60 protein-coding genes and 1 tRNA gene (2 of these 61 only partly in view) are annotated in these 57,671 nt (G+C 32.5%); 37 read left to right on the top strand and 24 right to left on the bottom strand.

Going from position 1 to position 57,671, the window contains the following annotated elements; translation table 11 throughout:
- The 14 genes from modA to Z054_RS0110430 all read right to left on the bottom strand — a co-directional run.
- Positions 1 to 490, bottom strand: partial view of a molybdate ABC transporter substrate-binding protein gene (modA, locus tag Z054_RS0110495; RefSeq protein WP_024770020.1) — the 5' portion only. It extends 260 nt beyond the left edge of the window; the window shows 490 of its 750 coding nt (coding positions 1–490); its start codon is at positions 488 to 490; its stop codon lies off the left edge, out of view.
- A 178-nt stretch (positions 491 to 668) separates the two neighbouring features.
- Entirely contained in the window at positions 669 to 1,106 is a 438-nt protein-coding gene (locus tag Z054_RS0110490) for a GNAT family N-acetyltransferase (protein ID WP_035091417.1), read from the bottom strand.
- A 130-nt stretch (positions 1,107 to 1,236) separates the two neighbouring features.
- On the bottom strand, positions 1,237 to 2,100 hold the full coding sequence (locus Z054_RS0110485) for an MBL fold metallo-hydrolase (protein ID WP_024770018.1): 864 nt from the start codon (positions 2,098 to 2,100) through the stop codon (positions 1,237 to 1,239).
- Between the two features lie 87 nt (positions 2,101 to 2,187).
- Positions 2,188 to 2,772, bottom strand: a complete 585-nt coding sequence (locus Z054_RS0110480) for a Crp/Fnr family transcriptional regulator (RefSeq protein ID WP_024770017.1) — start codon at positions 2,770 to 2,772, stop codon at positions 2,188 to 2,190.
- 37 nt (positions 2,773 to 2,809) lie between these two features.
- Complete coding sequence (locus tag Z054_RS0110475) at positions 2,810 to 3,580, bottom strand: hypothetical protein (RefSeq protein WP_024770016.1); 771 nt, start codon at positions 3,578 to 3,580, stop codon at positions 2,810 to 2,812.
- A gap of 20 nt (positions 3,581 to 3,600) precedes the next feature.
- The gene (locus Z054_RS0110470; RefSeq protein ID WP_024770015.1) at positions 3,601 to 4,047 is read right to left on the bottom strand and encodes a GNAT family N-acetyltransferase; all 447 of its coding nucleotides are present in this window, start codon (positions 4,045 to 4,047) and stop codon (positions 3,601 to 3,603) included.
- A 41-nt stretch (positions 4,048 to 4,088) separates the two neighbouring features.
- Complete coding sequence (locus tag Z054_RS0110465; RefSeq protein ID WP_024770014.1) at positions 4,089 to 4,646, bottom strand: TetR/AcrR family transcriptional regulator; 558 nt, start codon at positions 4,644 to 4,646, stop codon at positions 4,089 to 4,091.
- A gap of 304 nt (positions 4,647 to 4,950) precedes the next feature.
- Positions 4,951 to 5,391 carry a GNAT family N-acetyltransferase gene (locus Z054_RS0110460; RefSeq protein WP_024770013.1) on the bottom strand — a complete coding sequence of 147 codons (441 nt, stop codon included), beginning with the start codon at positions 5,389 to 5,391 and terminating at the stop codon, positions 4,951 to 4,953.
- A gap of 5 nt (positions 5,392 to 5,396) precedes the next feature.
- Complete coding sequence (locus Z054_RS0110455; RefSeq protein ID WP_024770012.1) at positions 5,397 to 5,636, bottom strand: hypothetical protein; 240 nt, start codon at positions 5,634 to 5,636, stop codon at positions 5,397 to 5,399.
- A gap of 89 nt (positions 5,637 to 5,725) precedes the next feature.
- Positions 5,726 to 6,184, bottom strand: a complete 459-nt coding sequence (locus Z054_RS0110450) for an SRPBCC domain-containing protein (RefSeq protein WP_024770011.1) — start codon at positions 6,182 to 6,184, stop codon at positions 5,726 to 5,728.
- Complete coding sequence (locus tag Z054_RS0110445) at positions 6,177 to 6,506, bottom strand: ArsR/SmtB family transcription factor (RefSeq protein ID WP_024770010.1); 330 nt, start codon at positions 6,504 to 6,506, stop codon at positions 6,177 to 6,179. Before Z054_RS0110445 ends, Z054_RS0110450 begins: the two co-directional genes overlap by 8 nt.
- Positions 6,507 to 6,636: 130 nt before the next feature.
- On the bottom strand, positions 6,637 to 7,206 hold the full coding sequence (locus Z054_RS0110440) for a class I SAM-dependent methyltransferase (RefSeq protein ID WP_024770009.1): 570 nt from the start codon (positions 7,204 to 7,206) through the stop codon (positions 6,637 to 6,639).
- 48 nt (positions 7,207 to 7,254) lie between these two features.
- Positions 7,255 to 8,079 (bottom strand): class I SAM-dependent methyltransferase, encoded by an 825-nt coding sequence (locus Z054_RS0110435; RefSeq protein ID WP_024770008.1) that lies wholly within the window; start codon positions 8,077 to 8,079, stop codon positions 7,255 to 7,257.
- A gap of 134 nt (positions 8,080 to 8,213) precedes the next feature.
- On the bottom strand, positions 8,214 to 9,605 hold the full coding sequence (locus Z054_RS0110430; RefSeq protein ID WP_024770007.1) for a hypothetical protein: 1,392 nt from the start codon (positions 9,603 to 9,605) through the stop codon (positions 8,214 to 8,216).
- 92 nt (positions 9,606 to 9,697) lie between these two features.
- On the opposite strand from Z054_RS0110430, the gene Z054_RS0110425 reads away from it, so the two are divergent.
- The 7 genes from Z054_RS0110425 to Z054_RS0110395 all read left to right on the top strand — a co-directional run bounded on the left by Z054_RS0110425 (position 9,698) and on the right by Z054_RS0110395 (position 14,565).
- Positions 9,698 to 10,060 carry a VOC family protein gene (locus Z054_RS0110425; protein ID WP_024770006.1) on the top strand — a complete coding sequence of 121 codons (363 nt, stop codon included), beginning with the start codon at positions 9,698 to 9,700 and terminating at the stop codon, positions 10,058 to 10,060.
- Positions 10,061 to 10,105: 45 nt separating this feature from the next.
- The gene (locus Z054_RS0110420) at positions 10,106 to 10,822 is read left to right on the top strand and encodes a DUF2461 domain-containing protein (RefSeq protein ID WP_152538522.1); all 717 of its coding nucleotides are present in this window, start codon (positions 10,106 to 10,108) and stop codon (positions 10,820 to 10,822) included.
- Positions 10,823 to 10,824: 2 nt separating this feature from the next.
- Positions 10,825 to 11,184, top strand: coding sequence for a TfoX/Sxy family protein (locus Z054_RS0110415; RefSeq protein ID WP_024770004.1), 360 nt, complete (start codon positions 10,825 to 10,827; stop codon positions 11,182 to 11,184).
- A 119-nt stretch (positions 11,185 to 11,303) separates the two neighbouring features.
- Complete coding sequence (locus tag Z054_RS0110410; protein ID WP_024770003.1) at positions 11,304 to 13,028, top strand: helix-turn-helix domain-containing protein; 1,725 nt, start codon at positions 11,304 to 11,306, stop codon at positions 13,026 to 13,028.
- Between the two features lie 120 nt (positions 13,029 to 13,148).
- Positions 13,149 to 13,322: a class I lanthipeptide gene (locus tag Z054_RS31690; protein ID WP_161635277.1), complete on the top strand. Its 174-nt coding sequence runs from the start codon at positions 13,149 to 13,151 to the stop codon at positions 13,320 to 13,322.
- 225 nt (positions 13,323 to 13,547) lie between these two features.
- On the top strand, positions 13,548 to 13,736 hold the full coding sequence (locus Z054_RS0110400; RefSeq protein ID WP_024770002.1) for a hypothetical protein: 189 nt from the start codon (positions 13,548 to 13,550) through the stop codon (positions 13,734 to 13,736).
- 256 nt (positions 13,737 to 13,992) lie between these two features.
- The gene (locus Z054_RS0110395; RefSeq protein ID WP_024770001.1) at positions 13,993 to 14,565 is read left to right on the top strand and encodes a Crp/Fnr family transcriptional regulator; all 573 of its coding nucleotides are present in this window, start codon (positions 13,993 to 13,995) and stop codon (positions 14,563 to 14,565) included.
- A gap of 47 nt (positions 14,566 to 14,612) precedes the next feature.
- Here the strand turns inward: Z054_RS0110395 and Z054_RS0110390 are convergent, their stop codons facing one another.
- Both Z054_RS0110390 and Z054_RS0110385 read right to left on the bottom strand, forming a co-directional pair.
- Complete coding sequence (locus tag Z054_RS0110390) at positions 14,613 to 15,275, bottom strand: hypothetical protein (RefSeq protein ID WP_024770000.1); 663 nt, start codon at positions 15,273 to 15,275, stop codon at positions 14,613 to 14,615.
- Between the two features lie 22 nt (positions 15,276 to 15,297).
- Positions 15,298 to 16,200, bottom strand: coding sequence for a tetratricopeptide repeat protein (locus tag Z054_RS0110385; RefSeq protein ID WP_024769999.1), 903 nt, complete (start codon positions 16,198 to 16,200; stop codon positions 15,298 to 15,300).
- A gap of 528 nt (positions 16,201 to 16,728) precedes the next feature.
- On the opposite strand from Z054_RS0110385, the gene Z054_RS31685 reads away from it, so the two are divergent.
- The 5 genes from Z054_RS31685 (at position 16,729) to Z054_RS0110360 (ending at position 20,505) form a co-directional block, all read left to right on the top strand.
- Positions 16,729 to 16,866 carry a hypothetical protein gene (locus Z054_RS31685; protein ID WP_161635276.1) on the top strand — a complete coding sequence of 46 codons (138 nt, stop codon included), beginning with the start codon at positions 16,729 to 16,731 and terminating at the stop codon, positions 16,864 to 16,866.
- Positions 16,867 to 16,938: 72 nt separating this feature from the next.
- The gene (locus Z054_RS0110375) at positions 16,939 to 18,873 is read left to right on the top strand and encodes an ATP-binding protein (RefSeq protein ID WP_024769998.1); all 1,935 of its coding nucleotides are present in this window, start codon (positions 16,939 to 16,941) and stop codon (positions 18,871 to 18,873) included.
- A 10-nt stretch (positions 18,874 to 18,883) separates the two neighbouring features.
- Positions 18,884 to 19,552 (top strand): DNA-binding response regulator, encoded by a 669-nt coding sequence (locus Z054_RS0110370; RefSeq protein ID WP_024769997.1) that lies wholly within the window; start codon positions 18,884 to 18,886, stop codon positions 19,550 to 19,552.
- A 141-nt stretch (positions 19,553 to 19,693) separates the two neighbouring features.
- Positions 19,694 to 20,125: a hypothetical protein gene (locus tag Z054_RS0110365; RefSeq protein ID WP_024769996.1), complete on the top strand. Its 432-nt coding sequence runs from the start codon at positions 19,694 to 19,696 to the stop codon at positions 20,123 to 20,125.
- 122 nt (positions 20,126 to 20,247) lie between these two features.
- Positions 20,248 to 20,505, top strand: a complete 258-nt coding sequence (locus Z054_RS0110360; RefSeq protein WP_024769995.1) for a hypothetical protein — start codon at positions 20,248 to 20,250, stop codon at positions 20,503 to 20,505.
- A gap of 277 nt (positions 20,506 to 20,782) precedes the next feature.
- Here Z054_RS0110360 and Z054_RS0110355 read toward each other — a convergent pair whose 3' ends face one another.
- From Z054_RS0110355 to rseP, 4 genes are all read right to left on the bottom strand, one after another.
- Positions 20,783 to 23,266, bottom strand: a complete 2,484-nt coding sequence (locus Z054_RS0110355) for a T9SS type A sorting domain-containing protein (RefSeq protein ID WP_024769994.1) — start codon at positions 23,264 to 23,266, stop codon at positions 20,783 to 20,785.
- Positions 23,267 to 23,872: 606 nt separating this feature from the next.
- Positions 23,873 to 23,946, bottom strand: a tRNA-Asn gene (locus Z054_RS0110350).
- Positions 23,947 to 24,192: 246 nt separating this feature from the next.
- Positions 24,193 to 24,360: a hypothetical protein gene (locus tag Z054_RS31680; protein WP_161635275.1), complete on the bottom strand. Its 168-nt coding sequence runs from the start codon at positions 24,358 to 24,360 to the stop codon at positions 24,193 to 24,195.
- Between the two features lie 220 nt (positions 24,361 to 24,580).
- Entirely contained in the window at positions 24,581 to 25,897 is a 1,317-nt protein-coding gene (gene rseP / locus Z054_RS0110340) for an RIP metalloprotease RseP (protein ID WP_024769993.1), read from the bottom strand.
- A gap of 157 nt (positions 25,898 to 26,054) precedes the next feature.
- On the opposite strand from rseP, the gene Z054_RS0110335 reads away from it, so the two are divergent.
- The 4 genes from Z054_RS0110335 (at position 26,055) to Z054_RS32135 (ending at position 29,371) form a co-directional block, all read left to right on the top strand.
- Positions 26,055 to 26,726, top strand: a complete 672-nt coding sequence (locus Z054_RS0110335) for an SCO family protein (RefSeq protein WP_024769992.1) — start codon at positions 26,055 to 26,057, stop codon at positions 26,724 to 26,726.
- Positions 26,727 to 26,838: 112 nt separating this feature from the next.
- Complete coding sequence (locus Z054_RS0110330) at positions 26,839 to 27,066, top strand: FeoA family protein (protein ID WP_024769991.1); 228 nt, start codon at positions 26,839 to 26,841, stop codon at positions 27,064 to 27,066.
- A 15-nt stretch (positions 27,067 to 27,081) separates the two neighbouring features.
- Positions 27,082 to 29,178 carry a ferrous iron transport protein B gene (gene feoB / locus Z054_RS0110325; RefSeq protein WP_024769990.1) on the top strand — a complete coding sequence of 699 codons (2,097 nt, stop codon included), beginning with the start codon at positions 27,082 to 27,084 and terminating at the stop codon, positions 29,176 to 29,178.
- Positions 29,179 to 29,218: 40 nt separating this feature from the next.
- On the top strand, positions 29,219 to 29,371 hold the full coding sequence (locus Z054_RS32135) for a hypothetical protein (RefSeq protein WP_167549787.1): 153 nt from the start codon (positions 29,219 to 29,221) through the stop codon (positions 29,369 to 29,371).
- On the opposite strand, the gene Z054_RS0110315 is transcribed toward Z054_RS32135, so the two are convergent.
- Positions 29,368 to 30,294 carry a DMT family transporter gene (locus tag Z054_RS0110315; RefSeq protein WP_035091352.1) on the bottom strand — a complete coding sequence of 309 codons (927 nt, stop codon included), beginning with the start codon at positions 30,292 to 30,294 and terminating at the stop codon, positions 29,368 to 29,370. The two genes, Z054_RS32135 and Z054_RS0110315, sit on opposite strands and share 4 nt — an antisense overlap.
- Before the next feature lie 50 nt (positions 30,295 to 30,344).
- The gene (locus Z054_RS0110310; RefSeq protein ID WP_024769988.1) at positions 30,345 to 30,761 is read right to left on the bottom strand and encodes a hypothetical protein; all 417 of its coding nucleotides are present in this window, start codon (positions 30,759 to 30,761) and stop codon (positions 30,345 to 30,347) included.
- A gap of 103 nt (positions 30,762 to 30,864) precedes the next feature.
- On the opposite strand from Z054_RS0110310, the gene Z054_RS0110305 reads away from it, so the two are divergent.
- Positions 30,865 to 32,013 carry a lycopene cyclase family protein gene (locus Z054_RS0110305; RefSeq protein WP_024769987.1) on the top strand — a complete coding sequence of 383 codons (1,149 nt, stop codon included), beginning with the start codon at positions 30,865 to 30,867 and terminating at the stop codon, positions 32,011 to 32,013.
- Between the two features lie 27 nt (positions 32,014 to 32,040).
- Here Z054_RS0110305 and Z054_RS0110300 read toward each other — a convergent pair whose 3' ends face one another.
- Positions 32,041 to 32,775: a TerB family tellurite resistance protein gene (locus tag Z054_RS0110300; protein ID WP_024769986.1), complete on the bottom strand. Its 735-nt coding sequence runs from the start codon at positions 32,773 to 32,775 to the stop codon at positions 32,041 to 32,043.
- Positions 32,776 to 33,084: 309 nt separating this feature from the next.
- On the opposite strand from Z054_RS0110300, the gene Z054_RS0110295 reads away from it, so the two are divergent.
- The 4 genes from Z054_RS0110295 to Z054_RS0110280 all read left to right on the top strand — a co-directional run bounded on the left by Z054_RS0110295 (position 33,085) and on the right by Z054_RS0110280 (position 36,063).
- Complete coding sequence (locus Z054_RS0110295; protein ID WP_024769985.1) at positions 33,085 to 33,495, top strand: BrxA/BrxB family bacilliredoxin; 411 nt, start codon at positions 33,085 to 33,087, stop codon at positions 33,493 to 33,495.
- 148 nt (positions 33,496 to 33,643) lie between these two features.
- Positions 33,644 to 34,384, top strand: coding sequence for a lysophospholipid acyltransferase family protein (locus Z054_RS0110290; RefSeq protein WP_316929924.1), 741 nt, complete (start codon positions 33,644 to 33,646; stop codon positions 34,382 to 34,384).
- Between the two features lie 11 nt (positions 34,385 to 34,395).
- Entirely contained in the window at positions 34,396 to 35,397 is a 1,002-nt protein-coding gene (locus Z054_RS0110285; RefSeq protein WP_024769983.1) for an acyl-ACP desaturase, read from the top strand.
- A 12-nt stretch (positions 35,398 to 35,409) separates the two neighbouring features.
- Positions 35,410 to 36,063: an HD domain-containing protein gene (locus tag Z054_RS0110280; RefSeq protein ID WP_024769982.1), complete on the top strand. Its 654-nt coding sequence runs from the start codon at positions 35,410 to 35,412 to the stop codon at positions 36,061 to 36,063.
- Here Z054_RS0110280 and Z054_RS0110275 read toward each other — a convergent pair whose 3' ends face one another.
- Entirely contained in the window at positions 36,064 to 37,137 is a 1,074-nt protein-coding gene (locus Z054_RS0110275; protein ID WP_024769981.1) for a PA0069 family radical SAM protein, read from the bottom strand.
- 436 nt (positions 37,138 to 37,573) lie between these two features.
- Between Z054_RS0110275 and Z054_RS0110270 the strand changes: the two genes are divergently transcribed.
- The 16 genes in view from Z054_RS0110270 to Z054_RS0110195 are tightly spaced (at most 43 nt apart) and all read left to right on the top strand, a layout consistent with a single transcriptional unit that may run on beyond the window.
- Positions 37,574 to 38,161, top strand: coding sequence for a DUF4255 domain-containing protein (locus tag Z054_RS0110270; protein ID WP_024769980.1), 588 nt, complete (start codon positions 37,574 to 37,576; stop codon positions 38,159 to 38,161).
- Positions 38,162 to 39,172, top strand: a complete 1,011-nt coding sequence (locus tag Z054_RS0110265; protein ID WP_152538521.1) for a hypothetical protein — start codon at positions 38,162 to 38,164, stop codon at positions 39,170 to 39,172.
- 14 nt (positions 39,173 to 39,186) lie between these two features.
- Positions 39,187 to 41,127: a phage tail sheath C-terminal domain-containing protein gene (locus Z054_RS0110260; protein ID WP_035091347.1), complete on the top strand. Its 1,941-nt coding sequence runs from the start codon at positions 39,187 to 39,189 to the stop codon at positions 41,125 to 41,127.
- Positions 41,128 to 41,170: 43 nt separating this feature from the next.
- On the top strand, positions 41,171 to 41,617 hold the full coding sequence (locus Z054_RS0110255; RefSeq protein ID WP_024769977.1) for a phage tail protein: 447 nt from the start codon (positions 41,171 to 41,173) through the stop codon (positions 41,615 to 41,617).
- Positions 41,617 to 42,057 (top strand): phage tail protein, encoded by a 441-nt coding sequence (locus Z054_RS0110250; protein ID WP_024769976.1) that lies wholly within the window; start codon positions 41,617 to 41,619, stop codon positions 42,055 to 42,057. The genes Z054_RS0110255 and Z054_RS0110250 overlap by 1 nt, the downstream gene beginning before the upstream one ends.
- Before the next feature lie 5 nt (positions 42,058 to 42,062).
- The gene (locus Z054_RS32130; RefSeq protein WP_167549786.1) at positions 42,063 to 42,230 is read left to right on the top strand and encodes a DUF5908 family protein; all 168 of its coding nucleotides are present in this window, start codon (positions 42,063 to 42,065) and stop codon (positions 42,228 to 42,230) included.
- 3 nt (positions 42,231 to 42,233) lie between these two features.
- Positions 42,234 to 42,959, top strand: coding sequence for a CIS tube protein (locus Z054_RS0110240; RefSeq protein WP_024769975.1), 726 nt, complete (start codon positions 42,234 to 42,236; stop codon positions 42,957 to 42,959).
- A 2-nt stretch (positions 42,960 to 42,961) separates the two neighbouring features.
- Positions 42,962 to 44,707, top strand: coding sequence for a type VI secretion system tip protein VgrG (vgrG, locus tag Z054_RS0110235; protein ID WP_024769974.1), 1,746 nt, complete (start codon positions 42,962 to 42,964; stop codon positions 44,705 to 44,707).
- Between the two features lie 40 nt (positions 44,708 to 44,747).
- Positions 44,748 to 45,038, top strand: a complete 291-nt coding sequence (locus Z054_RS0110230; protein WP_024769973.1) for a PAAR domain-containing protein — start codon at positions 44,748 to 44,750, stop codon at positions 45,036 to 45,038.
- Positions 45,039 to 45,040: 2 nt separating this feature from the next.
- Positions 45,041 to 45,451 (top strand): GPW/gp25 family protein, encoded by a 411-nt coding sequence (locus Z054_RS0110225; RefSeq protein ID WP_024769972.1) that lies wholly within the window; start codon positions 45,041 to 45,043, stop codon positions 45,449 to 45,451.
- Positions 45,452 to 45,466: 15 nt separating this feature from the next.
- A complete protein-coding gene (locus Z054_RS0110220) occupies positions 45,467 to 48,814 on the top strand; it encodes a baseplate J/gp47 family protein (protein WP_024769971.1) in 3,348 nt (1,115 codons plus the stop codon).
- A complete protein-coding gene (locus Z054_RS0110215) occupies positions 48,802 to 51,504 on the top strand; it encodes a hypothetical protein (RefSeq protein ID WP_024769970.1) in 2,703 nt (900 codons plus the stop codon). The genes Z054_RS0110220 and Z054_RS0110215 overlap by 13 nt, the downstream gene beginning before the upstream one ends.
- Positions 51,505 to 51,515: 11 nt before the next feature.
- Complete coding sequence (locus Z054_RS0110210) at positions 51,516 to 54,974, top strand: PKD domain-containing protein (RefSeq protein ID WP_024769969.1); 3,459 nt, start codon at positions 51,516 to 51,518, stop codon at positions 54,972 to 54,974.
- Positions 54,967 to 56,535, top strand: coding sequence for a contractile injection system tape measure protein (locus tag Z054_RS30100; protein WP_024769968.1), 1,569 nt, complete (start codon positions 54,967 to 54,969; stop codon positions 56,533 to 56,535). The genes Z054_RS0110210 and Z054_RS30100 overlap by 8 nt, the downstream gene beginning before the upstream one ends.
- Before the next feature lie 11 nt (positions 56,536 to 56,546).
- Positions 56,547 to 57,122 carry a hypothetical protein gene (locus Z054_RS28230; RefSeq protein WP_035091343.1) on the top strand — a complete coding sequence of 192 codons (576 nt, stop codon included), beginning with the start codon at positions 56,547 to 56,549 and terminating at the stop codon, positions 57,120 to 57,122.
- Between the two features lie 3 nt (positions 57,123 to 57,125).
- A protein-coding gene (locus Z054_RS0110195) for a DUF6734 family protein (protein ID WP_024769967.1) crosses the window boundary here: on the top strand, positions 57,126 to 57,671 show its 5' portion. The gene runs 324 nt beyond the window's last position; 546 of the gene's 870 nt are visible here — the first part of the coding sequence; it begins with the start codon at positions 57,126 to 57,128; its stop codon lies beyond the right edge, outside the window.

Below are 57,671 nucleotides of genomic sequence, written 5' to 3'. Positions count from 1 at the left end.
CACTTTCTCCGTATACCAATTTATCTTTTACGTTTTCATAAAGGTTATGTCGTTTTAAAATTTCTATTGTTGCTAGGCCATAGGGAGCCATTTTAGGATTTGCAATTGCAATATGATGTATCTTCGAACTTTTAAGAGTTTCTAGAGATGGATCAATAGTATCAATCATTGACCACATAACTAATTTTCCGTAGCCATATATTTTAGGTGCTTTGATCGCAAAACCCGTATCAAATAATTCTTTTGGATATTTTATATCGGCAGAAACAAATACATCAAAAGGAGCGCCTTCTTTAATTTGCGCGGTTAATTTTCCCGATGAGCTTATAATAAGGTCACAAGCAATACCCGTTTGGTCTGTAAAAGTTTTGGATAACTCTTTCATTGCAAATTGCATATTTGCAGCTACAGCAATAGTTAATTTTCTCTCTGGTTTTTGCTGGCATGCTGTTATCAAATATATGAGAAGTATGAATATTGCTTTTTTCATTTTTTGTAACTGTTCTCCTGTATTACTTTTTTTGTAAAGATAACAACTCAAAAAGCAACCACGTGTAGAGATTGAGTACTATCTAAGTAACTTTTTTATCTAAAGCAATTTTTGATGACACGAACTATGATGTGAAGGTGTTTTATCATATAACTTTTATAGTATTGACCGTTGCTGTTTATTTTGCATACACATTAGGATCAAATTTCTCCATATAAATTTCTGGTTTTGGAAGCTTTGTAAATCCGTATTTTTCATATAGCCATTCGGCAGTACTTGTTAACAAAATCCAACGTCTTAAATTTTGTAAATTAGGATGCCCCATAATGGTTTCCATTAGCCATTTACTTAATCCTAATTTTCTGTAATCTTTGAGGATAAAAATATCTCCTAAATAAGCAATTGTTGAATAATCCGAAATCACTCTTGCATACCCAATCTGTTTCTCCTCAGAATAAAGCCCAAAATTAAGAGAATTCTCTATTGATACTTTTACTGTATCATATGAAATACCATCACTCCATCCTGATTCATTTGTTAGAAAATTATATATTAATAAAACATCCAACTTGTTCTTATCTGTTGAGATGCTATAGTTTTCCTTAGATACTTCCATGTTTTTAGTTTTGACCTGCAATATGATCGAATCCATTACTTTTGAGGATACAAAGTACCGAAATTAAACAGAAATAGCAGTTTAAGGATTATTAAACTGCTATTGTTTGTGTATTATTATCAAAAGGAATTTACCATTTCATTTCACCTTTTACCACTTTAGCACCCAATTGAAGTGCTATACCCAAACCTGCGTTTGGATACAATTTTTGCATGGCAGCGATAAGTTCTTCAGAATTTTTTGATTTTGCTTCTTCCTTCCGATAAGCAATCAAATAGTTTTTAGAATAGGTAATCGCATTACGATTTAAGTTACTGTTATCTAAGGCATGTGCAGAGACAACAACTTCTGGATTAAGGCGTTCCATTTTTTCTAAAACAGATAACCAGGCAACACGTTTTTCTGTCGTGCTCGCATCTGCTATCCATAGATGTAGATTGTCATATACATTTACACCTCCTACAATTGCTTTTAGAGATGGTATCCAGACAAATGTTCTTTCTGGAGTAGAGCCCTCAAGACCTTTTATTTCTATAGATTGGCCTTCGAGATCTATCGTATTTCCTTTTAATACTTGTGGGAAAACAACTTTTTTTGTTCCATTGCTTCCTAGTTTTGGCCCCCAAACCTGTAACTTTTTCTCATATGTTTTTTTGATGTGAGATAGAGTGTGTTGGGTGGCATAAATGGCTACATCTGGGAAAGTGTTTTTAAATACTTCTAGCCCAAAATAATAATCAGGATCTCCGTGACTTATATAAATGGTTGTGAGGTTTTTACCACTTTTTAGGATTTCTGCAACTACGTTATGTGCATCAGAAAGTGTGAATTGCGCATCAATAAGAACTGCGTCTTTTTCTCCATAAATTAAAACAGAAGCGATGTGAAAACTGTTTTCGTCTGCCCGATACACTTTGTATTCTAGGTTTTGTGCTGTACTACTCATTGTTATTGAAATTAATAGTATTGTTATTAAAAAATTGATTTTGTTCATTTTAATGTTCTTTTAAATGATGGTACAAAGTTGCATACATCAATTTTCAAAAACATTGAACTAGTTCAATAACTGTGAGTATCTTGATTATTTTTTTGAAGCGATCTTTTTTCGAATTTTACTTACAAATTCATGTGAGATTCCTAAGTAAGCTGCAATCTGTAAATTGGTAAGTTTTTGTGCTATTTTTGGATAGGTAGTGATAAAGTGCAGATAACGCTCATCTGCTGTATAACTATGATTTCGTATTAGTCTTCTTTGTAAAGAAACCAGAGTTTTTTGTGTCATTATACGAAATAGCTTTTCTACTTTAGGCATTTGCTGATACAGTCGTTCTTTATCTTCTTTATTGATCAATAAAACTTCACTGTCTTCAAGGGCTTGAATTGATAATAGGGCAGGAGCTTGATTTGTAAAACTGTCTATGTCGGTGACCCACCAATCTTCGACAGCAAAATATAAAACATTTTCATTTCCATCATTATCTATTGTAAAAAGACGAAAACAACCTTTAGTTACAAAGCCTTCAAATCGACATACATCACCCTGTCTAAGTAAAAAATCTTTTTTAGAAATAGTCTTTGGGTAAAAGAAATGACTATAGGTCTCAAATTCTGAATCAGAAAATTGAATGTGTTTATCTATATTTTCCTTAAGAAGAGTATATGGCATTTTCTATTTCTGGTTTACAGGTAATATCTTAAACAAATTATTTTTTAAACCCTGTGGTAAACAGATTTCTGGCTCCTTTTATACCACATTTTTGATACGCATGATACGTTTGAGCCGCTCTTTCTTCAATTTGTTTTCCTGTTTCATTTTTAATCCAACCATCGATCGCTGATTTCAATGTATATGCCTCGGGTGCCATTAAATGTGTAGTCCATAAAATGGGGTTTGCTTTTGCGTGTTCTATTTCTTTTGAAAAATACTTCTGACTATAACATGCTAAAACTATAACCTCTCTTTTTTTAATAATCTCTTTCTTGTATGTAATATCTACGTTAAATTCCATTAAACCATCGTGACCGATATATGAAAGTAAATCAGCATCTCCACCAAATTTTAATGTTTCTGAGTTTACTTCAATCGAAATAGGGTTTTGAGAATTAGAGGCCAGTAGAAAATCTTCAATGCAAGTTTGGATTTTTGCACCATCATAGGCATCAGCTAATAAATAGATCTTTTTGGTACTATGTTTAAATAAAACTCTATCTAGTAATACCGGATCATCTATTTCAAAATCTTTTACCAACTTCCAGTCTTTCGCTTTAAACTTAAAGAAAGATTTTACCCCATAACCAGCACCCCAATATAAATTATGTTTTGGATCTTTTCCGTTCCCTAATTTTGCGGGAACAGGAACAATTCCTTGATTTTCATTATCACATAAAGCTACATATACATGAATAGTCTTTACCTGACTATACATTTTACAACATAAAAGCGAGATTAATATCAGGAAGAATATCTTTTTCATGGTTCTGAACACCTATTTTTTTATTTGTTGAATTTACAAACAAATTTCTTATGAGTATTTACAAAGTCTTGATTTTCATAAAAGCTATGAGCGTTTTCTCTTTTAATGTTTGAGGTAACTTCAAGTTGAATTATTTTCTTTTCTTTTGCTATACTTTTAAGTTGATCTATTAGTTTTTGTCCGATCCCTAAACCACGACAACTCTCTGTTATAAACATTTCCTGAATTTCACCAATCAATCCATTATGATGAAGTAGATTTTGAACATGACAACTTAAAAAGCCAACAATTTCATTTTCAACTATAGCAGTAAGATATATATTATTACGGTTATTTAGATTTTCCAGAAAAATCTTTTCTTGTTCATTTTTTTTGAAGGCCTGATTTTCTAATATTTCAATAAAACGATGAATTGATGAGAAATCAGAATCTTTGGCTTTTCTTATTTCTACTTTTTTGTTATGCATATACAGAATATTAGATAGAAGAAAATATGTGGGATTTTATACTAGATATACATAGTTTTTATAGATGCCAAAGTTTTTTGAAAAAGGGAGAGGTCTGATGTCGCTTTGGATACAATTAAGCTCCCTTGTATTAAAATTAAGGTTTGCTCTGCTTTGCTTTTTGCATCATCTTCTGATAAACCAAATGCAATTCCTAAAGTACTAAAACCTATAATCCATTGAGTCATAATTTGATTTAATTGCTTTCCAAATAATTCGATATTTGAATCCATTGTTAGCGCTCTTAAAATACAAGTCTTTTTGCCTCCTCCATAAAGATCATCTATGTTTATGATTGCTTTTTCAAGCCTTTCATCTGGTTGTAAAGTAGTATCAGATAGAGGAGAAAGAATGTTATCAGCTGCCCATTTTTCTACATAATCTAGAACAACAGAAGTAATTTCCTTTTTCCCATTAGGGAAACGATGATATAAACTTGCTTTCTGTAGGCCCGATGAGCCAGCCAGTTCATTAAGACTTGAGCCGTCATAGCCTTTTGAACGAATAACAGACATTAAGCCTTCTAATAAATCCTGATCATTTACTTTTTGTGGTCTCATAGGGCAAATATACAAATAAAAAATATTTTACCAAACGTTCGGTAATGTGTATTTGACTGCAATTTAATACTATATTATTTTATGTCGAAGCCTTATATTCTACTCTTTTAGAAGTATTTTAGTCATTTTCAAATTTTCAAAATCCGTGTTGTCAATTATTATTTCTGCCAATTCTTCTGATTACTTTTATTGTAGTTGGCTATTCTCCTTTAAAGTATTCTGTTACATTTAATATTAAATAGGAAATCTGATATACGGTATCAAACTTCTTAAAATCATTTTTCTTGATTCAATGCAGTTTAATTTACGGCTTATCAGGTATTCGTTCAAATATTTTTTGTTCTTTTTTCTCGATATAATTCAGATTTAAATAAAACCGATGAGCAGATTCTCTTTTCACATTACATCTTACCCTAACGGTTTTAAAATCATTAACGTTACTTTCTAGATACCCGATCAAAGCACTGGCGACTCCTTTTCTTCTGTATTCTTTTCTAACGATAAGTCCTCCGATTTCCAAAAAGGGAGAAGATGTTAATCTAATCGAAAGAAATCCATGTATATATCCAATAATTATATTATTTAAAACGGCTACAAATGCAAAATGATCCTTATTAGCGTTTATTAAAGCCATCTGTTCTAGAATTAAAGATTTATCAATTTGATAGCCAAGTTGCACAGAAAGTTCAGTTATTGAAAGTGCATCAGATTTATGTAGTTCTCTTATTTTAATTTCTTCAAGCATGATACTTATTTGTTTTCTGGTAGCGTATCGAGTTCTTTTCTAACATTTTCAAACCATTCTTTCATAGCTTCAGGAGATTTCATGAGTTCTTGTATTTTATTCATCGCTATAAGATGTGGTTTATCACCCTTCTGAAACATTTGTGTACCGTGATTTTTACTCATTTCGGCTATTTCTTCAAACGTATTGGCATGAAATTCTTTATTACATGCTCCCCCTAGCTGTTTGCATGTCATTGTTTTCATAATTTTCAGTTTTTATGATTAGATAATTGTTCTATTTGATTTTGCTTTTTGTTTGGTTCATGTGTGTTTAATATTTCACATAAAAATTGTTACTTTTCTTCAAGAAACTCTCCAAGTCTATCAAAAACAGACCCCCAACCATTCATAATACCCATTTTTGTTTGTTGTTCACAATATTCTTCTGTTGGATGTATGACATTAAAAGTAAAATTAGTTTTGTCTCCATTTTTTTCAAATAGAGCTTGTATTTCTACACCTTCTGTCATGGGTCTGAAGTTTGCAGAAGAGCATATTTTTTTGAGCTCAACAATTTCTAAATACACACCGTCAGAAATGAATTCGTTCCCGTCTGGCATTTGCATGGTGTATTTCCACTTGCCACCAACTCTAAAATCATGTTCAATTACTTTTGTGTTCATTCCTTTTGGCCCCCACCATTGAGCGATATGTTCGGGATGAGTCCAGGCTTCCCAAACTAATTTTATAGGTACATTAAAGGTTCTTTTTAGGGTTACAGTTCGATTGTTTGCTTCACTTTGATTACTCATTTTCTTTATTTTTTGTTTGTAATTTGGTTAAATAATTTTCGAAAGAATCGAGCCTGTCTTCCCACAGATTTCGATATTGTTCTATCCATAAGAAAGCGGGGATAAGGTTTCTGGGTTGGATTTGGCATAGCCGTTCTCTCCCTTGTTTATTAATAGTTATTATACCACACTCTTTTAAGATTTTTAAGTGTTTTGAAATTGCAGGGCGACTAACGTCGAATTTTTGGGCTACCGTATTTACAGTTAATGTTTCGTCTGCCAGTAACTCTATAATTTCTCTTCTAACCGGGTCGGCTATTGCTTGAAAGACATCTCTTCTCATAATTTTTAAGTAACTGATTGGTTACAAATATAAATGTAATCATTTGGTTACGCAATTTTTTTTACAAGAAATTGTAGCTAACGAATAGAATTAGTTATGAGAGGGTAGTAGTTAAAGCAGAAAGTGGGTATTATTTTTTCTTTGCGATTAACAAGAGAGAATCATTATCCTCAAACTCATTATAATCACTGATGTATAGAATGTCAAAATACTTTAGATAGGCTTTTCTAAGTGTTGATTCGTTATGATAATTTACAAAAAGACCTTTGAAAATTTCAGAACCCTCTCCTTTCCAAAAAGAATGACATAGTATTCCACTAGAATTTAAAATTTCATATTGCCTTTTAACAGTGTCGATCAATTCATTATCATTTAAGTGATGTAATACCTTATTTGAATAAATTCCATCAAATTTTTTATCTGTTTTTAAAGTAATGGCGTCCAACTCAAGGAATTTTCCATTAGGATTTTTGGAGATCAGATGATTCAGAAATTCGGTTGAGTTATCAGAACCAGTAATATCATATGATTTGTTCAGGATTTTCCAATCTGTACCAGGACCCGAACCAATTTCGAGTAAGGTCGAATTGGAAGGTAAAACTTGTTTAAGTTTTTCAATTAAAGATTCTCCATTAACATCTTTTGCTAACCTGATATATTCTTCGACTGATTCTTTTGTTTTATAATACTTTCCTGTCATGATTAATTGTGAGTTCTAATATACTACAGATGTTATTGGTACTAGTTTTTATTTTTTATAAACTCCACTTTGAAGCATAATTTTTTCTTCTTTAAGACCTCTTAATAAATTAGTGATTTTATCTTTTGTAGATGCTCCCATTAAGACATTCAGCCCTAATTTTGGTGGACCAAATTGCGTTATCTTTTTTAATAGATTCTCAAAGAATATGATTCCGTTAGCAGTTTGGTCAGAAGATCGTTCTTTTTGTAATCCCAATGTATCAAGAATAGATTCCATTTTAGAAGTTTGTTCAAGAAAACTTATTTTTGATTCATTTGCCCAGGGCATTGGGTAGTCTACTTCGTTATCTCCTTTTTTAAAAATATCATAATAAATAAAGGTTCCTTTGGTAGTTAATACTCTATCTATTTCAGAGTAAAATTTTAATTTGTCGTTAATGTTCATCTGTACGTGCTGCGTCCAAACTACATCAAACGATTTGTTTTCAAAAGGTAAATTAGTTGCATCTCCCTGAATAAATTCTGTGCTATTATTTAAGCCAACAAGTTTAGATAGATTAGTTGCGGTTTTTATAAACTCTTCGGATAAATCAAGACCAATTGTTTTGCAGTTAAATTCATCAGCCAACATCCTGCACGGTCCTCCTATTCCACATCCAACATCTAATAGTTTAGCGTTATTTACACTAACTGTTTTTGCTAATTCGCGAGAGACTTCTGCTCCTCTCACATGAAACTCATCGACACTGGCTATATCTTTTCGGTTAACATTTTCTATATCGACTCCCATTTCTTTGAGACGATTTAAAATATCATCATATAAATCAGGCCGATAATAATGGTTTTCAATTTGTGAAGTTAAAGTCCCCATATTTCTTGTTTCAAATTAGTGTGAGTGGTTTATCCAGTGTTTTTCTGTGTGAGAACTAAGATAGTAAAAAGGAGTGATGTAGTAGAAAACTATGACATTGCATGCACATCACTTTTTGATTCTTTCTCAAGAAGTTAGCAATTTCTATACACCCATTCTTTAAAATCAACATATCCTAATATATGGCCAGGAATTGGATGTTCCTCGAGCTGTTCTTTAAGCACCGTAAAAGCTTTTCTTTTCTCTATAACATCATATTCGACAGTTTTTGATAAAAACTTTAATACAATTTTTTCATAGGAAACTATGTTTTTTTGTTTTTTAAGATATTTTTTCATAGAATTTATCAAATATCGTAATGTAAATCCATTGCCAAGCTCATAATGAACCAATAGGTTTATCCAATAGGTATAAGTGATTAAATCTTTTCGATCTTTTTTGGTTTGATGATTAAGGATGTCATTGATCCATTGTAATGCTTTTTTGTGATCCTTTTTTAAGAAATAAATATTTGCAAATTGAAAACGAAAAGATAGCCAATAATTATTAGGGACAAGAGTTTTATGTAGCTCAATAAAATTTTGGATTTCATCAATAATCTCATGAGTGGTATGTAGTTCTTTTAGATTTCGGTGAATTTCAAGTTCTATGTTATAGAGCCTTAATTTTTCTTTAATCAAAGCTGCAGAAATAGTGCCAATGGTAAGCGCTTTTTGTTTTAAAAGTAAAATTCTTACAAACGCTTCTTTGTATTGTTTTTTGAACACAAGAAAACCAAGAAGGTTGTTGTTTATAGAAAAATACATTGCAAAGTATTCTTTTAACAGTTCGGGGTTTTGTTCCCATTCTTTGATGAGATCTTCTAGAGTTTGTTTTGCTTTGTCTGTATGCTTGGTTAGGAGTTGTTTTCTGTATTTGTGTAGTGTTTTGAGAGTTTTATTTTGTAACGAAACACTTTTTTTATGTGATAATGAGAATTGCGTAGGGTCTATATTGGCTAGTAGAAGGCTAATATATTCATTGGTAGATTCGAGCGTTTCTTTTTGCTTTTGAATAATAGCCTTAAATGTCTCAAAATCCTGGGGATATAATGCCTGGTGTACTTTTCTTTTCCAATCTTGTATGTGAAAAAGCAAAACATCCTGCTGAAAGTTTTTTGCTTTTTTTTCGGCCCGATTTAATTCACTTAAACAGATTGTATACTGGCCTTTGTGAAATAGAATTTCTACATTACGAATAATATCCATAAGCTCCGCATTTTTTGAAATTCGAGAGTGATAATTTCTTAACGATTGAAGAATACGCTGTTTTAGATAGTTTTTTATTGTGGTTAATTGAGTTACAAACGCTTTGTCTTTAAAAAGGGCTTTAATTTGAGCTTCATTATATTCCTTTTGGGCTTCTATTGCATCAAAAAGATTTAGGTATTCTGAAGATTCATTTCCTTGTGTGCTTAATTTAAAATAACGCTTTTCACTTTTAGATAACGATTGGATCAGGTAAAATAATTCTTCGTTTTTTTTCATTTTAGAAACCTATGTTTTTGTAAAAATATAATTTTTTTGACACATATGATCACTTACCTTTGAGATATTAGAAACCAATAAATTATAACATCATGTCAAATGCAATTAGCTGGTTTGAGATACCAAGCACTAATTTTGAAAGAGCAATACAATTTTATAATGCGCTTTTGGAAGCCGAACTACAACCTATGGAGATGGATTTTAAAATGGCTTTTTTTCCATATAAAGATGGAGGCGTGGGAGGTTGCATTACTCATGGTAATGGAAATAAACCTTCACAAGAAGGTACATTTGCTTATCTTAATGGTGGTGATGATCTATCTGTTCCTTTGGCTCGGGTAGAGAAAGCAGGAGGCAAGATTTTAATGCCAAAAACTTCACTGGGAGAAAATGGATATATGGCCATTTTTTTGGATACCGAAGGGAATAGAGTGGCTTTTCATTCTATGAAGTAGTATTTTGTATGTTTTGTCGCATTGAACAAAGTCAAAAGGTTCAATGTGGCAAGAGATACTTATTTGTTCTTTTTATTAATTTTAATTACCGTATTGATGCACTATTTTACAGAAGATTTTGTAGCTTTTTTTAAAGAGCTGGCAAAGAATAATCATAAGGACTGGTTTCATGAAAACAAAAAAAGATATGAAACCAGTATAAAAAAACCGTTCGAGGCATTTGTAGGTGAAATGATAAGAGAAATACAACAGCTGGAGCCGAATTTACAAATTGAGCCTAAGGATTGTGTCCTTAGAATCAATAGAGATATTCGTTTTTCTAAAGATAAGTCTCCTTATAACTTACATTACACAGCTTTTATTTCGAGTAAAGGGTGTAAAGACAAAAGTATCCCTGGTATATTTTTACGTTTTTCGCCAGAAATGGTAGGTATCATGGGTGGGTGTTTTGGCCCGTCAAAAGAACAATTACATAATATAAGAACCGCAATTAATAAATCGCCTAAGACATTTAGGAATTTATTAGAGGATAAGGATTTTGTGCAGAAATTTGGTGAAATTAGAGGCGAAACAATGAAACGAATCCCCAAAGAATGGCAGGAGGCATGTGAAAAGGAACCTTTAATTGCTAATAAACAGTTCTATTTTGTTGGAGAAGAAGCTCCTGGTCTAATTAGTAGTAGTGTTTTGGTCGAAGAGATGATGACGTATTGGCAAACGATGCGCCCTGTAAATGAATATTTATTAAAAGCAATTCAATAACTATGGCATACAATGAGTTTATAGCAGATCGTATTCGACAGATTTTTAGAGAACAAAAGGCAGATTTTTATGAAAAAAAAATGATGGGAGGATTATGTTTTATGGTCGATAACAAAATGTGTTGTGGAATTCATTTTAGTAAGAAAAAGGAAATGGATCTACTTATGGCACGAATAGGAGTGGATGCAACCGAAGAAGCTATGAAAAAAGAAGGGTGTCAGCCAATGGACTTTACTGGCAGACCTATGAAGGGTTTTGTGTTTGTTACCCCCGATGGTTTTGATCTGGATGAAGACTTAGAGTATTGGGTGCAATTGTGTTTGGATTTTAACCCTTTTGCAAAAAGTAGTAAGAAGAGATAAAATAAACCCCAATCATTTAAAATAATTGTGTCCTAGCTATTTTTACCAGGGTATAATACCTTAAAATCGGCTTAAAAAAGTAATTATTACATTTGGATAGTTGTACCATATCCAGAATAATGATTTTTTTTAAAAGACTTTTATCAATACCCTTATTTTTTTCTATAGGATTATCTATTTTCTTGACAACGGCAATGTTTGCTCAGAAAAATAATGTACCAGTATTTGATAGCCTTGTTGGTAGATCGTCCAAAGAATTAGGAGAATTTATAAAGAAATCTACACCAGAAGATGCTAAAATTTATGAAATAGCACTTTCTAATCTCAAAAATCAGGATAGCGCCAGGACCAATGAATATTATTATATAGCACTTTCTTTTTACAAAACGGAAAACTACGAAAGAAGTGCATATTACTTTAGTCATGCAGCAAAGGCAGCAAAAAAAGCGAACTACGATCTGTTTTTATGTGCTATTTACTTGAAACTTGGGAATTCTTATCTCAAGGATTGGAAAAATCAAAAAGCACTGGACTCATATTACAAGGCGTTGGAAATTGCGCAAAAGAATGGAAATGTTGAATATGAGATTGTTGCAAATTCTGGAATTACTATGATTCGTAGAAGAATGAAGCAATTGGATAAAGCTTTAGAAGTCTGTAAACATTCCTTAAAACTTGCAGAAAATTCATCTTTTAAAAATGGTAAAAATCATGTCAATCTAATTACTATTATAAGTGAAATATATCTGGATCAAAAAAAATATGATTCTGTACTTCATTATACAGAAATAGGAATTAAACTTAGTAAACCTATAGGGTATCATATTGGATCTATTGATTTGAATACTAAAAAAGGAGCAGTGTTTTTTTATAAAAACGATTTACCTAAGGCATTTGAGTATTTACACTTGGCTGAAGATATTGTGCTTACTCATAAAATTAAGCAAAAAAAATCTATAATGAACCTTCATTATTTTCTTGCCCGTTGTTATTACAAACAAGAAGCGTATAGAAAGGCAATTGCATCTTTGGATAGTATATTAAACCTGTTAGAAGAAAAAGATTCAAGAAATGATAGAGTTTTGGATGCATATCGACTACTGGCAGTTTGTTATGAGGCGATAGGAAATGAGCGAGAATCTAAATACTGGCTTAATAAACATACAATACTTCAGGCTCAATTTCAGGACGAAAAGGATAAAACCGTTAATAAAATATACAATAAGGATACTCAAGAGTTAGGAGAGACTATAAGAGAGACTATAAGAGAGCTCGAAAATAGACAGCAAAAAGATGTGAAATATAGTATAATCGTGGTATTGATATTGTTAATATCGTTGATTATGATTGGAGGATTGTTTTATAGGAAACAAAAAATGAACAAAACTATATTCGATGATTTAATGGATAAAATATCCAATCTGGAGTCTAAACGCAGAACAGAAACAATGGACTCAAAAGATGGTGTTAAAGAGATTATAATCGATGATGAGAAAATCAATAATGTGTTAAAGAGGTTAAATAGATTGGAGGATCAAGAATATTTTTTGAAATCTGATTGTAGTCTAAGTACAATGGCTAAAAAAGTAAAAACAAATACCACATACCTTTCAAAAATTATCAAAATACATAAAGAAAAAAGCTTTAATGATTATATCAATGATTTAAGAATAGAATATGCATTAAAAAGGTTGAAAAATGATAAGAAGTTTAGATCTTTTTCGATTAAATCAATTGCTTCAGAAATAGGGTATAAAAGCGATAATTCTTTTACAAAACATTTTAAATCCAAAACAGGTTTAAACCCTTCCTATTATATTAAAAAAAACGAAAACTTAGGATAGTATTTTCATAGATAAGTAGCTTCTAATTCCTACCGCAATTTATTTAAATTGAGGCTAACAAATTATGATCGATGTTTTATTGAAAGTATATTATTTTACAAATATTAAATTATTATAATTATGAAAAAACATCAAAACAAGAGAATCAGCCTTAAAAAAATTACTATTACCAGAATTAATCTCAATACTATGAGGATGGTAAAAGGAGGAGAATGTGACGTTACAGATATTGATACTGATACTGGGTCTCATGAGACTCATTGCGTTTGTCAAAGTGGGCGTGAAGTATTTTAGGCTTATCTTTTTTAACTATTCCAAATTTTTTAGGTTTTTATAAGTGCTTTCTTCCTCCTCATTTTGTCTAATATACGGGAGTTATGTTTTTCTCTCTCTTTGTTAGAGTATACCTTAGAGTAAAAGTCAAAGTGTTATTAAGAATAAGATTTTGATAAAGGGGGAAGCCGAAAACCTTTTGATAGAGTAGGTAAGTTTTATAATTCAATTTAAATCTAATAAATTATGTTATCAAAAATTCTAAATTTAAAAGATGTTCAGCAATTGGACAAAAAACAACAAAAAACTATTAATGGGGGAATACTTTATCCTATAGGATGTAGAACCAGAAGAGATTGTTTCGAAGTTACAGGAGAATGGGATTGGTATTGCTCTATATCTCCTAGTGGTGGAGGGACTTGCATGCCATACTAAAGATTTTTATAGTAAATATGAATCTTTGAAACTTACAAGACTGTCTGAAAAGACAGTCTTTTTTGTTGAGTATTTTTTAGAATGTTTGCAAATCTGTTAAGAGGTCTTTTGGGGATTGTGTAGGTGAAATAGTAGTTCTGTAAAGAAGAAAATAGGTGAGATAATAGTTAACTTTGTGAATGAAAATAGAACTTTCTTCTTTTCTTGTTAATGCACCAAAATGACATCTTTTGAAGAATGTTTAATGTAGAAAACTATGATTACTAATCTGGCTGAGTATACCAGGAATTATATTGATATTTCTGATGAAGAAATGGAGCTATTTTATCATTATCTTAAAGTGAAGAAATTCAAAAAGAAAGAGTATGTGTTAGAAGAAGGGAAAATCTGTAGGGCGAGATATTTTATTTTAAAAGGATGTGTGCGATCATATTATATTGATGAAAAAGGAGTAGAGCGAATTGTGGATTTTGGGATTGATAACTGGTGGTTTACGAATTATAAAAGCTTAGTTAATCATAGTCCATCAGAAAATTTTATTCAAACTATTGAAGATTCAGTAGTATTAGAACTACATCAGGATTCTTTTGAAGAACTATCAGCTAAACTTCCTAAAATTGATAGGTTTTTTAGAATAATTACTGAAAAAACCCATATTGCTCATATAAATAAAGTAAAATACACTCGTAATCTTTCGGGAGAGCATCTTTATAAGCAATTTGTGTTAAGTAACCCTAAGTTCTCACAGCGGGTTCCCCAATATATGATCGCTTCTTATTTAGGGTTGTCACCAGAATTTGTAAGTAAAGTAAAAGCTAAGGATCGTTAAAAGGGGTTGCTTATACCTGATTTATGGCCATTATGGATCTATAAGAATCATCTTTTTTTATCTCGTAACATTTGTCTGATACTACGTATTGCATTATCTGCGTCTGATGTGCTGAACTCTCCCCCGACCTCTTCGATCATAACATTTTCAGAAAGTCTGACTTCTATCCAAGAGCTCCCCGAAGTTGTTAATATGAATTTTTCTGAAACATTATATTGATGAATTGTACCATTATTTATTAGTTTTCCTATAAGCGGAATTTCATTTACAACTTTCTCACCAAAAGTAAATTCTTCGTGGGTTACTGATTCTGATTTGGTTTCTATAGAAACTACATCTGTATAAAAATAGGATGAGGTAGATTCATTTAAGGGATTTTCAGTTATGGGATCAAATACACATTGATAAAATACGATTTCATGTTGTGTAAAGTTGATGATCGTTATTCCTATTGGGATGTATCTGATAAAATTGTCTTTCCCTTTTTTTAATTTAAATTCGGCTCCTCCAATATCATACATTTTTGGCCCTGTAATACGACGCGGAGTTCTTAAACAATCATTTTTATCTAAAAGTGTTTTGGTCAACGCTCTGTCAAATAATTTACTAATTGATTCATTGAGAAGGGTATCAAACTCATTATCCGAGATCTTAGAGGTTAAAATAGATTTTGAGAAATATTGTTTAATTTTTTTTCCATTTGAAGTCATGTGAAGATTATTTATGTTGGTTTCAATTTTTAAAATAATTGTCTTTGGATAGCCCTAGTGTAGAAAATAAGCGTTCCAGCTCATTGGGTTCTTCTTGTGTTATTATTGGTAAATTATTAGAAGAATTGTCTGGATCATCGAGTCCACTTCGTCTAAAATAATCTTGAGTAATAAGGTGTTTTAGACAATGATATTTTTCTTTCTTAATATTTATACGTATTGCTGTTTTTAGAGAAGTTTGTATTTCTTTGATTTCATTCATTTTTAGTCTAAAAGGTCTCTTTCCTTTAAACATTGCCAAGGCCAAATTATAATGATATTCGTCATCGATTGGATTAATTTTAATAGACTCTTTTAAATACATTATGGCTTCTTCATATTGATTTTGGGAGAGAAATAAAACTCCTAACCAGAAAAAAACTTTGTCATTAGAAGATTCTGATTTTGTTTGCGATAAAAAAGATTGGGTGTACTCAATAATTTCTTTTTGTGTTAAACCAGAAAGTTTTTTATATGATAACTTTTTACAATACCTCTTTTCATCTGTACTGGATTTGTGTTTCTTTTTGTTCCCTCCACTAAGTATAAGTTCTTCTGCTTGATATTTCTCAAGCCCCCAGAAAGCTTTATTTTCTTTAATGAAGTTCTTATAGGAAGAATAGTCAATATACTGTGCCAAAATATCCAGATAAGATTTTAAGTAGGTGAATTTTTCTCCTTCTTTTTTATTGTACCGATCTCTATAATTAACTATAGTAGTTCGGCCAATTTTTTCTTTTGTTTTTTCTTGTAGTTGCTCTATAAGTCTGTTAATATCCCGCTCTATATAATCTTTAAAAGACTTATTTGGAGTATGTTTTTTTGCAATAGCATCAAAAAAATATACAAATACATCAAACTGTGATTCTGATAAGGATTTAGCCATTTTAATGAGTTTAAAATATTTCTTAAATACGCTGTATAAAGTGAAGTGAAAGTATTAAAAGTTGGGAAACCACTTTTGCGGAAAACCACAATGCTCAAAAATAAGTGGTTGTTAGAATGATAAAATAGTTATGGTTTTTGATTTTCTCCATTTGATGATGCAAATCAATATTTTTTGCAGAAAAGTTAAAAACAAAAAGAGTTTACTGTAGCCTAAAAACAGGTCAATTAAGAATATTTTTTAATAGTCGTCGGCCGATAATCGACCAATGTTATCGACCGATTATGTTTTTCACCTTTGTATCGTAGTTGATTCTAGAAAACTACTTATGAAGTTTAATGGGTTGAAAATAACTTAAGAGAAGAAGATATTTCCATCCTTATCAAAACTTCATTCTTCTCAAAAACTATCAAAGTGCTTTGATTTTATAAGACTGCCCGAATCTTCATAAAGATTCGGTAAGGAAAACTGTAATGTTTAATCAAAAAATTTAATAAAATGAAAAATATAAAGAATATAATAAAATGTATGATGACCTGCCTGTTTATAGGATTAATCTTTACTTCTTGTGAAGAAAAAAATGACTTTGCAGACGATATTTGTGATTATGAAACAGCTACTACTGAAGAAGGTACTGTAGAAGAGCAACCTGACGACGATGATTAAAAATGATAAATCAAAAAGGCCACATGAAAGTGTGGCTTTTTTTTTAATTTTAACTCTTAAACTATTGAAAATATGAATAATAAAACTTTAGTAGTTGTATTGATCATTCTATTTTGTGCTTGTAATAAAGAGCACCTTGTTACTTTTTCTGAAAAAGAGAAACCTTTGGATAGTATAGCGTATTATTATCACCTTTCTAAAGACAAAACCAAAGACCTAAATATTAGGTATCAGGCTATAAATAATGCATATAAGCGTTTTGATATAGACTATGAAAACACTGTTTATCATAAGGTTTTATATCAGAAAAGTGTTATTCATTATTCCCTTAAACAGATAGATAGCTTAAAGCATTATAATGCCTTATTATTAGAAAAGACTAATGCAACTAAAGATATTTATTACGAAGGAAAAGCATATTATTTAAAAGCATATTATTTTGATAATATCAAATTTTATTCTGATAGCGCATACTATTATTATAATAAATCAAAAAATAATTTTTTGGCAATAAAAGATAGTAGTCAGATAGGTAGGCGTTTATTGAATATGGCTTATGTACAACAAAGTTATAGTGATTTTTTTGGAAGTAAAGAAACAATTACAGATGCATTACGGTATTTGTTACCAGATAAAGATGCAAAATATATTGCTTCGGCATATAATGTTTTGGCCATAAGCAATAAGAACCTTTTGAATAATGAAGATGCAATAAAATATTATGAAAAAGCTATTGTAAATACAAAATCTAATACGGATAGATTGGTTTATAAAAACAATCTTTCAATAGTATACATTAATAATAAAAGGTATAAAAAGGCAATTGAATTATTTAGAGATATTTTAAGTGATTCTTTGCTGCATATTTCACCAAAACAAAAAGCCAGGTTGATAGATAATTATGCATATGCCCGGTGGCTTAAGGATACATTAGATATCGAAAAAGAACTTTTAAGCGCATTACGTATAAGAACTCAAGAAAATGATAAACGAGGGTTAATAGCAAGTTATAAGCATTTGGGAGAATATTTTTCTCAAAAGGACAGGGAAAAATCTTTAAAATGGTTTGATAGAACGATGAAAATTTCTAAAAGTATTAAAAACCCAAAAGGAGAATTAGAAGCCTTAAGTTTTTTAATGAAAATGAAACCCGAGGACATCAATATTAAAACAAGATATATAGAACTTACCGATAGTCTTCAGAAACAAGAATTACAGGTTAAGACTCAATTTGCTAAGATCAGGTATGATGATCAGCTAAAGGTAGAAGAGATTCATAGATTAAAAGATCTTACTGCTAAACAGGAATTAGAAGTTTCTTTTCAAAGGACTCAAAAGATAATTTATCTTTTAATAGGAGTTATACTTATATTGATTATTGTTTTTGTGTCGTATTATTTGATGCAGAAACATAGAAAAGATACAGAAACAAAAGTTTATAATACTGAAAGAAGGATTTCAAAAAAGGTTCATGATGAATTGGCAAATGATATATCTAGTGTTACCAATTTTATAGAAAACACTCAGGATATTTCTACTTTTTCAATACGAAAAAGTATAGGGGATAGATTGCAAAATATCTATCTAAGAGCAAGAGACATATCAACAGAGATGACAAGTGTTGATGTTGTTAATTTTCAAAAAGAATTAAAAAATTTAATACAACAATACAATAACCAAAATATGATTGTTATTACTAATGTGTCAGAGACAGATTGGTCCACTGTCCCTGATTATAAAAAAATAGCAGTGTTTAGAGTGGTTCAAGAGCTTTTTATTAATACGATAAAGCATAGCAAGGCTACCAAGACAACATTAATGGTAAAAGATGCAGGAAAACATAGAATTGTTACTTACAAAGACAATGGTATAGGAGCTATTAAAAAGAACCTAAATATTAATGGATTAGCTAATGCGGAAAATCGCATTGAAAATATAAAAGGGGAGTTTATCTTTGAGACTAGCCCAGACGAGGGGTTTGTAGCGACCATTATGTTTCAAAGATAATTTTTATTGTATGTTTAAAAAAGTCCTTATCTCCGAAGATCAACAAAGTATTAGTGTAGGATTGCAAAACACGTTAAAAGAGTTTTGTATTCAGGAAATAGAAACTGTTAATTATTGTGATAATGCTTTACTTAAACTAAGATCTGCCAGACAGAAAAACATTCCATTTGATCTCTTAATTACCGATCTCTCTTTTAAAGAAGATCATAAATTGAGAAAAATTAGTTCTGGAGATGAACTTATTAAACAAGTTAGAAAAATCCAACCAGATCTTAAGATTGTCGTTTTTTCTGTAGAAAATCGTATTGGGAAAATAAGGGAACTTGTTGATAGTCAAAAAATTAACGCTTATGTTTCAAAAGGTCGACAAGGTACTGAAGATATAGTTAAGGCAATCAATGCTATTCTTCAGGATAAATATTATTATTCTGATGATATTATGAAATTACTTCGAAGATCTGATAACATTTCAGAAATAAAAAAAACAGATACTTTAATTTTGAAATTAATAGCCAAGGGCTTGACACAACAACAGATCTCGGATTATTTTAATAAGCATAATTTAACTTCTGGTAGTAAAAGAAACATTGAGTTTCGTTTACAAAAACTTAAAGAACTTTTTGATGCCAAAACACTTCCTCAGCTTATAGGAATTGCCAAAGATGCTGGCCTGATTTAATTGTAGTTTCTGAAAACTTAAAGTGATTAAAAATCAATGGATTGCGGTTTGTCGCAAGCTATTGATTTTTAATCACTTTACTTTTGAGTTATAGATAATAATTCATACGGGAAGCATTAGTCGAATTCAAAAGTAGGCATCATGAAATACATTAAAATTCTGTTTTTAGCACTTCTATTACCATTAACAATTCATAGTCAGGAAATCTTTGAGGTCAAGTTTACTGCTGGTTTAACTCAATATCGATGTGCTCTGGTGATTTTTGATAATGGAACCGGTAAAATGCGTGTTAGGTATTATGATAAAAGAACCACAATGATTGAGCAAACTATGGCAATAGAAAATACACAGTATGGGATAAGATTAAAGGGATATAATCCAGTGTATGCGGGGACAAAAATTAAACATCCAAGTTACAATGCAGATAACTTCTATATTTCAATGGATGAGTATGGAAAATATACAATCATTAATGTAGATGATGCTGGTACAAGAGCAAAATCGTATATCAAAAAAATAAAAGGAAAGTATACTATAGATAATTTTCTAAGGGATTTTAATTGGAAATTATAGTCGTGTACTTGTAAAATATATAAAAAAACACAGATAAGTTTTTAAAGAATTATTGGAATTATCCCCCAAATCAAAATCAAATATATAAGGGTTATTTATTAATTTTTTAAATTATTTTAAAGATGAATACAGAAAATTCAGGCGGGGAGTCTTTAGTTCAAATTTTTGCGGTTGTAGGGGGTGTTTTAGGATTTGGAATCGGAATTAGCGGGGAGGAATCAAGTTTTATTATGGCTATAATTCTAGCGATAATAGGGGCAGCAATAGGAAGGTTTGTTGGAAATGTAGTATGGAGAATGCTAATCTTTTTAGTAGGATTATTAATTTTTCTTGTTAGAACAGGGCTACTTCGTGAAATTATAAGAGGATTATTTGATTGATGAAAAAGTAGATTGATTAATTTTTTTAACTAATTCAAAAAAGAATAGGTGTGTGTCGTTTTGATTTCTATGAATTATTGAAAAAGAATTGGGCTTGTCTACTAGAAGTTTATTAGTAAGATAAAAGTAAAAGAAGAATAGGGAGAATTTGTAATTTATGAAAGTAATCCATTCTAAAACAAATAAGTCTTTTGTGAAAAAAGTTAAAAAACCTTTCGTTAATCGAAAGGTTTTTTATAAAATGGGTTTTGAGAATACTATTTTATATCAACATTCTCTATCGACGTACAATTTTTTTTATGGTTCTTCCTTTGCTAGTTTCAACCTCCATGAAATATACTCCAGGTTGAAGAGATGATATATCAAAGCTAGAATCTGATGTTTCGAATACTTTTCTGCCATAGTAATTAAATATCGAGATTTTTTGAACTGTAATTGTAACAGTTATAATTCCATCGGTTGGGTTCGGATAAGATTTAAAAGAAGATATTGTGTCTTCTGGTTTTGATGTAATAGTATCTACTACAATACAAGAAGATCTGTTTGTACAACCGTCTTGCGTAATATCAACAGCATACGAACCGTTTTTGGATGCGGTGAATGATTGGTTTGTTTCCCCACTAATTGGTTGGTCTGTATTGCAATCAATCCATTGATATATCGCTCCTGTATGAGTAGCAGTATAGGTTGGGGAATTATTTGTTATTGTTACATCGGGTAATGCATTTATAGTTATATCAATTGTGTTAGAGTTAGTGCATGTACCAGATGTGGTATACGTTATTGTGTATGACCCTGCTGTACTTGCAGCAATATCTATGGTTCCTGTCCCGGGATCAATACCCAGCCCTGCTGTACTAGAGAATACCCCTCCTGCTAATCCTGTAATTGTTGGCGTTGGGTTGGGGTCACCTTTGCAATAATTGTCTGTATCAAAGTTAAAACTTGGATTATCTAATTCGGTAATGTCCACAAGAGCGTTGCTGGAATTGGGGCAGATTCCACTAGTGGTATAGGTTATGGTATAAGACCCTATAGTACTTGCAGCAATATCAATAATTCCTGTTCCGGGATCAATACTCAGTCCTGCTGTGCTAGAGAATACTCCTCCTGCTAATCCTGTAATTGTTGGTGTTGGGTTGGTGTCACCTTTGCAATAGTTGTCTGTATTATAATTAAAACTCGGATTGTCTAATTCAGTAATATCCACAAGAACATCACTAGAATCTGGGCAAGTTCCAGTAGTGGTATAGGTTATGGTGTAGGATCCTGTTGTACTTGCAGCAATATCAATGACTCCTGTCCCGGGATCAATATTTAATCCTGCTGTGCTGGAGAATACCCCACCAGCTAACCCTGTAATCATTGGTGTTGGATTAGAATCACCTTTACAATAATTATTTGCATCATAGTTAAAACTAGGATCATCGATAGCATTAACCATAATGGTTATTGCTGTACAAGGAGCTGTTGTTTCGTCAATACAGGATATACCATCATCCTCTCCTCGTATATAATAGGTAGTACTTGGGGCGGTAGGAGTAACTTCAAAGGTAGAAGTGTTTGTGGTTGTTGTACCCACCAATGTGCCACCACAAGAATCAGTATATATCGACCAAGTAGAGGCAATATTAAGATTACCAGTAATAGTTATGGTAGAAGTTTCTCCTTCACAGGTAACAGGTGTTGCTGTAATGGTTGATATTGTTGGTGCGATGCAAATAGGTACTTGTCTAAACCATGCAAATCTGGCTACGTGAAAGCTTCCTAAAATTGCATCTTTAAGACCATCCCCATCTACATCACCAAAATCTATAGTAGAAAAACTTCCTATTTCTCCATTGGTTAATTCACCATTAAATAGTTGTTGAGGAGAAGAAGCAAAATTAGGGGTAGTTGCAGTGCCAATATTTTCTATCCATCTAACAAAACCGGTATCAATCATAAAATACATATCATAATCACCATCTTTGTCAAAATCTTCAAATACTGGTATGGGTACATCCATATTAGCATATGCACTTTCATCATCCCAGGGACTATCTGCTTCAGATTGTAATTCAAAACTAGGATTCTCTTTGGTGCCTATATTTTTATAGTATGTCATTTTATCACTACCTAAAGCAACTAGATCAAGATCTGTGTCATTGTCAAGATCTACAAAGCCTAAACCAGGAAATTCTGCAATATTCTGATCTAAAAGACCAGGGATACACATAGGAACATATTCAAATACTGGTACTTCTGGTGTTCCTACATTTCTATAAAAGCGAACATCATCGAGAGTAGTGCCTTCATAATTATATTGGGATCCAATAAATAGGTCCAGATCGCCATCATCATCAATATCTGCCAGTTGTGGTCTGTTTTGATTTCTAAAAGTACTAGTGCTACTATAGGTATTTATCTTTATGGTATCCAAAGTGGGTATGGATGCTGCTACCCAATTAGGTGCAGTAACAGTTCCTGTATTCTGAAAATAATGAACAGTCCCTCCTTGGCTACCAGAAATAAAATCCAAATCATTATCATTATCCAAATCTCCCAATACTGCAGACCTAAGACGACCAAAGGCTGGTGGAGTTAGTGGTGTGGCAGCAACATCTAGCCCTGCAGGTTCTGGCCCTGGCCCAGTAGATGTGCCATCTGGATTGGCAAGAAGCCTTCCTCCTCTAAATTCCCAGCTTATATAATCTGCTTGAGCAGAGATGAGCTGATTCCCCAAATGAAAAAGTAAACAAATAAGTAATAGTTTTTTCATAACTATAGATTTAAAATAGTTGATCTTTAACGTATAATACACAGTGTTATGGTATATACTTTTTGTATATATCATAACAATTAATAATTTTAAATGGCAGCACATCTGAGCAAACCAATTATGGAGATAATAGGGGCAATTTAATTTAGAGACATTTTATGTTCTCTCGGTCTGTGGTTTTAAGAAGTATTGTATTACCATTACTAAGAGGGGGGAAGTAAGTAATTTATTGTGTGTAATACAAGTGGGTGCAAAATTAGTAATTTAGTTCTTCTTTAACAAGATAATATTTTGTTAATACTCTATTTTATATTTTAGGGCTCACTAAAATAGAAGGAATTAATTGTTTCTAAGGGCTTCAAAAATCATTTTTGAAATAATAAATTAAATCCTGAGAAGATTGCTTTTTTAATAGTACTCTAGCTTATATTCATGAGTACTTTTTAATCAAATAGATAAACTGATTATTAGGAATCATAGATCTAACTTCTCTTATAATATACAGTAGAATATGTTTGTTTTACCTTGCGCAAGGCTGGGAAAAGTGGGCAAAACTTTGTTAAATTATAAAACGCAAAAAAGTCCAACATTTCTGCTGGACTTTTGCTCCCCCTCTTGGACTCGAACCAAGGACCCTCTGATTAACAGTCAGATGCTCTAACCAACTGAGCTAAGGAGGAATTTATTTTTGCAAATATAGAATGTTTTTCTCTTTTTGCGAGTGCAAATATATACTATTTTTTATATCTCGAAAAGATTTTTTTGATTTTTTAAGGTTATTTATTGAGCATTTGCCAAATATTATTTTGTTTATTAATGCTTGTTACATGAAAAACCTCAAATATATGTTTGTAGTTGAGGTTTTTAACTTGTTTTTGTTTAAATAAGAAACTTATTTCTTACTTCTTAGTCCAGATAAAAATCGTTTAGAATAAAATAGGTTCTCCTCCTGGAAATGGTTTAGGAAATTGAGGGAAGAATGGAGGAATACATCCACCGCCTGTTCCATCATCATATACATTTGTAGAATGTGGCTCAGTACCACCATTAATACTTTTAGCTTCTAAACTTGTTAATTCGATTACGTTTTTCATTTTTTAATTGATTTAATGATACATTATTTTTAAGCTATCTTTTGATTGATAACTGATGTAAAACTAATGCACGTTGGTCTCAAATTATGAGATTGTATATAGTAAATGAAAAAAGCTGTTTTAAAAGAGGTATAAAAAAAATCAAGTCAATATAACCTTAGTTGTATTGACTTGATTTATCTCTTAAAGAGAAATAGACTTAAGATCTATTATTTATTCGTTATTTATCAAAAATAGCCCTGTAAATATCATTACCGTTGGCAAATAGTAATAGAGCGATAAGAAGAATGAAACCTGCAAGCTGTGCATATTCCATAAATTTATCATTCGGTTTTCTGCCAGCAATAATTTCATATAATAAAAACATTACATGCCCACCATCTAATGCCGGGATAGGAAGTATATTCATAAAGGCCAAAATAATAGAAATAAAAGCAGTGGTTCCCCAAAAGGCTCTCCAGTTCCAGACATCTGGAAAAAGATTTCCGATAGCTCCAAATCCACCTACCTGACTTGCTCCTTTTTTGGTGAATACATATTTAAATTGTGCGATATAATCATGCAAAGTCCAGTATCCAAAATCGAAACCTTTAGTAATACTTTCTCCAAAAGAGTATTTTTTTTCTTGAACTTTATAACCATTTTTAACTACAACGCCAATTAATCCATCTTCATTAGGAGTTATTGAAGTAGAATTAGGCTTACTGTTTCTTATATAACTTATAGCAATAGGAGTACCTTTGTTTTCAAGAATTGTTTTTCTAAACTCGTGCCAATATTGTATAGGCTTTCCGTTTACTTCAGTTATTTTATCTCCTTTTTTAAGACCAGCTTTCTCAGCTATTTCGAGATAGGTGCTATCTATAATAGGTTTATTTATTGGAGAAAAAGGGCGTAAAACTCCAGATTCAAACATAGTCGTTCCTATGTTTTCAGGAATTTGGATCGTTTCTTTATTTCCGCTTTGATGCAAAACACTAATATTTTTAACATCACGCATAAATAAATAGTGATTGATCTGGGTTACATCTTCTAGTGTTTTACCATTCACATCAAGAATCCTATCTCCATCTTCAAATCCTAACTTTTTAAACGAATCTTCTACAGCAAAACCGTTTGGTAGATCATCAAAACCGATATAATTGGTTCCCCAGGTAAATATAATCGCCATATAGATTAAGAATCCAAGGATAATATTTACAGTAACACCACCTAGCATAATAATCAGTCGTTGCCATGCAGGTTTAGATCGAAACTCCCATGGTTGTGGTGGGCCAGCCATCTGCTCCTTATCCATACTCTCATCGATCATACCGGCGATTTTTACATACCCTCCTAAAGGTAGCCAACCAATACCATAAACTGTTTCACCTATTTTTTTCTTAAATAGCGAGAATTTTATATCAAAAAACAAATAGAATTTCTCTACTCTTGTTTTAAATAATTTAGCAGGAATAAAATGTCCTAATTCGTGTAATACGATCAGAATGGATAAACTTAATAGTAGCTGTATTGCTTTTATAAAAAATGGACTCATAAGTCGTTGTTCAAAATTAAATCACGCAAAAGTAACCTTTTAGAAGAGTATATGAAAAAAAACTACCATACAGTTCGATAGATTTAGGATTTTTTTAATGAAAACAACCTTTTTATAAGTGATAATCCTTGTAATTTTGCAGGCACAATAGATCGCTATGCTTCAGTTTTTTTCTAAATATAAATTTTTTGCAATTGTACTTTTTGTATTATCTGCTATTATTATTTCTATAATATATTCAATTCTTAAACCCAATAGAGTTTTGCCAGTGTATGAACCCGATATGGTAAATACAGAATTGGTAGATAGTACAGTGCAGTATATTCGTAAATATCATAAAATTCCGGATTTTAAATTAACCAATCAAAATGGAGAAGAAGTAACCCAGCAAAATTATAAGGATAAGATTTATGTTGCAGATTTTTTCTTTACCACTTGCCAAACAATTTGTCCTATCATGACTGGTCATATGAAAGAAGTGCAAGAGCGATTAAAAGATGATCATGATGTGCTTTTGCTATCACATTCTGTGACTCCAAAAATAGACAGTGTTGCCAGGCTAAAAAAATATGCGATTGAAAAAGGGGTAGATGATACTAAATGGAATTTGGTTACGGGAGATAAAAAGCAGATCTATGATTTGGCACGTAAGTCCTATTTGGCAGCCAAATCTGATGGAGATGGCGGGCCATATGATATGGTACATACAGAGAATTTCATTCTAGTTGATAAAAAGAAACGTATTCGGGGGTTTTATGATGGGACCAATCCAGAAGATGTTGATCGGTTGATAGAAGATATTGCTATTTTAAAAAATGAAGGTAAATAGCTAAGAATTTCTCGGAGATATGGTTTCCATTACCTTTATTTTGAACTTTTGGCTTTTTCAATACGAATTTTTACACTATTTTTGCTTAGTTTAAAATTAATCTAAATAAACTTTGAAGACTACAATTGCTACACTTAAGAGAGGCCAGCGTGCTTTGATTAAGGAGATTACTTCAGATATTATTCCTCTAAAATTATTAGAAATGGGATGTTTACCGGGAAATGAGGTCGAATTACTTCAGACAGCTCCTTTTAAATGTCCAATGTATCTTAATATAAATGGTAGCCATCTTGCCATCCGTAAAGAAATTGCAGCCCAAATTGAAGTTCAAATTATCTAAATAGCAATTCTTTTTATGGCTAAGCAAATTAAAGTTTCACTCATTGGAAACCCAAATACCGGAAAAACATCTGTTTTTAATTTGCTTACGGGCCTTAATCAACAGGTTGGTAATTATCCTGGTATTACTGTCGAGAAAAAAGAAGGAATCTGTAAATTATCTCGTGGAGTCAAAGCGCATATAATGGATTTGCCAGGTACCTACAGTCTTAATGCTTCTTCATTAGATGAAAATGTAGTTATCGAATTACTGCTTAATAAAAAAGGCAAAGATTATCCTGATGTAGCAGTCGTAGTAAGTGATGTAGAAAACCTTAAACGAAATTTACTTCTTTTTACACAAATTAAAGATCTGGATATTCCTACTATTTTGGTAATCAATATGGCAGATCGAATGCGTAGAAAAGGAATTTCATTAGATATTCCATTATTAGAAAAAGAGCTAAAGACCAAGATAGCTTTGATTAGTGCTCGCAAAGGAGAAGGAATTGATGAACTTAAAAAAATAATTGAATCCTATGCGCAATTGCCAAAAGCACCTTGCCTTAATGCATTGTCTTTTGCACCAGAGTATTTTGATCGATTACAGCAAACATTCCCTGACCAATCTCTATATAAACTTTGGCTTGTAATTACCCAAGATGTTAATTTCAGAAAACTTGATAAACAAGGTATGCCTGTCTCACCTGATTTTAAGATTAAATCTGAAGGTGAGCTAAAAAGATTTCAACAAAAAGAGACTATTAAGCGATATCAATTTATAAATAATGTACTTAAAAATGGTCTTAGGATAGATGAAAAAGCAGCTACAGGAATGCGGGCAAAGCTGGATAGAGTACTTACCCATAAATTTTGGGGGTATTTTATTTTTTTAGCAATACTCTTATTGATATTTCAGGCTATTTATGATTGGTCATCTTATCCAATGGATTTAATTGATGAAGCTTTTGCCTGGTTAAGTGAAGTGACAAAAACATCACTGCCATCGGGACCTTTTGTCGACTTGATTACAGAAGGTATTATTCCTGGGCTAGGAGGGATTGTCATTTTTATTCCTCAAATCGCATTTTTGTTTCTCTTCATTTCCATATTAGAAGAAAGCGGCTATATGAGCCGTGTGGTCTTTCTTATGGATAGAGTGATGCGCAGGTTTGGATTAAGTGGTAAAAGTGTTGTTCCTTTAGTTTCGGGTACAGCTTGTGCTATTCCAGCGGTAATGGCTACAAGAAATATCGAAAACTGGAAAGAAAGATTAATCACAATTCTAGTTGTTCCTTTTACAACATGTGCAGCAAGGTTACCTGTATATCTTATTATTATTTCATTGGTTATTCCTGATAAAAAAATAGGATGGATATTTGGTTACCAAAGTCTTACATTAATGTTTTTGTATTTTCTAGGCTTTGGTACAGCGGTCGGATCAGCATGGTTACTTAATAGGATACTAAAAATCAAAAGCAAATCTTATTTTGTAATTGAAATGCCGGGATATAAAGTTCCGCTATTCAAAAATGTAGCAATTAATGTAATCGAAAAAACAAAGGCCTTTGTTTTTGGAGCAGGAAAAATAATTTTAGCAATCTCTATTATCTTATGGGTTTTGGCAAGTTTTGGACCTAATGAAAATTTTAGTAATGCTGATGAAATTATAACAGAACTCTACCCTAGTCTTTCGCAAGAAGAATTAGATAATAAAATAGCATCTCATAAACTCGAATATTCTTTTATTGGATATGCAGGTAAAGCAATAGAACCTGTAGTGGCTCCTTTGGGCTATGACTGGAAAATAGGAATTGGGATTATTAGTTCTTTTGCCGCCAGAGAAGTTTTTGTAGGAACATTAGCAACGATATATAGTGTAGGTAGTGACGAGGAAGAAACGATAAAAAATAGGATGGCTGCAGAGGTTAATCAGGTAACAGGAGGTCCCTTGTTTAATTTAGCAAGTGGGATCTCATTATTATTATTTTATGCCTTTGCGATGCAATGCATGAGCACCTTGGCTATAGTAAAACGAGAAACAAATAGCTGGAAATGGCCAATGGTTCAGCTTATTTTTATGAGTATTTTTGCATATGGTGTAGCCTTGATTGTGTATCAAATTTTAAAATAAAAACGTTAAGTTTTAGTATCTTTATACGACTATACAGACTATGAGTATTCTTATTCAAAATATAATAGTGCTTTTGATTTTTGCGGGAGCAATCGGATTTTTGATTAAAAAATTCTTTTGGAAACCTTCATTATCTTCTGCAAAGAAAAAATCTTCAAAATCTTGTGATAGTACAGGTTGTGGATGTCATTAGGTATTTGATTTCTTAAACCACCTTAACTGGCCGCTACTAATAAGATATACTCCACAGAAGATTAAAGTACAGCATAATAATTTTGTTATCGTGATATCCCCTTTATATTGACTGTTTACAACAAAATATGCAATAACACCTACAAGAATCATAGCCACGGCGGGTTGCACATAAATATAACTACTCGAAACGGTAGGTTTTACAAATTGTAAAGCAAACATATTAAGTAAGTATGCCAAAAAAGTTGGCCCTACCACTACATAAAATAAAGAAATCCAATTTGAAGTAACAAAAGCGTTAAAGTCTGTATGGATCAATTTTTCTATACAAAATGGAAACATAAATATAAACCCAAATAAAAATGTCCAAACAATAACAGTAACGGGTTTATATTTTGACATTAGTGGTTTTACAATCACCAAATAGAAAGCAAACGCTAAAGCATTAATGCAAACAAAAATATTTCCTAACAAAGAACCTGTTCCTACTCCAGAATTTCCTATATAAATTAATAATACAGCACCAATACCTCCTATAGATATCCCAAGAATACGCTGCAATGTTAAGGGTTCTTTAAGTAAGAAATAACTAATGATTACTGTAAAAATAGGCATTGCAGTAATAATAATTGCAGCATCAACAGGAGAAGTGAGACTTAACCCATTCATTGAAAAGAACTGGTTAGTAGCTACTCCCAAAAAACCACATAATGCTAAGCGAGGGATGTCTTTTCTTTTTACTTGTTCTTTAACAAAGAATTTAAGGATTAAAAACAATAAACCTGCACCACTGATTCGAAGAAATACCAATGCAGAAGCTTCAATTTTATCAGGCATCAATCCTTTTGCAACAAGATAATTTGCTCCATATACAATATTAACACTCAATAGAGCTAAATGAGCTTTTATCTTGTTAGAAATCATTTGGCAAAGAAAAGGAAAGTTAATGAAACTCTATTTTAAAAATGGGTCTTTTATTTAATAAGTAACTGCAGATAATATTCTGAAGGAATAATAGGAGTTTTTGCAGAGGGGTAAGGACTTATATTATAACTATAAACTGTTTTTTGATCAATTTTGAGCACTTCTTTTATATGATTTGGATTGATGCCATCTGTTCCAAAAAGAAGTTCCTTTTCTTCTATAAGGACTTCACTTTTATAAATGCCAATAGCAATTTTTACTTGTCCTGCCCAAATACATGTAACATCAGATGGGCATCGAGAATCCTCTATAACTTTAAGAAATTTTATACTTGTGGTATTAAAATTTACAGTATTTCCAACCTTAAGTTTAGTAATAATTTTTGGGGGATTTACTTTTGTTGAGTCTTGAGCAAGCAGAGAAACAAAAGGTATGATAAAAAGAATTAGAAATATAATCTTTTTCATGATTAAGGATGGTTGATCTTAAAGAGATATATAAAAAAAATCGAAATACTTTATGAGATACGCATATTGCTGAATTTTCATTTTATATTTGACTATCAAATATATGCAAAAGTACGATTACATAATTTCTGGTTTAGGAGCTTCGGGTTTGATGCTGGCATACCATATGGTTTTGGATTCTTTTTTTGATGAAAAACAAATTTTACTAATTGATAAAGGATTAAAAAATCAGAATGATCGGACTTGGTGTTTTTGGGAAAAAGGGATAGGCGCTTGGGATGAAATCGTAAGTAAAAAATGGGATACTATTTATTTTGGAAGTACTAATTTTTCAAAACAAATAAAAATCTCACCTTATCAATATAAACTTGTGAGAAGTAAAGATTTTTATGATTTTGTTTTAAGAATTTTAAACAAAAAACCTAATGTCACGATCACGCAAGAAGAAATCATTTCTTTAACCGATGAAGGGAGTATTGTTAAAGTTGAAACCGATACCCGAATACATCTTGCATATAAAGTTTTTAATAGCACAGTACTATCCGAAGATTACAAAAATCAAAACCAGTATCCTGTTTTGAATCAGCATTTTGTAGGGTGGTTTGTAAAAACACAAAACCCTCTATTTGACGTTAAAACAGTTACTTTTATGGATTTTAAGGTGGCTCAGAAAAACAATACACGATTTATGTATGTGCTGCCTATTTCTGAAACCGAAGCATTATTTGAATACACATTATTTTCTAAAGATCTTTTGGAAAAAAAAGAGTATGAAGATGAAATAGTAAGATACCTAAGAGAAAAAGGAATCGATGAGTATGAGATTATCGAAAAAGAAAAAGGATGTATCCCAATGACTTGTTATGAATTTAGAAAGCATAATTCTAAAAATATATTACATATTGGTACTGCTGGTGGATGGACAAAACCTAGCACAGGGTACACATTTAATATTTCCTTAAAAAAAATAAATAAACTAACCTCTTACCTTAAAAGCAATCGAGATCTTTCAAAATTTAACAAAAGAACTAAGTTCTGGTACTACGATTTACTATTTCTGGACGTTTTGTATAGAGAAAACAAAATAGGTTCGAATTTGTTTTCCAGGTTATTTCAAAAAAATAAAAGCTCAAAGATTCTAAAATTTTTAGACGAAGAAACTACACTATTAGAAGATGTTAAAATTACTACAAGTTTACCGGCTGGAAATTTTTTAAAAGCACTATATAGACGAATTTTTAATTTGAACTAATATTCTTAATCAATTATAAATAGTTAGCTACACAATCCCTCGTTCTTTTTTGATCTGATCATATGCCTTTTGTACCTCTCTAAATTTGGCTTCGGCACCTTTAATATGAATTTCATCCATATGCTGAACTTTATCAGGATGATATTTTTTTGCCATGGTTCTAAATGCTTTTTTTACTTCGGCATCTGTAGCTGCTTTGTCAATTTCCAGAATTTTATACGCATGATCTCCAGTTTTGAAAAACATTGCTTTAATACTTTCAAAGTCTTTAAAATTTATTCGTAAAAACCCTGCTATTTTCTCAATTTCTTCAGCTTCAGAAACACTTACTGTTCCGTCAGCATTTGCAATTCCGAATAAGAAGTGTAGAATTTGTAATCTGGATGGATATCGGGTATGTTGATTGATATACATACAAACACGTTGTGCAGAAACATGTCTGTTTTTGATAATTTCATTAAATGTTTTAAAAGTAGCATTGGCCCGTTCTTTGCCATAAGCGCTTACAAAATAACGCCTTACATAATCAAGCTCTGTTTGATTTATTCTTCCGTCTGCTTTAATAACAATAGAAGATAGCGACAGTAAATTGAGTTCAAAATCTGCTGGAGTTACTTTTGGATCTTGAGAAAATACCGTTTTAAATCCACCACTAGTTTTGATTTTTGTTGCATCGAGAAGACTACCTAATATAAAACCTAGAATTGCACCTGGTAATCTGAAAAATATATAGCCTAATATGGCAGCAAACCATTTAATCATTCAAAACAATTTTTTTTGGGTTGTAAAGATAAACTAATTATTAAAAGATAATTTTTTGTTCTTTATTATATTAGTAAGATGTATTCCTAATTTGTTACGAAATAGATTATAATATTAGGCTTATTGGTTAATTCTATATGGATTAGAGGGTACTCCTGATTTTTGATGGTATGTAAAAATGGAGCACATAAAATTTGAGTTTGATTGTCAACCATGCATGAATTCTCGGACTACTTGTCAGTTAAGCTTATATGGTACATAATTTGTAACTTTGCATAAAATTGAAATACGAAAATAAAAGATAAAAATATGTATCCAGCAGATTTAGTAAAACCAATGCGTGAAGATCTTACCAATATTGGTTTTGAAGAATTACATACAGAAGAGGCAGTAGACACGGCAATAGCAAAAGAAGGAACTACATTGGTAGTTGTAAATTCGGTATGCGGTTGTGCTGCAGCAAATGCTCGTCCGGGAGCAAGAGCCTCATTAGAGAATGATAAAAAACCTGATAATTTGGTAACCGTTTTTGCAGGAGTGGATAGAGAAGCGACAGATAAGGCACGTAGCTACATGATTCCGTTTCCTCCATCATCACCTTCTATGGCATTGTTTAGAAACGGAGAATTAGTTCATATGTTAGAACGTCATCATATCGAAGGACGTCCGGCAGAAATGATAGCAGAAAACCTTAAAGATGCTTATAACGAACACTGCTAAAAAAGTAAAGTGTATACGTTAAAAAGAATTTTAAACCGTTTGCCATTGCAGGCGGTTTTTATTTTGATAAATCCAATGATTTACACTCATAATATGAGACCTTTTAATACCTTTACACAAGTTAAATTTTATTAATTATACAGATAAAATGGAGGCAATAAAAAAGATATTAAGTTATCCGCTTTCTATAGCTTTCTATTTGTTTTTTGGTTTAACCCTAGTGATTTTTCATGCATTACAATGGCTAGGTATAAAATTAGGAGGAACCAGAGGACATAGAGGAGTTGTAAATATTATGAATCTATGCTTATTACGATGTTTACACATTTTGGGTGTATCATTTAGTTTTAAAAATCAATATAAGTTACCTCAGGATCAACCTTTAATAGTGGTGTCTAATCATCAAAGTATGTTTGATATACCATTAATATCTTGGTATTTACGAAAATATAAGCCGAAATTTATTTCTAAGATTGAGCTAGGTAAGGGAATACCAAGCATATCTTTTAATTTACGGCATGGAGGAAATGTTTTAATTGATAGGAAAAATCCAAAACAATCAATTCCTGCATTATCAAAATTTGGAAAATTTGTTGCTGAGAATAATTTTTCAGCGGTTATCTTTCCCGAAGGGACACGTAGTAAAAACGGAGAGCCCAAAACATTTGCTCCAACAGGGCTAAAGATCTTATTTAAAAATGCACCAGAAGCCTTGATAGTACCAGTAACAATAAATAATAGTTGGAAACTGGTTAGATTTGGTAATTTCCCTATGGGAGTAGGGATACATATGACATTAGAAGTACAAGAACCTATAACAATCGATAAAGAACCCGAAATATTGCTAGATAAAATAGAAGAAAGGGTTACTTTAGCAATCAGAACATAATACTAACCATAATGGCTTTAGATAATATTAGATTAGAGGTAATGCAACTACTAGAAAAGAAGGTAGATGGCTTTATTGATAAATTTTTGATTCCGGTAGATAAAATATGGCAACCAACTGATTTTTTACCAGATTCACAAAATGAAGATACTTTTTTTGAAGAAGTAAAAGAATTGAGAGAATTAGCTAAAGAACTTCCTTATGATTTTTGGGTAGTTTTGGTTGGAGATACTATTACTGAAGAAGCTTTGCCTACTTATGAGTCCTGGTTAATGGATGTAGAAGGAGTAAATCAGCATGAAAATGGAAAAGATAATGGGTGGGCCAAATGGGTACGCTATTGGACAGGTGAAGAGAATAGACATGGGGATGTATTGAATAAATATCTCTATTTGTCGGGTAGAGTTAATATGATTGAAGTAGAAAGAACTACGCAACACTTAATTAATGATGGTTTTGATATAGGTACAGATAGAGACCCTTATAAAAACTTTGTATATACAAGCTTTCAAGAATTGGCAACTTATATTTCTCATAACAGAGTTGCAAAATTGGCTAAAGAATACTCTAATAAGTCATTGTCTAAGATGTGCAAAATTATTGCAGGAGACGAGATGCGTCATCATAATGCATATAGTGAGTTTGTAAGAAGTATTTTTGAGGTAGATCCAAGTCAGATGATGATTGCATTTAGTGATATGATGAAGAAAAAGATTGTTATGCCAGCACATTTACTTAGAGAATCTGGCCAATCTATAGGAACTGCTTTCGAAGATTTTTCATGGTCTGCACAGCGTATTGGGGTATATACCTCACAAGATTATATTGATATTATGCAACGTCTTATCGATAGATGGGAAATTGATAAAATAATAGATCTTACAGATGAAGCAGAAAGAGCACGTGACTTTTTAATGAAATTACCTGCTAGAATGCAGCGTATTAGTGAGCGATTGGTTATCCCAGAAGAAATTTTTGAATTTAAGTGGGTACAGCCTGCAATGGCAAAATAAATAGTATTGGGTATGGCTGAAGATCAGATTATATCTAAAACCATTGATTTTGTAAAGGATACACTTAGTGGGGCTGAAGGAGGACATGACTGGTTTCATATTGAAAGGGTTTTTAAGAACGCTCAATCAATTTCTAAAGAAGAAGAAGTTGATTTTTTTATAGTTTCCCTGGGTGCATTACTTCATGATATTGCAGATTCAAAATTTTATGATGGTGATGAAACTATTGGGCCTAAAATAGCTGCAGATTTTTTAGGAAACCTTCAGGTAAAACAAGCAGTTATCGATCATGTGATTAAGATCATCGAAAATATTTCTTTCAAAGGAGGGAATATAGATCAGAAATTCAGATCTCCCGAATTAGATGTCATACAGGATGCAGACCGATTAGATGCCATTGGAGCTATAGGGATCGCAAGATGCTTTAACTATGGAGGGTTTAAAAACAGAGTATTGTATGACCCAGAGATTGTTCCAAATCTAAAGATGAACAAAGAAGAATATAAATCTTCAGTATCACCTACAATTAATCATTTCTACGAAAAATTATTGCTACTTAAAGATAGAATGAATACTAAAACCGGAAGAAAATTGGCAACAGAAAGACATCAATTTATGGAACAGTTTCTAGAACAGTTCTATAAAGAGTGGGAAGGAAAGTCTTGATCAGAACAATCGCAACTGCTCATCTTTATAAAATTGATGTAGATCACAGTTTAAATGTATCTTTTGCTCTTGAGGAAAGTATTTTTGTCTCGCTATAGTAAATAACTGATGAATTTGATTAGCCATGTTTCCTGATCCTCTCATTCTTCTTCCAAAAGCACTGTCGTTTAGGTTGCCTTCATGACACTGCATGATCTGATGTAGTATTTTATCTTTACGATCTGGTAATGTGTTTTCTAACCATTTGGTGAATATTTTTCCAATGGCTCCATTTAACCTTACGATTGTATATCCAACGCTTTTTGCACCACGAGTAGAAATTTCTTTGGCTAACGGTAATATTTCGTGACTATTAATTGAAGGAATTATCGGTGCCATCATCACATTCGTAGGGATTCCTGAAGTATTCAGTTTTTCTAGAGTTTCTAATCGTTTTTTTATGCTTGCAGTTCTTGGCTCGAGAATTCTTCGTGTATCTTCTCTTAATGTATTGATAGAGAGGTATACCGCTACCAGATTATGCCTGGATAATTCAGAGAGAAGGTCCAAATCTCTAAGGATTAAAGAATTCTTGGTAATGATACCAACAGGATGTCTGTATTTTAGAAAAATTTCAAGAAGTTTTCGGGTAATTTCAAGTTTTTTTTCAATAGGTTGGTAGCAATCAGTATTTCCAGAAAGTGAAATCGGATATGCTTTCCATTTTTTATTTTGCAACTTCTTCTCTAGTAACTCAGGAGCATTCTTTTTGACCAAAATTTTAGTTTCAAAATCTAATCCAGCACCATAACCCCAATATTCATGAGAATTTCTGGCATAGCAATATACACAACCATGCTCACAACCCTGATATGGATTGAGAGAATATAACATACCAACATCAGGACTGGTTACTCTGTTTATAATCGTTTTTGGAAACGTTTCTATATAAGTAGTTTGATGTTTACCGATAGATTCACCCTGATCAAGACAATAATTAAGGAAATCATCTCTTGTTTCATGATGTAGTTCAAAAAATCTATTATGAACTTTTTCTTGAGCCCCCCTGCCTTTTATATGCTTTTGTGTCTTCATTGCTATTGATGATTTGAGGTGTAAAGGTAGAATTTATTATGGAATTATTCCTTTTTTATATGGAATTATTCCATTTACAGTATTGCTTTATTCGCTCGAAGCGTTACGAGTAGACGTTTTTCTGTAGATGATCTATTTGACCTTAAGAAAATTAATAAAATTAATAAAATTTAAAGTGTTGTAATACAGGTTTTTACCCCTTTACATCAAAGTTGTTTAACTATAAAAAAAACAGTGTAATGACTCTGCGATTTTTTTAAAATGTGATTTATATTTATAGTATCCTAATCAAAATATAATTTCAATTTCTAAACTGATTTAGGTATTCTGCCCCCTAATAAAAAGTATACCCCGATAGATTAACAATGAAATAACGTATAGCTTCTATCTCTTTGATAAAGCTATAGAGGAATGATACATTATTAATAAGAATGATATGATTTTTGAAGTATTGCAAATTATAACCGAAGAGGTTAATAATTTCTTTGATATAGAATTGGAAGAAAAGCCAGTCTCATTAGATAATATAGCCTTTATAGAATCTGAAGATGACGAACCTTCAGATAGCAATAATATAGTGCTTTCACTACTACATACAGAAGAAGAAACCACCATGAAAAATATTCTCAATCATGAGATAGAAGGAACAAAGGTGATCTATAAAAATAACAAAGTTCATTTGAACCTTTATATCATGTTTTCTGCGAATAGAAATGATTATAAAGAGTCATTAAAAAGCGTCTCCAAAGTAGTAGAGTTTTTTCAATCCAAGAGAATTTTTACACAGTCTAATACAAATTTTGATAGAGATCTGGATGGAATGGATCAGATAAGGAACTTTAAGTTTACCGTAGATCTATTTACCCCTTCATTTGAAGAAATGAACTTTATCTGGGGTACGCTGGGAGGCAAACAATATCCTTCAATCATCTATAAAATAAGTTTACTCGAGGTAGAAAGAGATGTAACACAATCTGAAGGTAGTTTGATAACTGAGATTAATGGAAATTTAAAACGTAATTAATTGGCTTTTAGAATCTTATATAAAACGATGTTTCAGGTGCAATTGCATCATTCATATTTTCTGGATAATGGATCCGCTTCATTTATTTCAATGAGTGCCGATGAAAAGATAGTACAACTAAAAAAATATCTTTTTAAGGATTTTATAAACGTGGTTCCAACGACTGCAACTCAAAAGATATTTAGAGATCATAAAATTGTTATGAAAGAAGGTACTGACGGCTTTACAGTGCTTAACAAGGTGGTAGAAGAAAATGATAATTATAAATCAATCATTTTTCTTGATGACGGTATAGGACTTACATTCTTATTATATAACAACGATTACTTGTTTGATAACTATACGGTCTTACCTAAAGAAAAAAATAGGCTGTACTATTTTTCAAATACAAAACCGAGTACAGAAGCTGATCCATATACGTATATGCCATTAAGTTCTTCTAATGATCTGGTAGATCAAGATTATTTATTATCAGAGGAAGGCTCACAATCAATTTGGTATAGAATACTCAAAGAGAATGGTAATGCAGATACAAATCCTTATTTAGAGCTATTGGCAGAAGTAGAGGAAAGTGATTTAACAACCGATGAAGGGAAGCATCTATTAAACCAAGCTATACAAGCAGAAAAGAGCAAAGGGTTACTTGGAATCATTCGACTTCATACGATAGGGGATAATAATATGGATCTCATAGAGATAGATAATTCGGACCCTAATGACGTGAAAAATTATTTATTAGATCCTACTCCTTATTATAAGCTTCATTTTGATAATAGGAAGACAGTTTGGAAATATATTAAGAAATCTGATGATGAGGAGTTAGAAACTTCTTCTGTTCAACCTTTAACCAAAAATGGATTTATTGAGATTGATCCTGATGCTGATATTGTACCTCCGCTTCCGTCAGATATCGAAAAATATACTTTTCCAAATCCAACAGCAGATTTGATAAAGCAAACAACAGATGTAAACACAAATATTACAACAACATATTCTGAAATTTTTATTTAAAAACAATTAAAATTATGGCAACGTACAAAACACCAGGGGTTTATATAGAGGAGGTTGTTAAGTTTCCTCCATCCGTAGCCCAAGTAGAAACAGCAATTCCAGCTTTTATAGGATATACTGAGAAGGCAACAAAAAAGGTAGCAAATGATTTGTTACAAACGCCTACCAGAATTACTTCTATGTTAGAGTATAGAACATATTTCGGATTTGCATTACCAGAGGTAAATATTGAAGTTACAATATTCGATGCCTTGGTAAATGGAGATATAGAAAGAAATATTACAATTGATAAGGATCAGGTAGTGTCTAATAGACAACCATATTTAATGTATTATGCATTGCAAATGTATTTTGCAAATGGTGGAGGACCTTGTTACATTGTTTCTGTAGCCAATTATACAGGAGGAAATGTGTTATTTAGTGATTTAAATGATGGGCTAAACCTTCTTAAAAAAGAAGATGAGCCGACTTTGTTATTGTTTCCTGATGCTACTGCAATTGCAGATCCAAACGAGTTTTTTGCACTATATAATAATGCCTTGACTCAATGTAATGAACTTCAAGATCGATTTGCAATCATAGATACATATAGTTATGATGATACTAGTGATGCGCCAATTGATGCATTACGATCAGGAGTAAATTTGGAAAAGGATTACCTTAAATATGGAGCTGCTTATTATCCATATTTAGAAACCATTTTGGATTATAGTTATGATGAAGCTAATGTTGCTATTAGTCATACCAGTGAAGATGAAACTCCGGAGAGTATCACAGCAATGGCAACAGCTACGCAAACTACTTCAGACATACAAACCGTTTTGAATGGGATTCCAGCATTAGTTACTGCCCTAACTGATGCGGATACAACTTTGCAAGTAGGAACCAATGGTGAAGCAAATACAAATAGAGCTACCATTACCGATACAATCCAACCTATTGTTGATGCTCTTAATAGTGTGGTTACCTCTGGAGCAACTGCCGTGACCGATGGTAATGCTGTTGGAGAGGCTGGAGTGACTGCAGCAGCGGGAGCATTAAATACAGCGATAACAGGAGCGGGAGCTATTCCGACATTAATTACAGCTTTAGACGGACATATTACTGATATTAATGGTGCAGCCAATAGTGCACCTGGTGGTGGAGTAGTAAAAACAGAATCTGCAGCGGCTGTTGCAGCCGTTGCTACCATAGAAGCAGATATTCAGGCAGTTATTGCGTTGATAATACCTGCATTAACTGATGCAATAACTGCAGCACAAGCAGCTGATGGTGTTATAACTGGTTCTCTTGATGGTCAAAATCTGGCAGCTATTGAGAATATAGATAGTGCAACTTATAACTTAATCAAAGTAGAATTAGGAATCCTTCCTCTGGAACTACCACCAAGTAGCGCTATGGCAGGAGTATATGCACGAGTAGATAGTGATAGAGGAGTTTGGAAAGCACCAGCAAATGTTGGAGTAAATTATGTAATCAAACCGTCTATAAAAATCACCAATGAGCAGCAGGATCGTTTAAATGTAGATACTATAGCAGGAAAATCTGTAAATGCAATAAGAACTTTTACGGGAAAAGGAACTTTGGTTTGGGGCTCTAGAACCTTAGCAGGTAATGACAAAGAGTGGAGATATGTGCCAGTAAGAAGATTCTTTAATATGGCCGAAGAATCTATAAAAAAAGCTACTGAGCAATTCGTATTTGAGCCTAATGATATGAATACTTGGGTTCGGGTAAAAGCAATGATCAATAATTTCTTAACACTACAGTGGAGAGCAGGAGCATTGGCAGGTCCAACACCTGATAAAGCATTCTACGTAAAAGTTGGATTGGGAGAAACTATGACGGCCGATGATATCCTCGATGGTAATATGATTATCGAAATCGGAATGGCGGTTGTTCGACCAGCAGAATTTATCATTCTTAAGTTCTCTCATAAAATGCAAGAAGCTTAATCATTTATAATAATTTAAATCAACAACATAAAATATAGAAATCATGGCAGAATATCCACTACCAAAGTTCCATTTTAAGGTAACAATTGGAGGCGACACCGAATTAAATTGTACAGAGGTATCAGGTTTAGACTTTGAAACTGAAGTAATAGAATATAGAGGAGGAGCGGATAATGACTACTTCAAGAAAAAGCAACCAGGAATGACCAAGTTTGCAAATATTGCAATCAAAAGAGGAACTTTTGTTTCTACAAAAGGACAATTCTATGATATGTGGAAGAAAAATGTATTCTTTCAAGAAGGTGAAGAGAAGTTTAGAAGTGACCTTACTATTAGCTTGTTAGATGAAAAGCATGAGCCTGTTGTAACCTGGGAAGCACAGGATGCTTGGTTGCTTAAAATACAATCTACAGATCTTAAAGCAGATGGAAATGAGATCGCTATTGAATCTGCAGAATTTGCAATTAACAGTCTTAAAATAGCATCTTAATGGCGACCTATTATCCACCCGTTGGTTTTCATTTTAGTGTTGAATTTACTGGTTTGTCAATCAGTGAGGCAGACCATCAGTTTCAATCCATAGCTGGATTGTCAGTAGATGTAGAAACAGAAGATGTCACCGAAGGTGGAGAAAATAGATTTAAGCATAAAATTCCGGTAAGGACAAAATATCCAAACCTGGTTCTAAAAAGAGGATTGTTGGCAGATTCTAAGGTAATCGATTGGTGTAAAGATGCTGTCGAAAACTTCGAATTCGAACCTATAGATCTTATTGTTAAGCTTTTAAATGAAAAACATGAACCACTAGTATCCTGGAATATAGTGCATGCCTATCCAATTAAATGGTCCATATCTGACTTTAATGCTCAAGAAAGTAAAGTGGTCATCGAGACCATAGAGCTGGTGTATAACTACTATAATACAATTTGATAATCATGGGAGCGATCGAAATTAAAGAATTACACATCAAAATAAATGTAGACAATGATCAGAAAAATACTGATTCCCCCAAAGGAAAAAAATCAGGAATGAATAAAGACGTGATTATCGCAGAGTGTGTAGAACAAATCATGGAGATCATTTCAAAACAATCTGAACGATAAACAATGAGTACAGGAGAATTAAAAAAATTAAAGGTTGTAGCCTATAGTGATCCGCAATTTAATAACAAAGTTGGGGACGGAGAATTTACCACATTGGTGAATCCTGAAAAATACACCTTTAATTATAAAATCGAGCAAAACGAAGACCAAGCTTCCGGGACTAGTGATGTATCTCCTAAGTTTAATAAAAAACTTCCTGAGGATCTTGAATTAGAATTTTTATTTGATAGATCAGGTGTCATTGTACACTATGGCAGTGATCCGGGTAGTAGTTCGGGTAATAAAGTTTTTAAAGATAAAGGTGATGGTATCATTGATGATATCGAAAAGTTTAAAAAAGTAATCCTCGATTACAACGGGGATGAACACAAACCAAATTATTTAATGATTTCGTGGGGGACACTCCTTTTCAAAGGGAGTCTTACCGAAATGAGTATAGAGTTTAAACTTTTTAAACCAGACGGTACACCAATCCGAGCGGTTGCAAAGGCAAAGTTTCAAGGATTTGTCGAAGATGATCTTAGAGTAGCAAAAGAGAATAATCAATCTCCTGATTTAACACATGTACGTGTGGTAAAAGAAGGAGATACGTTGCCTCTGATGTCCCATCGTATTTATGGGGATTCTAAGTACTACTCAGAAGTTGCAAGGGTAAATGAGATCACTTCCTTTAGGAAATTAGAAGTAGGAAAAGAAATTTTCTTTCCTCCAATAGAAAAAACATCATAAAAATGGCCAAAGGCAGTGTAATACAGACATCAAAAAACGCAGATCTTGTCACAAGCAAGGTACTTGTCAATGGAGAAGAATTGTCTAAGGCCTATCAGGTTAAAACAATTTCTATCGAGAAGGAGGTTAATAGAATTTCTACTGCCAAGTTGATTATAACAGATGGAGAACCCTCTAAACAAGATTTTGAATTAAGCAATCAAGAACTAGTAATACCAGGAGCAGAAATCGAAATTACAGCTGGATATCATTCTGATGAGGAAACTATTTTTAAAGGAATTGTCATTAAGCATAATATAAAAATAAGACCAAATGGTTCTTATCTTATTGTGGAGTGTAAAGATGAAGCGGTCAAGCTTACGATAGGCAGAAAAAGCAAATATTTCTATGATAAAAAAGATAGTGATATTATCGAAGAAATTGTCGGCGATTATGGTATTGATAACGATGTAGAAGCTACTAAATATGAACATAAGGAATTGGTGCAATACAACGTGTCAGATTGGGATTATATAGTTTCACGAGCTCAGGCTAATGGTAAACTTTGCTTTGTAGATAATGGCGAATTAACTGTAGCCAAACCTGATTTTAACTCAGATCCTGTGGAGACTATAACCTTTGGATCAACTATTTTAGATTTGGATGCAGAGATTGATGCAAGACATCAGATCGATAAAGTAACTTCTTATGGATGGAATTATTCTGATCAGGAAATTGTAGAGGTAGAAGCTAATGACCCATCAGTTTCGTTAAATGGTAACTTATCTGCTTCTGATCTCTCTTCTGTAATCGCTTTAGAAAACTTAGAATTACGTCACGGAGGATCGCTTACTACAGAAGAATTACAGGATTGGAGTGACGCTAAATGGATGTTTCAACAATTATCAAAAGTCAGAGGCCGAGTTAAATTTCAAGGAGTGCCAGCGGTAAAACCAGGAACGTTGTTAGAGCTACAAGGAGTAGGAGATAGATTTAATGGTAAGATCTATATCACAGGAGTAAGTCATCATATTGCAGAAGGAAATTGGACCGTAGATGCGCAATTTGGGATCAATCCTCAATGGTTTTCTGAAACATATGATATCAATGCATTACCAGCTTCAGGATTACTATCAGGAATTTGTGGACTACAAGTAGGAATCGTAAGTCAGCTTGAAGAAGACCCCGATGGAGAAGAAAGAATTTTAGTGCAAATACCAATCATCAATAACGAAGAACAAGGTATATGGTGTAGAGTAGTTTCATTAGATGCAGGTGAAAATCGAGGAGCATTCTTTAGACCTGAAATAGAAGATGAGGTTATCGTTGGCTTTGTCAATGATGATCCAAACGATGCAATAGTATTAGGAATGTTACACAGCAGTGCAAAACCTTCTCCTATTACCGCAAGTGATGATAATCATGAAAAAGGATTTGTTACCAGAAGCGAAATGAAAGTACTTTTTGATGATGATAAAAAGTCTATAACTATTGAAACACCTGCAGGAAAAAAAATAGTATTAGATGAAGATGCAGGTTCTATTATTGTCGAGGATGATAATTCGAATGTAATTACCATTGATAGTTCGGGCATAGCCGTAGAAAGTGCTGGAGATATTAGTTTAACAGCATCTGGAGATGTTAATATCGAAGGAACCAATGTAAATATAAAAGCAAGTGCAGAATGCAAAGCAGAAGGAGGAGCTGGTATAGAAGTTTCTTCCAGCGCAATTGCAACCCTTAAAGGGTCACTAGTACAGATTAATTGATAAAATTTAAAAAGAACCAAAAACTATAAACAAATAAACAATGCCACCAGCAGCAAGAATTACAGATATGCATACCTGTCCATTAGTAACAGGAGTAGTACCTCACGTAGGAGGGCCCATATTACCAGCAGGAGAGCCAACCGTACTTATTGGTGGATTGCCAGCAGCACGAGTTGGGGATATGGCAGTATGTGTAGGACCGCCAGATACAATAATTATGGGATCTGGAACAGTAATGATAGGAGGAATGCCAGCGGCAAGAATGGGTGATAGTACCACTCACGGAGGAGTAATTGTACTAGGAAGCCCTACAGTAATAATAGGAGGTTAGTTATGGAAAATAAAGATTCTTTTTTAGGTACAGGCTGGGGATTTCCACCAGAGTTTAATAAAGCCGCAAAACATGTATTGATGACCTCTAATGAGGAAGATATCAAGAAGAGTTTAGAGATTTTATTGACAACCAGATTAGGAGAAAGAATTATGGTGCCTAATTACGGATGTAACCTGGATGAGCTTCTTTTTAAACCTCTGGATAGAACCTTAAAAACTTTTGTAATCGAACTGATCAAAACAGCAATACTCTATCATGAACCCAGAATAGATGTAATTAAAATAGACATCTCTGAAACAGATGAATTAGAAGGGAAATTGCTAGTGAAAATTGATTATTTAATTAGAAGTACCAACTCAAGAAGAAATGTAGTTTTTCCTTTCTATAAAGAAGAAGGAACCAACATATAATGCGCTAATAAAACTATGTGTAACGACGGTAAACATACAGACAATATAATTTTCCAAAGAAATGGAACCGATCAAGAAGAACGCTTTAACAGTGTCTTGGATCCAGCTAATTTAGAACTTCATGATTTTGATCTTGAAGACTGGTTGTTGTTTGCGTATAATTTTGCCAAACACATAAATTTCTTTGAAACAAATGATAATCAGATCCCGTCAGGTGATTGGCAAGAACTTTTTAATCATTTCGATTTTACTAATCAAGATATTCCTAAAAGAACAGATAGCGATTATCAATTGCTGAAAAATAAGATTTCCAAAACGATTGAAGATCTTGAAGCTAAAAGTAGTGTCACTCCTCATATGACATTGTTTATATGTTTTTTAAGGTTATTAGAATTTTCTAAGCAACGATTTAATGGCATTACCAAAAGACATCTGGATTTTTTCTATAAGGAAATATTACAGATAGAAAAACTACCAGCGACAGAGGATAAAGCCCATATAATTTTCGAACTAGCTAAAAAAAGTGTAGAAGAGAGAGTTGTAAAAGAAACTGCATTAGACGGTGGTAAAGATGTAAATGGCAATAAACTCATTTACAAAACCACTGAAGAACTTATTGCCAATAAGGCCAAGGTTGCACAACTAAAGAGTTTATATAATGATATCAATCTGGGTGAGATCAAATATAGTTCGATGACTAATTCGTTAGATGGACTAGAAGAGGCTTTACCGGATGATGCAAATTATTGGCTTCCGTTTGGGTATACATCAGGAGAAAAAAGATATACAGAGTTGCCAGACGCTCGATTAGGTTTTGCGATAGCTTCTCCAATGTTCGATCTTAAAGAAGGGGAAAGAAATATAGATGTCACTATTACTTTTACAGAAAACTTAAATACCACAACACCTCCCTTTACACAAGATGATTTATTAAAAAACCTTGAAATACAATGCAGTGGAGAAGAAGGTTGGCTAGGCGTTTTTCAACTAGATAAGAATATTCCTTTTAATATTAAAGGTACGGAAACCAAACGATCATCAGGTATTTTTGAGAATCAATTGCGGTTAGTTTTTCAAATCTCCAAGGATACTCCTTCAATTTTAAAATATGACAATAAAACACTTGGAGAAAATTTTACAACTACTAATCCTATTATTCGGTTTTTAATAAAGACAGATACTCAAAAAGGGCATGCACTGTTTAGAAAATTAGTTAAAAAAATAGTTTCGGAAATCAAAATACGTGTTGATGTACGGGATATAAAATCGTTAACCTTAGATAGCGATACCGGAGTTCTTAATGCAGATAAACCCTTTTATCCTTTTACAACCCAACCTGTGACTGGATCCTCTTTTAAAATGAATTATCCAGAGGCTTTTTTAAAGAAATGGGAGACTATTAACGTAAATATCAAATGGAAAAATACTCCTGATTCTTTTGTAAAGCTTTATGAAGCATACAAGTCGGTTTACCTTAAGGGTACCAGCAGAAATATCTTTATGGATGGGATGTTTATTGATCCTAATGCTGCGGATCTATCTGCTAACCAACCAGAAGATGGTATTGATAATATGACAACAGAATCTACAGAAACCGATATTGTTCTCAATACAAATGTTGAAGATTTAATAGTTAAGGATGACGATCATTTTAAAGCTAGATTGGCGGTTTTTCATAAAGAAGAGTGGGATAACGAGAGCAATCCAGAAAATGTAATTTTGTTTGAGGACCCTGATGATGATCTTTATGAAACAAACTTCTCTGTAGATGGTAGTTCTTATGAAATTGGAAAGAGCGGTCCACTAAGATTAACATTAAACCAATCTTTTTTACACTTCCTATTCCCAAGGATATATACCTTGGCATTATCCAGTGATAATGATGAGACTCTGATACCTAATGACCCATATACACCTTTTGCCGATGTCATAACCTTTAATTATTCTGCTGAAGAAGACACCGATTTTACCGCAGACGGCGAAAACGAATATGGGAACAATCGAATACAACTATTTCATGAAGATCCATTTGGACAATATGAAGAACATTCTTATTTAAAAATACAAGCACAAAAGAAAAGTATCCTAACTAAAAATGCAGATACTGATAGTTGGATTGTACCTGATTATTGTCATGGTGGTGAATTATATATCGGATTAGAAGAAGCAGAAGTTTCGCAGCAGATTTCATTATTGGTTCAAATTTTAGAAGGTAGTGAAAATCCAGATGCAGATTCATTTGTTGGAAAACAAAAAGTAGAGTGGGCAGTGCTTTGCGATAATCAATGGATGGACCTTGAAGAAAGCCTGCTGAATAATGGTATTGATAATTTCTTAAAATCGGGGATTGTCAAATTTAGGATTCCAAAACAAGCCACCAAAACCAATACTAGACTTCCGAAAGATTTTATTTGGATAAGAGCCAAAATGCACAAGGATTATGATGCAGTTTGTAAAGTTATCGATATCATGGCACAGGCAGTATTGGCTCAATTTGAAAACAACAATAATGAGCTAACGCATCTCTATAATGGACTTCTGGCGGAATCTATCTCAAAACTAATTAGTAGAGTGCCTCAGATAAAAGGTGCTTCACAACCCTATAATTCTTTTGATGGGAAACCACTAGAGTCTGATGACGAATATTACAGAAGAATAAGCGAAAGACTAAGACATAAAAATAGAGCCATTACGCTTTGGGATTATGAACATTTGATTATGCAAGAGTTTCCAGAAGTGTTTAGAGTAAAATGCTTGAATCATACCTCAAATGACTCTTTTTTATCACCCGGAGATGTAACGTTGGTTGCTATTCCTGATATCGTAGATAAAAATGTTTTTGACATATTCGAACCCAGACTGAGTACAGCCACTCTTAATAAAATTCAAAACTTCATTAATCAATTAAATACCATGCATGTAGAAGCAGTGGTAATGAACCCTCAATATGAGCAAGTACTAATTAAATTGAATGTAAAGTTTTATCAGCAATACGATGAGAACTTTTATCAAAAACAATTGAAGGAAGATCTTGTCAAGTTCCTATCTCCATGGGCATTTGATACTTCACAAGAAATTATTTTCGGGATAGAATTAAATCGTAGCACGCTTATTGACTATGTTGAGAAGCTATTCTATGTGGATTACTTATCCGAATTAGAAATGGCTAAACATCCTGATGGAGTAGAAGTTCCAGAAAATCCAAAGGATGAAGACTATCTAGAACAATTAGAATTTGTTCAGGTACTTTCTCCAACCAGTCCAAAACATATTTTGGTATCAGCAAAAAATCATCTGATATCAACCGATATTAAAATTTGTGATCCTATTATAATTGAAGAAACAGAAACATGTCAGTATTAAACGAACATATTAGCATACCTAAAAAAGTCGCTACACAAGACGATTTAGACTTTTTCTATTTAAAAGAAAAAGGCATCGAATATATAGAACAATTAGGAGGCAAGTTATGGACAGACTTTAACTCGCATGATCCTGGGATTACAATGCTCGAAATGCTTTGCTATGCTATTACTGATTTAGGAATGAGAATTGAGCTTCCTATAGAAAATGTACTAGCTTCTAATGATATTACCAAAAATGTAAAAACACAGTTTTTTAAAGCTTCAGAAGTGTTGCCTACCAGCCCGGTAACTGCATTGGATTATCGCAAGCTTTTTATAGATATAGAAGGAGTTAAGAATTGTTGGCTAGCAAAGCATAAAAAGAAAGTATATGCTAACTGCAAAGATGATCTGTTGTCCTATAATCCGGAAGATTTTAGTTTGATTCCGAGTGGGCAAAAAAAAGAATTTGTACTCAAAGGATTATATGATTTATATGTTGATTTTGAAGAGCTAGATCAATCGGGTATAGATCAGGTAACCGAAAAAATAAGAGAACGCTATCATGCATATCGAAATCTTTGCGAAGATTTAGTTACGATAGAGAAAATACAGGAATTTCCAGTAAAAATTTGTGCCGATATAGAGGTAAGTACTGATGCAGATGAAGAAAAAGTACATGCGTTGATGCTAAGAGCAATCGATGCATATTTCTCAACCACTGTAAACTTTTATTCATTGACTCAAATGCTTGATAAGGGATATTCAACTTTAGAGATTTTCGATGGTCCAGTTTTACAACATGGTTTTATAGATACTAATGAACTTATCGAAGCAGATTTACGCAGCGAAGTAAGGCTGTCGGATATCATGAAAATCATTATGGATATTCCCGGAGTTACTAATATAAAAGATATCTCGCTGGGCTATTGTGGGGATCAAACTACTGATACCAATGAATGGGTGATATGTCTGGAAGAATATGAAAAACCAATTGTGTGTGATGAAAGTGTTTTTAACTACAACAAAGGATTATTACCACTCAATATTAATAAAAAACAGGTCGATATTTATCTCGAAGAATTAGAGAAAGAAGAACAAGAAGCTATTGCTGAAGCAGGAGCAGATAAAGAACTCGAAATTCCAAAAGGGAAATACCTTAAAACTGATAGTTATACAACTGTTCAAAATGATTTTCCTGACACCTATGGGATTAGTGAGGTAGGATTACCTGCCAGATCATCTACTGCGAGAAAGTCGCAAGCCAACCAACTTAAGGGATATCTGTTATTTTTTGATCAGATTTTAGCTAGTTATTTTAAGCATTTAGGTCAAGTTAAAGAATTACTCTCTGTAAGTGGAAATTTAACGCAAACGTTCTTTACTCAGGCCATACAGGATGTACAGAATCTAGACGAATTAGTTTCAAATTATCCTCTGGATAACGATGAATATCTAACCAATGTGTTATATGAGGATTTGGATAACAATATTGAAAGAAGAAACGAGATTTTAGATCATTTGTTGGCGCGATTTGCCGAACGGTTTACTGAGTATTCTTTTATTATGAAGTCTATTTATGCCAATACTACCGATGAAGTAGTACTAAGAAATAAAGAAGATTTTTTAAAAGATTATAAGGTTGTCAGCAAGGAGAGAGGTAATGCGTTTAATTATTATAATCAGCCTCCAGAAAACCTTTGGGATACTTCTAATGTTTCAGGTGTTCAAAAAAGGATCGCTCGTCTTTTAGGGATTAAAAATTATAACAGAAGACATCTTACGGATTCTTTTGTAGAAATACATGATCTGATCAATAGTGATAATCAAAAAGTGTATAGATGGAGAATTAGAGATCTGAATAACTCCATTGTATTATCTGGTACAGAAGAATATTTTGATGCCGCCGCCGCAAATAGGGAGTTGTTTTTTGCTGTTCTTCAAATTATTCAAACAAGAGAATTTAAAGTTGAAGAAGTTTTTAAAGAAGGATTCTCTGATCATGCAGAGATTGATAATATACAGATTCACCAAGCTGATTCTGGTAAATATTCTTATGATATTATTAATCCTGCCATAGAAGATGAAAACGACCCTGATAGAATCATTGCAAAGAGATTCACCTATTATCAAACAAAAGGAGAAATAAAGAAATCCATTCTGGATCTTATAAAATTTATGAAGGAAGATTTTACAGAAGAAGGTTTATTTATTGTGGAACATATGATGCTTCGTCCGGATATTAACCTAACCGATGTAAATGAGGGTGTTTTTATGCCAATTTGTACTGATCAATGTACCAATTGCGAGCCGATAGATCCCTATTCTTACCGTGTGAGTATCGTATTGCCTGGATATACACTTAGGTTTTCCAATACAGATTTTAGAAACTACATGGAGCGAATTATCAAAGAAGAATTACCTGCGCATGTATTGGCAAAAATATGTTGGGTTGGGTATAGGGAAAATGAAGTAGAAGACCCCAATGATAACGAACTATTACAATTTGAAAATGCTTACAAAGCATATCTTCTGGCAAATACATCCCTTGACCAAGAACAGCCAGAACCAGAACTAATTGAGCTTATTGAAGCATTATCTAGTCTCAACAACGTATATCCAACAGGAAGACTATTTGATTGCGACAATGAGAATGAAGAATTATACGGAAGAATAATTTTAGGAAAAACGAATTTAGGATCATTATAAAAATCATTAAAATGTCAACCAAGCTTTCAACTATAACAACACAGTATCGAAGATTTACAAAAAATCAGGTGCTTACAGAAGGACACCTTAATGAGATCGTAGACTTTTTTGATGATCAAGATCGCTTAAGCAGAATTTGCCTTAGCGGTGTTGGAATTGTCTGTGGATTTAAGGTGTCGTGTGATGAGGTAGATAATACAATTTCTATTTCTCAAGGAGCCGGAGTCACTACCGATGGTGATCTTTTTCATCTGTATCAAATTGATCAGGTGGAAGGGACAAAAATCATGAATATTGAGGCCAAAGAATATACACATTATAAAGTCTACAATAATGAGAAGGCAAATTATACACCATTTTTCTATGATGGAGATAATCAGCTAGAGATTTTTGAACTACTTACAGTAGAACAAGCTGAGATAGAAAACGATGATCATTTTGTACTTAGTGCGCTTCAAGGTAATACTGGCTTGGCAGTAAAAGAAGGAGTGGTATTACTATATCTTGAACAATACGAAAAAGAACTTGATCTATGTGTTAGTCTATCTTGTGATAATCAAGGACAAGAAATGATCGGTAACTATAAAGCTTTATTAGTGAGCAAGACAGTTGCAGAACAGATTAATGATGATGACCCTATTATAAGTAAAACTAATTTCTCGAATTTGTTTCATCAGTTGCCTGATGTAAGAGCTAATCGAGTAGTATGTCAACCAGAGAATTTTATACATTACAGAGAGCTTCAAAGAAGTTTTACTAACAGATTGTATCGGAATAATGTAGTTGGTGATCTTAGGCTTGGTTTTCAGACCTTATTAACTGCAATGCAAATGCCGATATTATTAGGGGCTATAGAAAATAATCTAGAGGCCTTATATTCATTTCCTGAAAATGATGTTCCACCTGATTTTCAATATAGGCATGACTTATTTAAAGATGTTGTGGATACCTACAATGAAATTAAGGAACTTCTATTTAATATGGATTGCACTTCTTGCTGTCCGGATATTATGTCGTTCCCTAAACATCTTATGCTTGGTGAGGTTGAAAAAACAGGACCGTGTTATGAATATAGACATGGTTTTTACAAATCGCCATTACTAACTGATCAAAACGTAAGTACTTGTTCAGATTGTCTTACGGCAGATGGATTAGTACAACCAGGAAATGATACTACATTAGAAGAATTTATTATCGATCTTGAAGGTAACGAGATTGACATGTGTTATGGTGAGAACTCTGATGAGCAACGATTACATAGTCTTATAAAAAGAGCAGTTCAATTGCTGGCAAATTACAATGCCAATTATACATTTATAAAGATTACACCTTCTTTTGATCTTGGTAAACTTAGTAAAAAAGCGATACCTTTTTACAATAATGTTGGTGAACACCTTATTCAATTATGGGATTATGATAAAACTGTTCTAGGTAAGCATAGAGATAATCTAGGTTATCACAGAGATCTATTAAACACAAAACGTCCATTAGAGATCTGCATGGATCACGACTTTTATAGAATCGAAGGACATCAGGGGCGAAACTATACGGATGCATTACAGATAATACAGGATATCAGGCGTGAGCATGGCTTGGGATTCAATGTTGTGGTATTAAAAATTAATGAATCTAATGCCCAAGAGTTTGTTGAAAATTATACTTCATTTTATTTGAATAAGAATCATGGATTTGAACATAAAGGAGGGGTAGCACCTGGAGGTACATTTATAATGGTCTATATAGAAGGTGAATTTACATCTTATCCGTATCCTTATGGATATGGCTATCCTTATCCTTATCCTGGGCCATCGTTAGCAGGTGATTTTGAAGGTGATGGAGATGGAGAAGGAATTGAGGTTCTTAATCCCGTAATCGCCGATTTCACATTACCTTATATGTGTTGTGATGAAAACTTTATCACACTCAGCTTACCTACCCAAGAACTTTGTTTTGATGAAACTACGGTACCATTACCATTCCATATAACGCCAACAGGAGGGTATGTAGAAGCACAAGTTCCAATTGGGCTTAACGGAGGAGTTACTAAGAATCAATTTGGCGAGTTTGTTTTTGATCCTAATCTTGTCAGCGAAGAGTTGATTGGAGAGACAATCACATTTACCGTAAACAATTTTGCCACCGAATGTGAGATTGTTATTACTAGAAGACCAGAGTTTGGAATTGAAGTAGATAATATCTCAGAGCCAACCGAAGACAATCAGATAACGGTAACCTTCAATATTATAGGAGACAATCTTGAAGAAAATTTAGGATATACTTGGGATTTTGGAGATGGATCAAATCAGGTTCAATCAACAGAAACAACTGTGGAGCATACCTATCAATTCGCAATTTCAGCAGTGTTTACATTTACAGTTGTTGTGCAAGGAGGATTAAATGATTGTGCGAACCGCGAAGAATTAGAAGTCATTATCGAAGTTCCAGAAGAAATTTTAGTAACCATTGAGTCTAATACAATTTGTAGGGGAGATGATGTATTTTATCCTTTTACTGTTCAACCAGAGGAAGCACAAGTAGCAATTACAGGGCAAGGAGTATCTTTTAGAAATGATCGTTTCGTATTTAGAGCTACTGATGTACCAGCTTCAGTGAGCTCTGTTCCTATTCTGGTTAATGGAGGATCTTCTGGAATAATAATTACTATACAAGAACAACCATCAGCTCAGTTCACTCATTTGATTGAAGAGAATACCCTAGTATTAACTAATAACTCTCAAAATGCAGCTCGATATCTCTGGAGTGTTGCAGGAGAAGAAATCGAACGCTCAAACCGATCACAGGTAAGACGGTCACTTGATCTTTACGAAGGAACTTCAATTCAGGTATCTCTTAACGCCATAAGTGAATTCTGTGGAGAACGACAAGATGGACCAAGAACGATAATTATTAGAGATGGTGAGGGAGCATTAAACTGTATCAATACAGTAACTAATTTTGTTAGATCCTCAATCATACAACTTGAAAATGTTCGTAATTCTGATAGTATCGAGGAATTTAGTTCAGAAACGATTTCCACCGTTGAGAGAATAGCAGAACTTCTGGATCAGGTAAGCCAAGATATTGAAGCTTTTACAGTTGGAAATCATAACAATTTATTACTCGAAATGTTTGAGCAGGCCACCTTCATTGGTCTGGTCGAAGGGCTTAGAAATTCAAATACAGAAGAAGAATTAACCGCAATAAGAGTAATAACTCAAGTATATACTCAATTATTTTATAATATTTTAAGATGTCAAGGTTCAGAAATGATTGAATCTATTATAGAACCAATTGGTTCTATACACAATCTTATCAACACAACTTTTGAAGAGTTTAGACAATTAGAATTTAACCCAGACTTAGATGATACGCTTAAAGAATTTCTAGAAAACGTAAAAGAAGCCTTCCAGGAATCAACATTTTTAATAAGTCAGATAGATCAACTACTAGATACTTTAGGGCGTGGATAACTTAAATAAACATATCATCAATAAAGTTTTTATTGAAGTAAAGACTGATTCTAAGGAAAAAGCATATTACTTTAAAGACAATATTGATATGTTTATTAAAGAACATGTATTACCTCGTTTAATGACATCTTTTGATGATTTGGGAGATGAAAATCCAGATCATTTTATGCAGTTAGAACGATTAGATATTGAGCTTTCCATTAAACCAAAACAAGATCTGAAAGGGTTAGATGAAAATATCGTTAATCAGATTCTTAAGAAAATAAAAAAACTTAAAGAAGAAAACCCGTACAAAACTAATAAAGAAGATGCTTTAAAATTGGTTAAAAGTGATGAAAGACAATTTGAAAAGTTACTTCATTTTTTAGATAACGGCACAAATAGTTGGTTTAATGGTTCGGAGAAGCTATTGAACTTTAATGAAAACATATCCATATTTCAGGATAAAAAGATGATTCAAAAACTCATAGCTGTTCTTGAAAATCCTCTTTCACGAAAAAGGCTCATTTTACAGTTTACTGACGAAGAAATTCAAAAGATTTTTAATCATTTTATAACAAATAATCAATCTGAAAAAGAAACATCACTGAGGCCAGAGATGATGGCCAAAGAAGTAATTTTAAAAGGAAATATAGGTGGCAAAAAGTTCACACTAAAAGAAAGGTTTCTTATTTGGGATATTGTATTTGATGTACTTATAGAAGTGGTTGATATGTCAAAAATTTCCAATAAGTTCACCCAATTAGTATTAGAAACTACAAGATGGGAAATAGGTAAAAATAGAAGATATATAAAAACCTATTTTTTTGAATTACTTAAGGTAACACCAGCGTTAACAATAATCCAGAATTTACCAAAAGAAATTAAGAAAATATCCCAAGTATTAGATTCTTATCAAGATAATATAGCTCAATCTAGTGAGAAACATATGGATCAGGAAACTTCAATAGTTTTCAAAAACACACAAAAAGGAAACGAGGACAAACTAGATGCTACTTATTTTAATCTTATGAAATCAGAAGAAATGGACTACAATACGGATGACAGTCTTGATATACCCGAAGATTTTGAAGATGTATATGTAAACCATGCTGGTCTTGTACTTGTACATCCGTTTCTAAGCCAGTTTTTTAAGAATTGTGGAGTAATTAATGAACAAAATGGGTTTTTAGATAAAGAAAAAGCAGTGCATATATTGCACTATCTTGCTACAGGAAAGGAACAACAGCTTGAAAATAATATGGTGTTCGAAAAATTTCTATGTAACCTTCCTTCAAAATATCCAATCAATCGTTTTGTACCACTCGAGAATAAAGTGAAAAATCATGTGGATGAAATGCTAACGTCGCTTATCGAGCATTGGGAGGTAATGAAAAATTCATCTAAGGATTTATTGCGAAACGAATTTTTGAAACGTCCTGGAAAATTGATACTTACAGAAGACCGACCTCGACTTATTTTAGAAAGAAAAACTCAAGATATACTGTTAGACAAAATCCCGTGGAATATATCTATGATAAAACTCCCTTGGAAAAATAAAATCATTTTTGTGGATTGGTAAAATAAAAACCTATGCAATTAGAGGTAGAAGACATAACATACGAAGAAAAAGATAGAGCTAATATTTTTTTAGAACAACAAGAAGTGTTCAAACAGATTTTTGAATTATTAGATTGTTCTAAGATAGCTTTTGTTGGAGGTGTAGCGGATTATATAAACCTGCGGTCTTATTATGATATGCCAGTCCATGATTTGGATATTATATATCAGGATGAAGAAGACCTAGTTTCTGTTATAGAGAAATATAACTTAATAAGACATGGAATTAATTTTTATAACATAAATGAATCTAAAGAGGTGCTGGTTTCTGAGATATTCATAAATAATAAGAGAGTCCATATTGATTATTTTAAACGAAACTTTGCCATGATAGAATTAAAGGAGTCGTATCTCCTTGGGCGTAAGGTTCTACATTGTTCTTTTAGTGAAATGATGAAATTTCATAATGATCATATCCCTCTTTTGACTTCTCAAGCGATGGGATCAAATTATGAATGGAGAAGACTCTACAAGCATAGCAAAAAAGCATCACTATATAATAATGTTTGCTACCTGAAGGAAAAAGAACTTCAGCTGTTAAGAAAGTAAATTATGAATCAAGAACCTAGAATAATATTTAGTTTAAATACAGCTCCTATAGCAAATAATCGATGGAATATGGGAGATAGATTTATAGAAACCATTTATATGACTGCTTTGAGCATATTGTATTGTCATTTATGGTATGAAGATATAGAATTATATGTAGATGATATGGCATATAAGTTTTTATATATGTTGCCTTGTAGAGTAACAAAAATGCCTTTTACACATGATAAAGAATTATGGTCTGCATCAAAAATAAAAGCGATTCAACTGCAGACCAAACCTTTTGTTCATCTGGACACGGATGTTTTTATTAAAAATAAAATAGACTTCAATTTTGATAAAGTATTATTAGAAAGGAAAGAAGGAGGGTATATGATACATTATAAAAAGCAAATTGAGTTTTTTAATCAATTTACTGATAACCTACCTTTTTGGAATAAAGATTTAGGACACTCTTTTAGTTGTGGAGTATTGGGTTTTAAAGATCTTTCTCTACGCAATAGATTTATCCAAGCATATTTTGAGTTAGAAGATATTTATATTAAGGTT

The sequence above is a fragment of the Aquimarina macrocephali JAMB N27 genome (assembly GCF_000520995.1).
Classification (GTDB): domain Bacteria; phylum Bacteroidota; class Bacteroidia; order Flavobacteriales; family Flavobacteriaceae; genus Aquimarina; species Aquimarina macrocephali.
Note: the sequence above shows the minus strand (reverse complement) of the source record. Positions and strands in the feature narration are given on the sequence as shown.

What these genes read in the sequence shown, in the direction of transcription:
- Z054_RS0110415 (WP_024770004.1), top strand. Translation starts at nt 10,825, where the DNA reads ATGGCATACAATGAGTTTATAGCAGATCGTATTCGACAGATTTTTAGA.
- Z054_RS0110465 (WP_024770014.1), bottom strand. Translation starts at nt 4,646, where the DNA reads ATGAGACCACAAAAAGTAAATGATCAGGATTTATTAGAAGGCTTAATG.
- Z054_RS0110355 (WP_024769994.1), bottom strand. Translation starts at nt 23,266, where the DNA reads ATGAAAAAACTATTACTTATTTGTTTACTTTTTCATTTGGGGAATCAG.
- Z054_RS0110455 (WP_024770012.1), bottom strand. Translation starts at nt 5,636, where the DNA reads ATGAAAACAATGACATGCAAACAGCTAGGGGGAGCATGTAATAAAGAA.
- Z054_RS0110225 (WP_024769972.1), top strand. Translation starts at nt 45,041, where the DNA reads ATGGAAAATAAAGATTCTTTTTTAGGTACAGGCTGGGGATTTCCACCA.
- Z054_RS0110210 (WP_024769969.1), top strand. Translation starts at nt 51,516, where the DNA reads ATGTCAACCAAGCTTTCAACTATAACAACACAGTATCGAAGATTTACA.
- Z054_RS0110335 (WP_024769992.1), top strand. Translation starts at nt 26,055, where the DNA reads ATGCTTCAGTTTTTTTCTAAATATAAATTTTTTGCAATTGTACTTTTT.
- Z054_RS0110300 (WP_024769986.1), bottom strand. Translation starts at nt 32,775, where the DNA reads ATGATTAAATGGTTTGCTGCCATATTAGGCTATATATTTTTCAGATTA.
- Z054_RS0110285 (WP_024769983.1), top strand. Translation starts at nt 34,396, where the DNA reads ATGGCTTTAGATAATATTAGATTAGAGGTAATGCAACTACTAGAAAAG.
- Z054_RS0110260 (WP_035091347.1), top strand. Translation starts at nt 39,187, where the DNA reads ATGGCAACGTACAAAACACCAGGGGTTTATATAGAGGAGGTTGTTAAG.
- Z054_RS0110375 (WP_024769998.1), top strand. Translation starts at nt 16,939, where the DNA reads ATGAATAATAAAACTTTAGTAGTTGTATTGATCATTCTATTTTGTGCT.
- Z054_RS0110435 (WP_024770008.1), bottom strand. Translation starts at nt 8,079, where the DNA reads ATGGGGACTTTAACTTCACAAATTGAAAACCATTATTATCGGCCTGAT.
- Z054_RS28230 (WP_035091343.1), top strand. Translation starts at nt 56,547, where the DNA reads ATGCAATTAGAGGTAGAAGACATAACATACGAAGAAAAAGATAGAGCT.
- Z054_RS0110475 (WP_024770016.1), bottom strand. Translation starts at nt 3,580, where the DNA reads ATGAAAAAGATATTCTTCCTGATATTAATCTCGCTTTTATGTTGTAAA.
- Z054_RS0110430 (WP_024770007.1), bottom strand. Translation starts at nt 9,605, where the DNA reads ATGAAAAAAAACGAAGAATTATTTTACCTGATCCAATCGTTATCTAAA.
- Z054_RS0110385 (WP_024769999.1), bottom strand. Translation starts at nt 16,200, where the DNA reads ATGGCTAAATCCTTATCAGAATCACAGTTTGATGTATTTGTATATTTT.
- Z054_RS0110440 (WP_024770009.1), bottom strand. Translation starts at nt 7,206, where the DNA reads ATGACAGGAAAGTATTATAAAACAAAAGAATCAGTCGAAGAATATATC.
- Z054_RS0110310 (WP_024769988.1), bottom strand. Translation starts at nt 30,761, where the DNA reads ATGAAAAAGATTATATTTCTAATTCTTTTTATCATACCTTTTGTTTCT.
- rseP (WP_024769993.1), bottom strand. Translation starts at nt 25,897, where the DNA reads ATGAGTCCATTTTTTATAAAAGCAATACAGCTACTATTAAGTTTATCC.
- Z054_RS0110445 (WP_024770010.1), bottom strand. Translation starts at nt 6,506, where the DNA reads ATGAGAAGAGATGTCTTTCAAGCAATAGCCGACCCGGTTAGAAGAGAA.
- Z054_RS0110290 (WP_316929924.1), top strand. Translation starts at nt 33,644, where the DNA reads ATGGAGGCAATAAAAAAGATATTAAGTTATCCGCTTTCTATAGCTTTC.
- Z054_RS0110360 (WP_024769995.1), top strand. Translation starts at nt 20,248, where the DNA reads ATGAATACAGAAAATTCAGGCGGGGAGTCTTTAGTTCAAATTTTTGCG.
- Z054_RS31680 (WP_161635275.1), bottom strand. Translation starts at nt 24,360, where the DNA reads ATGAAAAACGTAATCGAATTAACAAGTTTAGAAGCTAAAAGTATTAAT.
- feoB (WP_024769990.1), top strand. Translation starts at nt 27,082, where the DNA reads ATGGCTAAGCAAATTAAAGTTTCACTCATTGGAAACCCAAATACCGGA.
- Z054_RS0110270 (WP_024769980.1), top strand. Translation starts at nt 37,574, where the DNA reads ATGATTTTTGAAGTATTGCAAATTATAACCGAAGAGGTTAATAATTTC.
- Z054_RS0110275 (WP_024769981.1), bottom strand. Translation starts at nt 37,137, where the DNA reads ATGAAGACACAAAAGCATATAAAAGGCAGGGGGGCTCAAGAAAAAGTT.
- Z054_RS0110315 (WP_035091352.1), bottom strand. Translation starts at nt 30,294, where the DNA reads ATGATTTCTAACAAGATAAAAGCTCATTTAGCTCTATTGAGTGTTAAT.
- Z054_RS0110425 (WP_024770006.1), top strand. Translation starts at nt 9,698, where the DNA reads ATGTCAAATGCAATTAGCTGGTTTGAGATACCAAGCACTAATTTTGAA.
- vgrG (WP_024769974.1), top strand. Translation starts at nt 42,962, where the DNA reads ATGGCCAAAGGCAGTGTAATACAGACATCAAAAAACGCAGATCTTGTC.
- Z054_RS32130 (WP_167549786.1), top strand. Translation starts at nt 42,063, where the DNA reads ATGGGAGCGATCGAAATTAAAGAATTACACATCAAAATAAATGTAGAC.
- Z054_RS0110460 (WP_024770013.1), bottom strand. Translation starts at nt 5,391, where the DNA reads ATGCTTGAAGAAATTAAAATAAGAGAACTACATAAATCTGATGCACTT.
- Z054_RS0110490 (WP_035091417.1), bottom strand. Translation starts at nt 1,106, where the DNA reads ATGGAAGTATCTAAGGAAAACTATAGCATCTCAACAGATAAGAACAAG.
- Z054_RS31690 (WP_161635277.1), top strand. Translation starts at nt 13,149, where the DNA reads ATGAAAAAACATCAAAACAAGAGAATCAGCCTTAAAAAAATTACTATT.
- Z054_RS0110410 (WP_024770003.1), top strand. Translation starts at nt 11,304, where the DNA reads ATGATTTTTTTTAAAAGACTTTTATCAATACCCTTATTTTTTTCTATA.
- Z054_RS32135 (WP_167549787.1), top strand. Translation starts at nt 29,219, where the DNA reads ATGAGTATTCTTATTCAAAATATAATAGTGCTTTTGATTTTTGCGGGA.
- Z054_RS0110280 (WP_024769982.1), top strand. Translation starts at nt 35,410, where the DNA reads ATGGCTGAAGATCAGATTATATCTAAAACCATTGATTTTGTAAAGGAT.
- Z054_RS0110450 (WP_024770011.1), bottom strand. Translation starts at nt 6,184, where the DNA reads ATGAGTAATCAAAGTGAAGCAAACAATCGAACTGTAACCCTAAAAAGA.
- Z054_RS0110390 (WP_024770000.1), bottom strand. Translation starts at nt 15,275, where the DNA reads ATGACTTCAAATGGAAAAAAAATTAAACAATATTTCTCAAAATCTATT.
- Z054_RS0110480 (WP_024770017.1), bottom strand. Translation starts at nt 2,772, where the DNA reads ATGCCATATACTCTTCTTAAGGAAAATATAGATAAACACATTCAATTT.
- Z054_RS0110240 (WP_024769975.1), top strand. Translation starts at nt 42,234, where the DNA reads ATGAGTACAGGAGAATTAAAAAAATTAAAGGTTGTAGCCTATAGTGAT.
- Z054_RS0110470 (WP_024770015.1), bottom strand. Translation starts at nt 4,047, where the DNA reads ATGCATAACAAAAAAGTAGAAATAAGAAAAGCCAAAGATTCTGATTTC.
- Z054_RS0110230 (WP_024769973.1), top strand. Translation starts at nt 44,748, where the DNA reads ATGCCACCAGCAGCAAGAATTACAGATATGCATACCTGTCCATTAGTA.
- Z054_RS0110295 (WP_024769985.1), top strand. Translation starts at nt 33,085, where the DNA reads ATGTATCCAGCAGATTTAGTAAAACCAATGCGTGAAGATCTTACCAAT.
- Z054_RS0110215 (WP_024769970.1), top strand. Translation starts at nt 48,802, where the DNA reads ATGTCAGTATTAAACGAACATATTAGCATACCTAAAAAAGTCGCTACA.
- Z054_RS0110370 (WP_024769997.1), top strand. Translation starts at nt 18,884, where the DNA reads ATGTTTAAAAAAGTCCTTATCTCCGAAGATCAACAAAGTATTAGTGTA.
- Z054_RS0110395 (WP_024770001.1), top strand. Translation starts at nt 13,993, where the DNA reads ATGATTACTAATCTGGCTGAGTATACCAGGAATTATATTGATATTTCT.
- Z054_RS0110485 (WP_024770018.1), bottom strand. Translation starts at nt 2,100, where the DNA reads ATGAACAAAATCAATTTTTTAATAACAATACTATTAATTTCAATAACA.
- Z054_RS0110365 (WP_024769996.1), top strand. Translation starts at nt 19,694, where the DNA reads ATGAAATACATTAAAATTCTGTTTTTAGCACTTCTATTACCATTAACA.
- Z054_RS0110305 (WP_024769987.1), top strand. Translation starts at nt 30,865, where the DNA reads ATGCAAAAGTACGATTACATAATTTCTGGTTTAGGAGCTTCGGGTTTG.
- Z054_RS0110400 (WP_024770002.1), top strand. Translation starts at nt 13,548, where the DNA reads ATGTTATCAAAAATTCTAAATTTAAAAGATGTTCAGCAATTGGACAAA.
- Z054_RS31685 (WP_161635276.1), top strand. Translation starts at nt 16,729, where the DNA reads ATGATGACCTGCCTGTTTATAGGATTAATCTTTACTTCTTGTGAAGAA.
- Z054_RS0110220 (WP_024769971.1), top strand. Translation starts at nt 45,467, where the DNA reads ATGTGTAACGACGGTAAACATACAGACAATATAATTTTCCAAAGAAAT.
- Z054_RS0110250 (WP_024769976.1), top strand. Translation starts at nt 41,617, where the DNA reads ATGGCGACCTATTATCCACCCGTTGGTTTTCATTTTAGTGTTGAATTT.
- Z054_RS0110255 (WP_024769977.1), top strand. Translation starts at nt 41,171, where the DNA reads ATGGCAGAATATCCACTACCAAAGTTCCATTTTAAGGTAACAATTGGA.